The sequence below is a fragment of the Listeria grandensis genome (assembly GCF_014322885.1).
In the GTDB taxonomy this organism is placed as follows: domain Bacteria; phylum Bacillota; class Bacilli; order Lactobacillales; family Listeriaceae; genus Listeria_A; species Listeria_A grandensis.
Map to the genome: position 1 here is coordinate 1 of NZ_JAASUG010000002.1, position 57,671 is coordinate 57,671.

The window sequence follows — 57,671 nt, forward strand, 5'->3', positions numbered from 1 at the left end:
ACAAGTATTAGACGCAGGAAACAATGTCCTAACAACTATTAAAGAAACAGTTAAATAAGTTCTAAATGGAAATAAGGGACTGAGACAAACTCTCATGTCAACTTTCTCTGACACCAATCATAATGAAAAAAAGCTATCGATCTACGACTGTTTTTCTATCATAAATAGAGATAGAGGAATAAGTTGTAGGTCGATAGCTTTTTGAGGTTCTCCAAAACTTCACGAGACAAGCTGAACAGCCATGTTCATTTGCATCATTCATTATGCTTTCAAGCATGTGTATAAAAATAACGATTTTCTATGGACATAATAACTTATCTCTTCACTAATTTGCAAATCAGAATACTATTATAGGCATAAATTTAATACGTTCAAAGAACTACAAGAAGGAATTAATCGGAGTATAGTTATGTAAATCAAAAACTACTAGCTAAAAAGCTAGTAGCCAAACATTATATATTTCCTGTGTCTACTTGGCAGGGAGTGGTTCAGCTTTGGGTAGGGCGAAAAATTTTGCTTTATACAAATCGAGCGAAAGCGTTTGTATTCAGGGAGTTTGGTGGAAACCAAAGAGTTACGTGCACGACTGTACATGATGACTGAAAACAGGAAGGGGGTAGTTTCCCCGATCATGTGAGAAGTTATGCGAAGCGCAGCGTAGAAGAGCCGGAAGTCCGCTAAACTCTCTGAAAGCGAGCGCTTGTCGCTGATTTATCTGGGTTATGTGCCAGACTCTTTTCATCCATTGTTCTAAAAAAGCGTAATAAAATAGATGACAACGTAGATAACACCAATCACAGCAGGAATAATCGAAGCCATCATCAGGAAAATTTGATACATCGGTTTGCGTTTCATCTGCATTCCCTTAATGCTTAAGTAAAACCCGAGACATCCTGCCACAGCCATTAAAACTGCTACAATAAACAGCAGACTTTCCGGCCAGTTGCCGCTGTACATCACGTATAAACATATGTAACCAAACAAGATAAATAAAATATTAACATCGACGAACGCTTTCCATTTTTCATTTTTAGGCATTTTCTGTCCCAACTCCTTACAAGAGCAAGTATAGCTAAAAGGGTGCGGTTATGCAAGCCGCCACTATTGCATTTATATAGACGATAATATAATTATGTAAAGTAAATGAGATTCGTGAAAACTTTCCCCTGACATTTTCACCATTTTCATTTATAATAGAAGATAGAAACAGAAATGCTGAGTGAAGGTGATATGGATGGTAAATAAGAATCCCAAAGTATATAAAAAAATGTTAGAGAGTAATCATGCATTGCCATATAAAGTTCGCGTTGACGGCCAGCTTTTCGAGGTGATTGTCTATTCCATGCTTGGGAAAATTGCAGGCGTTATTGTGGCGGATCCAAATGGGCTCACCGTAGATCTTGAAACAGCGAAGAAAGTCATTATCGAAGTACAGAAATATAGTTTTTACTTTGATTACTTGAAAAAGCGTGCCCAAATTGTGAAAGAGCGTGACAGCATCACTGCAGAACGTATTGAAGGTGTGCAGCGAATTTTGAATGAGAAAGGCTTATTTGGTGAGAAGATGCAGCCTGAGATTGACCAGCTGAATTTGGCGCTTGAAGTTTACAAACAACAGCAGCGTAAACTAGACATTTATCAGGAGGATATCACACTTCTTAATGAAAAGATTGAATCGCAACAGGAAATCCTTGAGGAAGATTGGAATCATGCGGAAGATTTATCACTTGCCTATGCTATTGCGGCTTATGGACAGAGTCTGTATTTAGAAAAAACACGTGAGACGCGTAAAAAAATGCTGAAATGGACGCAACTACATGGCAAAATGCTAGCTCCAGAGCCAAGACGTACCTTGTCTAAGTTGGCTTTTGCTCTGAGTGAAGCTCAAGCAGGCCATATTTTCGATCAGATTATTTCACTGATTCCGATGCTTGAAAATGGGTTGCATTTAAATCGTCATCAGGAAATCCACGCGCGTGTGAAAGAATACGGCAAATTATATGAAGCTTATTGTCGCGTTTACGAGCCACCGATGGACAAAATTCTTCCTTTAATTCGAAATAAGAAAGGTTAGGCGTATGTATACAACTCAAATTATAGAACAATTAAAACAAGAGATTCCCGCACTTATTGTGAAGCAGAAGGAAGATTTAGCGACTTATACATTCACAAAAACAGGTGGGCAGGCTGATATATTCGTGATGCCAACGAGTCATGATTTAGCTACAAAGACGATTACTTTTGCGAATACCAATCAAATTCCACTCACGGTACTTGGAAATGGCTCGAATTTAATTATTAAAGACGGAGGTATCCGAGGCATTGTCATGTATTTGGATGCACTAAACGTGATCAAGCGAGAAGATACAAAGATAATTGCCGGTTGTGGTGCAAAAATTATCGATGTGTCACGCTTTGCTTTGGAGGCTTCGCTGAGCGGGCTTGAGTTTGCTTGCGGTATCCCTGGTTCAGTCGGTGGAGCGCTTTATATGAACGCAGGTGCGTACGGTGGCGAAATCTCAGACGTCCTTACAGAAGCAACTGTCCTCACTAGCACTGGTGAGCTAAAGCACTTGCAAAAAGATCAATTAGAAGCCAGATATCGCAGAAGCTCCATCGCAGATAAACACTATATTGTACTGGAAGCGGTGTTTGAACTAGCGCTCGGTGATAAACAAGTCATCCGTCTGAAAATGGACGAATTGACCGAAGCACGTGAATCCAAACAACCACTTGAATATCCATCGTGCGGCAGTGTTTTCAAACGTCCACCAGATCATTTTGCAGGAAAGCTCATTCAAGAAGCTGGTTTGCAAGGTTATCAAATAGGTGGGGCACAGGTCTCTAGGAAGCATGCCGGTTTCATTGTAAATATTGACAAGGCCACGGCAACCGACTACATGACGCTTATTGAACACGTCCAAAAAACAGTTTTCGAAGCGTCTGGCATCATGCTAGAAACCGAAGTCAAGATTATTGGTGAAGATAAGTAATGAAACAACTCTTTAGAGAGCGTTTAGTGCTTTTTAAGGAGTTGTTTTCTTTGTAGGTTTAGGCATGCACACGCGCGTTTTTTTTGTTACAATGGAAGGAGTCACAGATACTAGGAGGATTTCATTTGGATGCTTTTATAAAACTATTTCAAAATCGTAGCTTCAGGCGCGTACTCGTCTTTATTTTAATCGCGTTTGTGCTGTACTTACTTAGAAGCATGATAGACATTATCTTGCTAACATTCATTTTTTCTTTCCTAATCAACAGGTTGGAGAATTTTATTTTAAAACGCATTTCTATTTATCGAAAAATTATCGTCATTATCTTGTATGCATTTATTGCACTGGGTATTACGTTGCTTATTGTTAAATATATCCCGATGCTAATTGAGCAACTAGATCAACTCATTCAGTCGATCAATAAATTTTACGCAAAACCAGGAAACAACGAAACGGTTAATTATATCATGTCGCTCGCAAAAGAATTCGAAATTACGAAATATGCCAACGACGGTATTCAATTCCTATTCGCTTATTTAGCAAACATCGGTGTGGTGGCGATGAACATTTTTATTGCACTGATTCTAAGCCTGTTCTTCTCTCTTGGAAAAGAACAACTCATCTTGTTTACGAGCAAATTTGGTCAAAGTAAAATTGCCTTCATTTATGATGAAGTGAAATACTTCGGTTCTAAGTTCAATGAAACATTCGGGAAAGTGATTGAGGCACAATTCATGATCGCTCTTGTCAACGGTGTTTTAACGACAATCGCGCTATGGATTATGGGCTTTCCGCAACTATTTTCGCTAGCTATCATGGTATTTTTACTCGGCTTAATCCCAGTCGCTGGGGTTATTATCTCGATGATTCCACTGACGATTATTGCCTACACTATCGGCGGCGTAAACTATGTCTTAATTATTCTTGTTTTGGTCGTGATCATTCATGCATTAGAGTCGTATGTCTTGAATCCAAAACTAATGTCCGCCAAAACAGATTTACCAGTTTTCTACACATTTATCGTCCTTATTTTCTCTGAACATTTCTTCGGAATCTGGGGACTGATCGTAGGAATACCAGTCTTCATGTTCTTCTTGGACGTGTTGGGCGTCATTAACAAAGATGAAGTAATGGTTCATCCAGACAAAAAAACAGAGCACAAGTAAGTCGAAGCTGAGAGGGTTGTTAAGCAATTTTCTCAGTTTTTTTAATGGGAGGAAACGGAGTATGAGTCGCTATTTAGTAATTATTTCATTAGATGCGTTGGGGGCGGCGGATGTCACTGATTTCGTTAATTTGCCAACGCTTGCTTTCTTGAAGTCAAATGGGGCGCATGTGCAGCGCGTGGAAACCATTTATCCATCGCTAACTTATCCAGCACACACAACGATCGTAACGGGGCATTACCCGAAAACACACGGTATTATAAATAATACGAAAATCCAGCCTGAAAAAGGATCACCAGATTGGTTTTGGTATCGTCAGGCAATCAAGGTGCCGACGCTTTATGATGTGGCAAAAGAAGCTGGACTTACGACAGCGGCTTTTCTTTGGCCAGTGGCTGCGCGAAGTCAGATCGATTATAATATTGCAGAAATTTTTCCGAACCGCTTTTGGCTGAATCAAGTGATGGTCTCCCTCTGGGGCAGTTCTCCAGCATTTTTGATGGACATGAATCATCGGTTTGGAAAACTGCGACGCGGTATTGCACAGCCAGAATTAGATGATTTTTTGATTGCTGCAGTGGAAGATACCCTTTTGCGAAAAAAGCCAAATGTAACGTTGGCGCATTTTGTCGATATGGATAGTATGCGGCACGCGCACGGCGTAAGGTCACAAGAGGCGAGAGATGCACTTATTCGCCATGATGCTAGAATGGCACGGATTATGGAGGCGACGAAACAAGCAGGTACATATGACGATACAACGTTCATCGTACTAGGCGATCATTATCAGATCGATGTCCATTCCGTTATTCGACTCAACGTAGTGTTCGCTACGCAGGGCTGGTTAAATATACAGCATGGTGAGATTACAGAATGGGATGTCTACGCTAAAAGTTGTGATGGTTCTTGCTACATCTATGCAAAAAATGCAGAGCAAGCGCTAGTGATTCGAAGAGCGATCGAGGGCATAGAAGGGATTGAAAAAATCTATACGCAAGAGGAAGCCGAAGCCTTCGGAGCAGACCCCACATGCTTGTTGATGATTGAAGCAAAATCCGGTTATTATTTCAAAGATGAAGGTGTTGGAATGACCGTTCAAGAAGTCGCAGCACAAGACATTGGAAATCCTGATTTCTATCGTGCCGTGCACGGTTATTCACCACGAAAGCCAGATTATGCAACTACGATGATCGCATTCGGTAAGGGGATAAAGAAGGGTGCCGTTGTTCCACAAGCACGACTCATCGATGAAGCGCCAACATTTGCAGCTATTTTAGATTTGGAATTGCGCAACACTGCAGGTTCCGTAATCGAAGGTATTTTTGAATAGGAAAAGGAGATACGTCTAGATGAAACTAACAAAGCAAGAGAAGAGTTGGGTTTTCCAAGATTGGGGTAATTCCGTTTACTCGATTATGATCACGACAGCGATTTTACCGATTTATTTTAAAGGGGTAGCGAGTAACGCGGGAATTGCTGATCATGTTTCGACGGCGTACTGGGGTTATGCTAACTCGCTTGGAACACTATTTATTTCATTGTTAGCACCAATACTCGGAACGATTGCGGATTACCAGTTTTTCAAGAAACGATTTTTTAGTTTATTTACATGGTTGGGTATCGCCTTTACGGTTGCTTTTGTATTCGTACCAAGCGATCAGTGGATGCTACTATTGCTGTTTTATATGCTCTCACTTATTGGTTTTTCCGGTGCGAATATCTTTTATGATGCATTTCTAGTTGATGTGACGACGAACGAGCGCATGGACAAAGTTTCATCATATGGTTATGCATTTGGTTATTTAGGTAGTTGTATTCCGTTTGTGGCGTTTATTATTTGCCAGGCAACAGGGATTTTGCCGGTTAGCCAGACGACGTTGCTCAATGGTGCTTTCTTATTAACCGCGGTTTGGTGGGCTGTGTTTACGATTCCATTATGGCGAAATGTGCACCAAGTTTATTATATTCCACATGACAAAAAACCAGTGAGGAGTAGCTTTATCCGACTTGGATCAACACTTAAAAATATAAAACAGTATCGGAATATTGTTTTATTTCTAGTCGCGTACTTTTTTTATATTGATGGTGTCGATACGATTTTCCGGATGGCATCTGCTTACGGTATTGATTTAGGCATTTCAGACACAACACTTATTATTGTGTTGCTCGTCACGCAAATTGTTGCATTTCCATTCACGATTATTTACGGGCAGTTAGCCAAGCGATTTGGTGGAAAGGCATTGATTCTTGTCGCGATTTCGGTGTACATTATTATTTGTGTCTATGCTATTTTTATGAAGACGGTGACAGACTTCTGGATTTTAGCCATGTTAGTAGGTACTTCGCAAGGTGGGATTCAGGCGCTTAGCCGTTCCTACTATGGGAAAATCATACCCAAATCGCGATCCAATGAATTTTATGGCTTCTACAATATTTTCGGCAAATTTTCAGCGATTATGGGACCAGCTTTGATGGGAGTTATCGCCCAAGTCACAGGCCACACACAATACGGCGTCGCAAGCCTCGTCGTTTTATTTTTAATAGGTGGTGTGTTATTGTTATTTGTAAAGAACGAAAAGGTGAAACGGCCGGTTCAGCTCTGACAAAAAACTGGAGCGGCAGCTTGTTCTAGATGTAACATGTTAGGAGATGAAAAAATGAAGGAAAATTATCAAAAAATAACAGAAGATACTGGTGTTATGACATTCGAACTGGAATTAAATAGCGAGCTGTCAAAAGTATGGGAACTTATCGCCACCACAAAGGGATTCGCCCAATGGTTTCCAGAATTAAGTATTGGTGAATCTGGCGTGGATGGTCTTATTCTTTTTGATTTCGGAAATGGGGAATACGAAGAGATGACCATTACGGCCTATGAGCCCAAATCTGTCTTGCAATACACCTGGGATAAGAACATGGTTCGGTTCGAGCTTTTACAACAAGGAACAGGGACGATACTGCGATTCACAGAAGATATCGTGGAGCTGACAACGCACACACCTCGTGATATTGCTGGTTGGTACATGTGTTTGCAGAAAATCCGCGGTATTTTAGAAAATGAAAATGTTTCATTCACAAAAGAAGAATTTTTAGCATTATTTGATAAATACCAAGCACTGATGAGCTAACCACAGCATGAAAGGAAGAAAATGATGCCGATTATTATTATTATTTTAGTATTAGGTTACTTTATTTATCAACAATTTGAATACGAAAAAATCCGCCGAATCACCTATGTTGCGATTCCTATTTTTGCGATTTACCAAATTACACAAACATTGCCAGATATGAAAAGTGGTACACCAATTTTTGTCGTGGTGCTCGTTTTCATTTTAGGTGCTGCCATTGGTTTGTTTCAAGCAAGTGCTGCTAAAGTGAAGGAATCAAAAACGCAGATCGGCTTTACTCAGGTGGCAGGAAAAGAATTACCTGTCTACAAAAAAGAAGTGTTAGTAAAGGGCGGCATGCGATATTTGCTAGGCTGGGTGGGCATTATTTTAGCGAAATTTCTACTTGCATTCTTGCTCCACCTCAATATACATGAAAGTATGGTGGATGCCTTCGTACATGATGCGTTAAAAGACATGTTCTTCTTCCTGTCTTTCGCACAAAAAGAAGGGGCAACAGCATGGATGGATTGGACATTAATCGGGATTTCCAGTGCTGTCTATTCATTACGATTGATGCAAAAATACCCACTTGTAAAAGCAAAATTAGGACGCCGCAATAATCACAAAGAATAAATTTTTTAAATACTACATGTTGTATTATGTACGATAGAAAAGGCCCCGCATTTTTGGATGCAGAGCCTTTTTATCACGCTTCGGTATTATCAGGTCTATATTCTAATACATCGCCAGGTTGGCATTCGAGTGCCACGCAAATCGCATCAAGCGTAGATAACCGCACCGCTTTTGCCTTCCCATTTTTCAGTATTGAAAGATTTGCCATCGTTATCCCAACTCTTTCGGAGAGCTCCGTGACACTCATTTTCCGTTTAGCCAACATTACATCAATATTAATTATAATTGCCATATCATCACCTCAGACCGTCAAGTCATTTTCTGATTTTATATCGATCGCTTCTTGTAAAAGTCTCTGAAGAAGCGCAGCAAATGTCGCGATAATGATAGACGCAAACATAATGATCAACGCGATAAGCAGAATTCCTGGCGCATCATCTTTTTGTGCTAAGTAGTAAAAGAGTGGCGAAGTAACCAAGTACAGTCCACTAATGATTGCCGCACAATATTTAATCCGCTTCAAAGCTGTGACAGATAACATCGAAAATGCTTGCCCTTTATCAATATAAGCTAAAACTTTCCACGCCTGATATAGCGCAATAAAAAATGGAACCGCCGAAATAAACATACTGATCAAAATCGGATATAGAGCGCGATTAAGTGCAGGCGTATCTTCATTCGCATGGATGGCTATCCAAGGTAACCCGACGATACATAGCGTTAGCATTACTATTCCAATCAGAAGAACAACCAGCTTCAAAAATGTTGTTGAGCCTCGTTTCATAAAAAACACCTCATTTATTTACTTTTCATGCTATATTGATTTTAACAAAAAAATTATCGTTTTACAATAAAAATTGATTGTTCAATGCTCACCTTTAGATTTTTAATATCTTTCATAAAGAAAAATGGTATAATAGTAAAAAAGGTATTGTGATGATAGGAGTAGAGATTGATTTTGTAGTCACTGACTCATTGAAAGCGTTACACCTGTATCAGCAAATTTTTGATATAGAAGTTGTCGAGTCTACTAATTTCCCAAGAGGAACGAATGAGGCTGCTTAACATTGCATGGGATGCTAGATAAAATCCAGAATTCCAACTGGTTGCACCAAAAGCGGAGAATCCGACATCTGTTTGGTTCAACGTGACTGTACCAAACATTCAAGAGACTTTTGATAAAGCCGTCCAAGCAGGGTCTAGGATTTTACAAGTACCTACAGAAATGATCGATTTTGGAATTACGAATGCTACACCAGATACATAAAATAGTGAGCCTCGAAGATCGTGTGAAGCTCTTTGAACAAGAAGATCCAGAATTCTGAAAATGAAACGTATCTCCAAAATCGTGTGAACTTGACAAGACACTGTTTGGTGTCGTATAATAAATATGACAATAAAAGGTGTCCTATTTTATTTGAACGAAATCTACCGAAAAAGGAGGGGGTGAATGTTAATAAAAATAGTCAAGTGAGAGATGTTTATGACGCTGTTGCCGATCCAACGAGGCGAAAAATACTTGACATGTTGGCAGATGTTGAAGAGTTACCATTATATGAAATAACGGAACATTTTCAAATGGGGCGCACGGCAGTTTCGAAGCATTTGACAATCCTTAAAGAAGCAAATTTAGTCGTGACTAGGAAGGTGGGCCGAGAAACAAGATATCGGTTGCACGCCGCTCCGCTGAAAGAAATTCAAGATTGGGTTTCTTTTTACGAAGACTTTTGGAAAAAAAGAATGATCAAACTAAATCAATTATTGGAGGAAATAAATATGAAACCAGATGTATCTTTAGATTTTCAATTCACAAATTCCGTTGAACAGGTATGGAATGCTTTAACTGATTCCGCTATGCTTGCTAAATGGATCTGGAATAACGATTTCAAAGCAGAAGTAGGACACAAATTCCAATTCCGTGCAGAGCCTTCTGAGTGGTGGGATGGCATTGTAGATTGCGAAGTACTTACGATCGATGAGCCGAATTCGATCTCTTACACCTGGGCTAGTGCAGGCGAAACGACAACAGTTGTTTGGACTGTCGCAAAAACAGATGACGGTAAAGTGAACTTACGCTTAGATCAATCAGGATTCAGTGAAGAAACTAAAGCACGTGAAGGAGCTATCGAAGGCGCTAAATACGCTTGGACTGAAATGGGTAGCAACTTGGCAAAAGTTTTAGCATAAACAAAAATAGAGTGCAATTCCGTACATAAGAATTGCGCTCTATCTTTATGTAAAGGGGACAACACTATGAAAATAAATCAATTAATAGCAAACAACATCAACAAGCTAGATACCGAACTCCCGACGGATAAATCGCTTGGAATTGCAGGTTTATCAGGATCAGGAAAAACGACATTTTGCCAGACAATCGGTGAAGAATCCAAGAAACGCCTTGTTTCTTTGTTGCCAAAAGCGGAGTATCAATATTTATTTCCTAATGTCATGGAAACAAACTTTAGCGCAATTCAAATGGAGAATATGCCGTTAGTACTTTTTCTTGGGAAATCTTCCATTTCGTCCAATCCTCGTTCGACGATCGGCACGCATACCGTTGTATTTACGGAAATTCGAGAGCGGATGGCAGAAAAATTTGATATGTCACCAGAAGTTTTTTCATTCAATAACGAACTGGGCTGGTGTAAAACATGTAAAGGGCGCGGTTCATCGAAAAATATCGAATGTAAAAAATGCGGCGGGAAGCGATTTAATGAAGAAGTCGAAACGCATAAAATCGAGTTATCGGGTAAACTGTATAGCATTTCGGATATTAATGAATGGAGCATTGAAAAAATCCTTTCTTACAAAGAAGAGCTCCGCCTTAGCGAGCCGAAGCAGCATATTCTTGAAAATATCATCAACATGAATATTGGTTACCTTAGCTTAAACCGTATCATGGGTACGCTATCCGGAGGAGAACTCACGCGACTTTACTTAGCCGAGTTTATGGCCACAAGTGAAAATACGGTTATCATTATCGATGAAATATCAGTAGGGCTGGACCACCACACATTGTTAAAAATATTAGAACAAATCAAACAATTAGGCTTTAAAAATCAAATTTGGCTGATCGATCACTCTGATACAGTGCTTGATATCACGAATGAGCAAGTGTTTTTCGGACCTGGAAGCGGGAAGTACGGCGGGAAAATTGTCGAAGAATCACCACGGCCAAAACCAATCCAGTGGGATCGAAATCCAGCGGCACCAACAGCAAACTACCAATTCAAAGATCTACACTGCCGTAATATTCAAATGGATGAAATCGAGATTCCTCAAAACCGGGTAGTCACGTTCACTGGCGAATCCGGTTGCGGAAAATCAACGCTCGTCAACGAATGTATGGCCAAAGATTTCGTGAAGCGCCATCCTAAAGATAAGCTTGTCTTAGTAGGACAAAACCGTAATCAATCCATCACGAGCAGGTCAACCGTCGCAACTTTTATGGATATTAAAAAGAAACTCACAAAATACAGTGACGATATTGACGACATATTCGAACGTTCGATTGAAGATATCATTGATGAACTACCTAATCAAGATATCGCCCATAAACGCCTCAGCCTACTTATCAAACTTGGGCTCGGATACTTAACGCTCGAAAGACAAACAAAAACCTTGTCAACCGGAGAATTCCAATGCGTTCATTTAGTCTCAGAACTATTTGCAAACACGCGTAATCCGCATACTTTATTCATTTTTGATGAGCCATCGAAAGGTTTATCACAAAACATCTTAAACCAGTTTATCGATAGTATCCGTGACATTTTAGAAGACGAATCCATTTCTATCGTGATGATCGAGCATAACGCTTACATGCTAGATAGCTCCGATTTCATTGTAGATTTTGGTAAAAGACAACTAGAGCCTGTGGAAAAATTAGACGTACTCAGCCACGAAGAATACTATCGCCAAAAAAACGGCGATGACAAAGTAGATCCGTCGCCAATCACATCAAGTCTCAAACACCAGGAAGGGATTCATTACCTAGAAAAAGATCCTATCGCCTATTTCAAAAATGCCGAGAATGTCTATAAAGGGGGTATTTTGAAGAGTCTTTCTTCCATAGCACGCGTCATTTATGGTGAATACAACTCCGAAAAAATTGCACCCGTCATTGCTATCGATCTAGAACGGCATTTATACAGTCAATATAGTTTCCTTTACGAAACAGGTGGTTTAATCAATCAGATCGTAGCATCACACCCAACGAATAAAGATACCAGAAGTTTTGACTTTTATGCACCTGGAAACCATTGTCCATATTGTTCCGGCCGCCGAGTAGCGGAACAATTTGATTTCGACGTAGTCATTCAAGACAAAACTGTACCATTTTGGGACGGTATGCTGTATCCAGACGTTATGGAAGTTTTAAAATATTATCAACATGCTAGACTTCAATTCCTGTTTGATGAGCTTAAAAACGAGCTAGGTCAAGACATTAGCAAGAGTTTCAATGACATGAATGAAGCAGAAAAACATACATTTCTATACGGCTACTGGGAAAAATCATTTTACGATAAAGCGACTAAATCCACGAAAATATGGGAAGGATTCGCTAGCCTAATCAACCGCTACATGTTCGTCTCGAAATCCATCATTAAAGAACAGATGAAGGAAACAAGAAAAATGGTCGAATGCCCCATTTGCGAGGGAACGGTACTTGGCCATCACAAAAAACTGATGTTTAATGGCATCGACATCCGCGACATCATCCAACAACCAGTGGATCAAGTGATACAAACTGTAGGAAACCTTCCAGTACTTGAAAAAATAAAGGCCATTGTTGGCGGTGACATGACATTGACACAAGATATCGATTTACTTCCAAGAGAATCCCAAGTCGCGCTAAAAATGCTAGAACTAGAACAAGCAAGCTTTGTCGGCTACGAAATGGTACTGCAAAACACCTTACCGTTCTGGGAGCTAATCCAAGGAAGTATTGAAACGATCAGCAAGAAAAACCAAGTAACGATTTGCGATTTTGCCAATATCAATGAAACCCGAGAAACAATCATTGATAAATACTTCACAAATGGAAAATATAAAAAACTGACTTACGTTTACGAAGCATTCGGTTATAAAAAAATCGTAACGCACATAAACAAAGTCAAAAAAAGCCATCCATGCCCATTCTGTAAAGGAAAAAAAGTGATTTCTGAAGACGGGCTACATGATGGCGTGTACAAACTATCTATTCCTTGTGTCAGTTGCTACGCGAGTGGAGTCAATGACGAAGGACGCAAACAAGTCATCGAAGGTATCGACGTCCAAACATGGCTAACAGGCAAAGTGAACGATGCCGTAGCAAAAGAAGCACGTACAGAAGCTGTCTCAGGTATCGAGATTTTCAAACGAATTCGCGAGTTAAACAAACAAGAAATGATGGCAGTCTATGAGTGTCTGGAAAGTTCCTCGAAATGAAGGCTCGTTTTTGGGATAGATTAGCTAAAAGTTTCGATAAAGACGCTACCGCAGATCCAATCCTGATGAATTTATTTAAAGACAACGTATCATCTGAATCTGCTGTACTGGAACTTGGCGCTGGCACAGGGTCTTTGGCGTTAAACTTGGCCCAATTTTGTCATTCACTGGAAGCAAGTGATTTTTCAGCAGAAATGATTGCCCGTGCAAAAGAAAAAGAAAAACCAGAAAATCTTAATTTTACTATCCAAGACGCATCTAATTTAAGCTATAAAAATGAGTCATTTGATTTAATCATAGCAATATTTGTTTTGCACGTTGTTCCGGATATGCAAGCTGTCATCGCTGAAGCTAAGCGTGTTCTAAAGCCAGGCGGTAAGCTGATTGCAGAAGTTCCGATCCCTAAAAAACAAGGAATCATTTCTGCGATATTAATAAATGGAGTAATGCGTTTAATGAAATTTCGTCTTTGGACAGCTAAAAAATATGAAACAATGCTGCAAGAACATGGCTTTTCTGTAGAATTAAATCATGATAGAAGTTCAGATGGTAAATCCATTATTTTAATTGCCACTTTAAAGACTTGATAGCATCATATGTGAGTGGATAAAGAAGTAAGGAGAGCGAGCCAATTGCTCCTTACTTCTTTATCGTTTTCTAGTTTACATAATATATATTATAGGAAGTTTCGGTCGAATAATAGAGATAGCACCAAATCGGACATTATGAAAAAGCACGTCTCCCTGATTTTTATGGAGACGTGCTTTTTAGCTCATAAAATTTATGCCATTTAAATTCAAAAGTGACAGTTTTTATGAGAAACACCTGCAGTTATTTCTCCAGTTATAGCATCTATCTGGTCAAAATTACTACCTGTCATATTGAGTATCGATACAAATCCCTTGTGCACTCGATACCCTGTTTGCTAAACATCTGTTTTTCTAATCCATTTAAGTTAAGCAATTTAAGTCAACACAATATCTGTCTCAATTCATACTAGACCAATTCCAACAATAATATATACGATTTTCTAAGATAATTTTTCATGGTCACCTCGCCATATCATTGCTGTAAGTATAACTATTGTCAATATAAATCCTAATGCTAATATACCTATTACTATAACACCTCACGATCACTTATTTGCCAAAATTTATAAATATCACTGACAAATCACTCGTCAAGCGTTTATTGCTTATTTTTGGCTTGTGCTTGGACACTTGCCGCGTTTGGTGCAACATAGGCTTTGAATGTGAACTATCGCCTGGGTTCGTTGTCATTGTGCTCACATTTGTGTTCTTACTGCCACACCATTTTCATACACGGTAATGCTTTCTGTCCCATTCTACTTTCTTTAGAACTGGTTTTGATTTTATTATCTGTCGCAATGAGGTCTGTTCCAGTTGTCGCTGGGCCTTCGTTTCCTTTGCTATCAACAGAAGACGGAATTCATTGGGTGTATTGTATAATTTGAAATCATCGTTGATTGCTGTATTGGCGTATGCTGTTCCTGTGATGTATTCATTTAGTTTTTGTGTCACAAATTGCTTTTTGATTGGTGGTTGGTTTGATGTCATTGCTATTGGGTGTATTACTAATGGTGTTAGTATGATTGTTCCTAAGATGGATGTGATGGCTAAAATACTTACTAATTTTCTTTTTTCATGTGAATTAATAAACCTCATTTCATTTTTTTGATACCCTGGCTAAAAGACCTTTTACACTTAAACTAGGTCTTTCTAATTGCAAGTATAGCAAGCTTTATTGTCAGATTTTATATATATTTCAAACATTTCTATCTGTTTTTATGGCGATTTCATGAACTTTTACCTAAAATCAAAAAGAAAACTAAAAAAATAAGCCAGGTCTCAACTCCTCATCGTTTATCGGAATCGATAAATCAATAACATGTATATCCAAGCCCTCCAGCTTTTCCTGCATCTTGTCGAAAATAGTCGATGTAAGTGGTGTATCATTCGTTTGTGTCAAAGCAATGAATGCATTTGTATTCTTCGGCAAACACGGTGAGTTTTGAGAGCATGCGTTAGAAGACCAGTTAACAATAGGGTTTTAGGATCACGTTTTTTCTTTGTCATCTTACTCGCATCCTTTCCGGTTTTTATTCATTGTACAAAAAAAGAAAACTGCATAAATAATGAACCTAGGATTCATTATTTACACAGTTTATTTTACACTCTCGAATGCTGGGTTTGAATTTCAAACTTAGCATTCGTTTTTATACAGAAATTTTTCGCAAAGATGTCCCATTGACCCCTAATTTTAATATTCGATTGTTCCTATTTCACTCAATAATTGATTTGTCATATTGTTTTATGGTTCTGTTGTTACTCATATCATAAATTACTACATGAAAATCAGTTCCATTTTCAATTGTATACTCGCCGTCACCTTCAAGTGAAAGTGTTGTACGCAACCTTCCATTTTTATATTTTTCTTGAGCATCTTCTAAACTAGTTGAGTTTGATGAATAGTTTACTCCATTTTCTTTAAAATTAGCAGGATTTTTGTAATATGCGTAATCAATCGGATAAGTAATTTTTTCATTTAGATATCCTGTGTGATGTCCCGTAGGAACTCTTCTTACCACTGTAGCATTTATTTCTTCATAATTTCTCCATGTCGAAGCCTTCAATTTAAATTGGCCTGTATATTTAATTCTATTTAAATATACTTTCACTCCATAAGTCTTGTGCGCGGGTACTTTTACTGACTGTGAAGGTGAAGTAATTGTGACTGTCTCTGTTTCTGTATTGGTATCGGTGCTTGATGTATTAACTGTGGCAGAAAGCTCATTAAGTAAAGGAATCTCAACTTTACCCAAACCAAAACTAGCATTTTTTGAGATTGACGTTGACTTTGAATAAGTAACAGATTTGCTAAAAGAAGGCACACTAAACGTTTGTTCTTCATCAGTATTATTAACCAGTCCCTTCTTTGTTTCTCCGAAATAAATTGGCTCTATATCAGTTCTAATAGGCTCGCCATTTTTCGTGCCCGATACATTAAATAAATCAGTATTAAAAGTATTATATTTCAATCTTTTAATATTTCCATGCTCAAGGACATTCTTGTAGTACGTATTTCCAATCCAATCAATTTTTGTTAGTGCAGGTGTCACTTCACTACTTGCACTGGCTGTATTAGAAAATGAAGTTATCCCTATCATATATCCGCAGAAAACAAATAGAAGTATAATTAATTTTTTCATAAAATCCTCCTCTTGAATGTATTTTAGCGATTTATAAATACTAAGTTCAAAATTGTAGAAAGAAAAGTATTGATAACTACTTTAAAAGAGTAACACAGAATTGTTACATTTATATGACGTTTTTGGGTGGATTAATTTTGAAAATAATGGCTATATTCACTTGCACAAATTATCCCATGTATGCTATCCTGAAAAGGAACTTTTACGGGGCACATTGAAAATTTAAGTTTTAAAGCGACGCCCTCATCTAGCCATAGATACTAAAAAACTAAGTGAAAGCGCCGTCAAATTGGTCAAGAAGATCGTGCTATGTATGGTGATTCTCTACCAAATTGCAACCTGACACCTGACGTCCTTAAGCTACTAGATACAGCGTAATCATGTTTAACTTATTATATCACGGCTCCTATAATGGAATTACGGACAGGTTGTTCGTTATATATAGGAGTTTTTTATTATGAAAAATAATCAGGCAACGAAAAAATATGCGAAAGAATATCATGTCAGCGTATCAACCGTTTGTAAATGGGTACAACTAAAGGATTTTAAGCCATTCAACTAAAAAACGATAGAAACGTTGATGTTTAAGCGTTTCTATCGTTTTATTTCTGTCTACCGTACAAGAATCTCAAATTCTAGCTTCTACTCCAATAAGAAGCTTTATATCCTCCTAAATGCCATAAAAAAACATGATTCCCCTTATTTTAAAGGCAAATCATGTTTTTTACAAATCATAAATTAGGGTCTTTGTGAAAATTTTCGTGTAAAGTCTCGTTTTCGTGATATGCTTGGAATACATATCCTTTCTCACGTAACATTTTAATAATTTTCGGTAATGCTTCTAGTGTATTTTTACGTTCATGGAACAGAATAACTAGCGGCTCATTGCTACCAGCATAAGCATTAACTTGTGATAGTACGTTCTGATACACCGCACCAGAGTTACCTGAGCTATAGCGCCAGTCATTACTATCAATATTCCAATCAACCAATCGGAAACCATTCTGTTTCGTTTGTTCAACTTGCTGTTTTGTCAAATACGTACTGCCATAAGGTGCACGTATTAAATTTGTGCGGATGCCACTCAATTCTTCAAATTTATCTCGCTCACGGCTCATTTCACTAATAAATGTAGGATTATTCTTACGATATAGCTGCTTAGCGTCATGTGTATAGCTATGTAAACCAATCACAAATCCACTACTAACCATTCGTTGGAAGGTTGCCTTATCACTATTCGGAAATTCATTTCCCACAAAGAAAAATGAAGAAGGTGCTTTTTCTTTCTCAAGTATCTCTAAAAACTGCTTTAAGTAAGCACTCGGTCCATCATCAAACGTTAAATAAACGACTTTTTTACCTTGCGCTGGACCAGGTGGGTCTTTTGGAGCTGCACTAATTGGTTGTTGCTTCGCTGGCACCTTCCAATGTTGCGCAGAAACGGCTTCTGCTTTTAGCACCAGTAATTCTTTAGATGAGGCGCTTTGTGTAAATAAATTATTGGTGACAACTAACCCCCCAATTGTCAACACAACTGTCGCTGCGATGATAGCGATGAGCCACTTCAACTTTGACGACTGGATGTTTTTTGCTTGCGACCTTCTACTTTGTCTCATTGCTTACTGCCTCCTTTTTATTCCTCTCTATAACAATTTAAACATAATTTTCATGATAATTCAAGCATTATCTGTCTTAAATATCATTTTTCGAAATATAATAGACTTTTTTGTAATTTAAAAGTAATAAAACGACGCAAAATGTTATTTACGCCGCTTTTGTTTTTAATTATATTTTTGAGTTTCTAAAATACGATTTGCCATATCTATCACATCATCTTCAGGGGCTTCAATACCTTCTAATGGATATCTGATTCCAAGGTTCTCCCATTTGTAGACGCCCATCGTATGATAAGGCAGTACCTCTACTCTTTCCACGTTGGGAAGCGCCCTGATGAACGCATGTAATTTAGTTAGATCATCTGGATCATCTGTTTTTGTTGGAATTAATACGTGACGTATCCAAACTGGCTGTTCTTTATCTGCTAAATATTGTGCAAAATCAAGAATTGGAGCATTTGGACGTGTCGTTAATTTCAAATGTTTCGCAGGATCGATCTGTTTAATGTCCAGCAAAATCAAATCTGTTATTTTCATTAAGCGATCTAGCTTTTCGATAAATTCAGGATCTCTTGTAAAGCAACCACCACAAGAATCGATAGTAGTATGGATTCCTGCTTTTTGACAAAGAGTAAAGAGTTCAATTAAGAAGTCTACTTGTAGCAATGGTTCCCCACCGCTGACAGTAATACCTCCGCCTGAAGCATCCATGAAAGCCTTATACTTATAAGCTTCCTCAAAAACATCCTGTGCGGTTCTTTCCTCCCCAATTCCAATCTTCCAAGTATCCGGATTATGACAAAATTGGCAACGCAACAAACAACCTTGCATAAAAACAATAAAACGAATCCCAGGACCGTCAACAGTCCCCATTGTTTCTACGGAATGAACTCGACCAATAACTTCAGACATTGTACTTCTCTTCCTTTCATGATTGACTACCTTACAACAGATAGGGATTGTAACTATCACAATCCCTATTATTATTATTTTCTCGCTTCTCGTTTCGCTACCTTACATAGATTCGTGCATAGTACGATGAATGACATCTAATTGTTGTTCACGCGTCAGTTTAATGAAATTAACAGCGTAACCAGATACACGAATCGTTAATTGCGGATATTCTTCTGGATGATCCATGGCATCAAGCAATGTGTCACGGTTGAAGACGTTGATATTTAAATGATGGCCCATTTTTGTGGAGTAACCATCAAGCATGGCTACTAAGTTATTGATTTGTGATTCATCTTCGCGGCCTAACGCTTTTGGTACAATGGAGAATGTGTTAGAAATTCCATCTTGACCATATTCGTACGGAAGTTTGGCAACCGATGAAAGTGATGCCAGGGCACCTTTTGTATCACGACCGTGCATTGGATTTGCTCCAGGTGCGAAAGGTTCGCCAGCCCGACGTCCATCTGGTGTATTACCAGTTTTCTTACCATATACAACGTTCGATGTAATGGTAAGAACAGATGTTGTATGAACGGAATCGCGGTATGTTTTATGTTTTCTTACTTTCGTCATGAACGCTTTTAGAAGATCCACAGCGATTTGGTCAACACGATCATCGTTGTTTCCGTATTTAGGATAGTCACCGATGATTTCAAAATCAACCGCAATACCATTTTCATCGCGGATTGGTTTTACTTGTGCATATTTGATCGCACTCAAGGAATCGGCTGCAACGGAAAGTCCGGCAATACCTGTAGCCATCGTACGTAACACGTGTGTATCATGTAACGCCATTTCCAAACGTTCGTACGCATATTTATCATGCATGTAATGGATAACGTTTAATGTATTGAGATACAACTCGGCAATCCATTCCATCATTTCATCATATTTCACCATAACTTCTTCGTAATCTAATACTTCGGAAGTAATAGCTTGGAATGCTGGACCAACTTGTGCTTTTGATTTCTCATCTATGCCACCATTAATCGCGTAAAGCAATGTTTTCGCAAGGTTGGCACGCGCGCCAAAGAATTGCATTTGTTTACCAATACGCATTGCGGATACACAGCATGCGATTCCATAGTCGTCACCCCATTTAGGACGCATAACATCGTCGTTTTCATATTGGATAGCACTGGTTTTGATAGACATTTTAGCACAGAATTTCTTGAATCCTGATGGTAATTGTGTCGACCAAAGTACGGTTAAGTTTGGTTCAGGAGCTGGCCCTAAGTTGTTTAGGGTGTGTAAGAAACGGAAAGAGTTTTTCGTTACAAGCGGTAGCCCATCTTCTGAAATACCACCGATGGATTCTGTTACCCATGTTGGGTCTCCAGAGAACAATTCATTGTAGTCTGGTGTACGAGCGAATTTCACAAGACGTAGTTTCATGATAAAGTGATCCACGATTTCTTGTGCTTCCACTTCTGTTAGTGTGCCGTTGCGAAGGTCGCGTTCCACGAAGATATCAAGAAATGTTGATGTACGGCCTAAACTCATAGCAGCACCATTTTGTTCTTTGATTGCTGCAAGATAGCCGAAGTATAACCATTGGAAAGCTTCTTGTGCAGTTGTTGCTGGTTTCGAAATATCAAAACCGTGTTGCGCTCCAAGTTGTTTCAACTCACCCAATGCGCGGATTTGTTCATTTAGTTCCTCGCGTAAACGAATAATATCATCACTCATTGTGCGAAGTCCTGTATTCTTCAGATCTTTCTTCTTGTCTTCAATTAGACGATCTACACCGTATAAAGCGACACGGCGGTAGTCACCGATGATACGTCCGCGTCCGTATGCATCTGGAAGTCCTGTGATGACACCAGATTTACGAGCGGCACGCATTTCGTCATTATAGGCATCAAAAACACCTTGGTTATGCGTTTTGCGCCAATCTCTGAAAATGCTAGAAATCTCTTTGTCGACTTCATAGCCGTATGCTTCACAAGCTAGCTCTGCCATACGGATTCCGCCGAAAGGTTGTAATGAGCGTTTAAACGGTACGTCTGTTTGCACGCCCACCACTGTTTCTAAATCTTTATTTAAGTATCCAGGATTGTGTGAAGTGATCGTTGATACGATTTTTGTATCCATATCTAGCACGCCGCCGTTTTCCCGCTCTTGCTTCGTTAAATCCATAACTTGATCCCATAATTGCGATGTTGCATCTGTAGGACCTACTAGGAAAGTGTCATCACCTTCATACAATCTGTAGTTCTTCATAATAAAGTCTCTTACGTCAATTTCATTTTCCCAGTTACCACCTGTAAATTCAAACCATTGTTCTTTCATCACGGAAACCTCCTACGTTTCATTGTTCATTTATGAGCGTTAAAAATTGAGCAAAGCTACCCAAGTAACTTCTATACTGTTATCATACCACAAATTAAAAATAATGCTACAGTTTTCACATAAAAATTTCATCGTTTTTCCAATATAATAAAGTGCTTTCATTCTTTTTTTAGCGCTAAGTCATTGGTATCAAATGTTTTCTAGATTATCATTATTCTTAAATAAGTTAGAAAATAATTTACGTGCAATACAATAATATTTCTGTACTATTGAGAATCGTTATTTCTGTTATAATACAGATGGATTTCTTCTAATTCTGTATCAAACCGCTAAACATTGGGACACAATGACTTTACATAAACTGTTACAAACGAAGGAAAGCTAACCCCTTTTTCGAGATTAGCTTTCTATATCAGTTAATATCGGCATCCCTGATTGTGCGCCTATTTTTGTTGTACTAATCGCTGCGGCTTTATTTGCGAAACGAACAGCTTCTTGCAATGATTTTCCTGATGTAATCGCAACAGCAAAGGCACCATTGAACGTATCTCCAGCGCCAGTAGAATCTTTTACATCCACCGGAACGGCTGGAATCGTTACTTTTTCATGGGGTAAACAGAGCTGAACGCCCTCTTTTCCCAGCGTTATGAGCAAAGCTTCTGTTTTTCCATGTAGCATATCGTCCGGTAGTTGCTTGGATTCACTTTCATTGGGTGTCAAATACGTGATCTTTCGCAAAAATGATACTGGGAAACGGTCCACAGGTGCGGGATCAAAGATAGTTGGAACATGGTAGCGCGCTGCTATATCGACCACTTTTTCAATGATTGGAAATGGAATCTCATTTTGCAGTAGAACGATTGATGCTTCTGAAATGATCTCTGTTAATGGCAGATCGCTTGGCCAAGCCTGATTAGCGCCAGGAGCAACGATAATCCGATTATCTCCACGCTCCCGCAAAATCATCGCCAGTCCTGTCGTAGCATCGATACTTCGAACATGCGTGACGTCAATGCAAACAGAATTTAAATTAGCCAGCGCATCTGCTCCAAAAGCATCATTTCCAATCATGCCGACCATCATGACATCCCCGCCGAGCTTTGCTGCAGCAACCGCTTGATTGGCGCCCTTACCACCTGGTGATATCACCGCAGCGTTCCCTTTCACCGTCTCGCCTATTTGCGGCATTTCGGATAGCTCTGTAGCGATATCCATATTAATACTCCCAATAACAACAATTTTCCCCATCTTGCTAATCCCTCATTTCCAAAGTGATTTTTGAGATGTCGTGATAGCTGTAGCATTTGCTGCCAAAATTTCATCAATTTGTGTTTGTGTCGTAATTAATCCACCCGCGATAACTGGAATATGAAGTAGTTCCGTCATTTTTTCCACCATCGTTGGCAAAATACCTGGTAATAATTCGATGTAATCTGGTTGGACTTTTTGAACGAGTGCTGTACCTTTTGTAAAAGCGCTCGAATCCAGCATGAAAAGCCTTTGAATCGCGAGTACTTTGTGCTGCTTTGCTTTTACAATAACGTTGCCACGCGTGGAGATAATTCCAGCCGGGCGGACGTCCTGACAGAGAAAATCCACAGCATATTCATCGTTTTTCAAGCCATGAATCAAATCGGCATGCAAAATCACTTTTTTGCCTCCCGAAGCTGCCAATTGGACGAGCGACTTCAGTTGTCCGACTTGTGTTTCTAACATCACCATATATTCTGCATCCAGCTTCAGAATTTTCTCCACATCACGATGATTATGTGCAGCAGGTATAATCGTTTGACCATTAAACGGCATTTTTTTCGCTCCTTTAAAAATTACATGATGCGTTTAAACATTTTTTCGAGTTCGTATGTTGAATACTGGATGATCACAGGTCGGCCATGTGGGCATGTAAAGGGATCACTTGCTTCACGCAAAGTGTCTAGCAATGTCTCCATATCCTCCTGCGTTAAATAATGATTCGCCTTAATCGATTTCTTGCAACTCATCATAATAGCCGCGTCTTCTCGTAGTTTATGAATGCTGATCTGCGGTTTATGGAGCGCCTCGTCTAAAATATCTCGCAACGTACTTTCTTCTTCTCCTTTGGGCAACCAAGTCGGATGCTCTCGGATAATAAAACTATTTTGTCCAAAATTCTCTAAGAAAACACCGACTTCTTCAAGTTTTGCTTTTTGATCGCGTAACTTAATAAATTCATCCGTCGAGAAATCAAGCACGATCGGAACGAGTAATTGTTGCAACTCTCGATCGACTTCTCCAATTTTTTCGCGGTAAAATTCATATTTAATGCGTTCTTGCGCGGCATGCTGATCGATCAGATACATCCCCGTTTCGTTTTGAGCCACGATATAGGTTGCATGAACTTGACCGACAGGATACATTTTTGGCATGCGTTCCTTAGATCTAGCGGGTGATTCATATTTGGTGTGCACGACAGGCTTCGTAACATCATATTCTGCAAACGTTTCATTAATAAAAAGTGGAGGTTCCTCTGGTAGCGCGTCACTTGTTGGTAGCTCTTCGGCTGATTTCGGCGCTGTCGAATATGTCGGTTGATACGCTGACGCCGTTGGTTCAGACATAGTATCAGTATCAGGCGCATCCTCTTGCCTACCGTCAAAATTCATCGCTAATTGCTCGGAAGCAAGTTTTTGTCGTTTCGAAGGGGTGGCATCCGGAATCAGCTGTTCTTTATGAAAAGCCGCTTTCAACGTGCTCGCAATAAATTGACCAAGTTCTGCTTCTTTACTCAAGCGTACTTCTAATTTTGCAGGATGCACATTCACATCCACAATCAGCGGATCCATCTCAATTTGTAATACTAAAATTGGAAAACGTCCAATCGGTAGCAACGTATGATATCCCTCTTGTATGGCGCGAACTAACGCATAGTTTTTAATAAAGCGACCATTCACGATCGTTGAAATATAATTCCGGTTAGAGCGATTCACCTCTGGTAGCGCTGCGTAACCCGTTAATTTGAAATCTAGCGACTCCGCTTGAATTGGAATCATTTTTTTCGCAACGGCCAAACCGTATATTGATGCCATCACTTGCTGTAAATCACCGTTTCCATTCGTTTTCAACAAACTCTTCCCATTATGCGAAAAACGGAAACTGATTTCTGGATGCGACAAGGCTAACCGATTCATAATATCTGTAATATTACCAAGCTCCGTATGCAAACTCTTCAAGTATTTCAACCTGGCCGGTGTATTGAAAAACAGATTCGACACTTGAATTTCTGTACCCTTTCTGGCTTGAGCACTCTGCTTCTCGACTTCCTTACCGCCTTCGACCGTAATCTTCGTCCCAGCACCATCACCGGTCGCCGTCGTCATTTCTAAATACGACACCGAAGCAATACTTGGCAAAGCCTCACCGCGAAAACCGAGCGTGTGTACACGAAACAAATCATGTTCATTCTTAATCTTGCTCGTTGCATGGCGTTTAAAAGCCACGGAAACCTCTTCCGAAGGGATGCCTACACCATTATCAATGATTGTAATCTTGTTTAGCCCACCTTCTTCAACGAGGACATCAATCACAGTGCTTTTCGCATCAATCGCATTTTCGACGAGTTCTTTCACGACAGAAGCTGGGCGTTCCACCACTTCCCCTGCCGCGATTTTATTGGATAGTGCATCGGTTAATTCGATAATTTTAGGCATCCTGATCCACCTGCCTTCCTATTCCTTTGCTTTTTTCTGTAGATCATAAAGCGTTGACATCGCATCCATCGGCGTCATATGCATCAAATCGATATTTTTAAGGAGCTTGATCAATGTTTGTTCTTGTTTTGTGCGAACCGTCTTTTCTTCAATCGGAAACATCGAGAGTTGCACCTCTTCTTGGATATCTGGGACACTGACAGCCTGATCTGGTACGATAATTTTATCCTCCGAACTCTCCAACTGTTCCAAAATATGGCGCGCTCGATCGATCAACTTTTGCGGTAAATTAGCGAGCTCAGCCACATGAATACCGTAGCTCTTATCCGCAGGGCCGTTTTCAATTTTATGGAGAAAGACCACTTTACCATCCTCTTCTACCGCGCTTACATGGACATTATGCATCTGTGGTAAGGTCTCATCTAAAATCGTCAGCTCATGGTAATGCGTCGAGAACAGGGTTTTAGCGTGCACCTCTTCATGAATATATTCAATAATCGCTTGGGCTAGCGCCATACCATCATACGTCGCTGTCCCACGCCCAATTTCATCAAACAAAATAAGACTGTTTGCAGTGGCATTCACAATCGCATTGCGCGCTTCGAGCATTTCTACCATAAACGTACTCTGCCCAGCAATCAAGTCGTCCGCTGCACCAATCCGTGTGAAAATTTGATCGAAAATAGGCAATGTTGCTTGTTCTGCTGGGATATAGCAACCGACTTGCGCCATGATCGCCGTTAGCGCAATTTGACGCATGTACGTACTCTTACCAGACATATTTGGCCCCGTGATTAGCAACATACCACGCGAGTCATTCATCACGCAATCGTTCGCAACGTAGCTCTGCGTGCCCATCACTTTCTCCACAACTGGGTGGCGTCCTTGAATGATCTCCAAGTCCCCCGTTTTATTCATGATTGGTTTTACAAAATGATTGTTTTCACTAATATTAGCAAAGCTTTGCAAGCAATCGATTTCGCTGATGACTTTCGCTAAGTTTTGGAGGCGCTCGATGTATTGCTTGACCGTTTCTCGAACCGCAATAAATAATGAATACTCAAGTTCGATACTTTTTTCCTCGGCATCTAAAATGAGGCGCTCTTTCTCCTTCAAATCAGGTGTAATATAGCGCTCGGCATTGGTCAAAGTCTGTTTGCGCTCATAACGATTTTCCGGCAGAGCAGCAATGTTCGCTTTCGTAACCTCGATATAATAGCCAAACACGCGATTAAAACCAACTTTCAGCGATTTAATCCCCGTTAACTCGCGCTCTTGACGCTCCAATTCCGCAATCCACGTTTTCCCGTTACGACTGGCATCACGATATGTATCCAGCTCCTCGTTATACCCGTCTTTAATAATGCCACCTTCTCGAATGGAAATCGGAGGTGATGGATTAATGGCTCGCTCTAAAACATCGGCCAACGTCCCACACGGATCAATGGCATCAATAATCCGCGTCAAATTCGGCCGATTCATCGATTTCAACGTCTCTTTCAACAGCGGCACCTGATATAACGAGTGCTTCAATTGCATCAAGTCGCGCGCATTCACATTACCATAAGCCACGCGTCCCGCCAAACGTTCCAAATCATATACCTGTTTCAACTGTTCCATCAGTTCCATGCGTTCGAAATAATGGTTAATAAAGCTGTTGACATCCTCCTGTCGCGCCTCAATCTCATCTAAATGAATTAACGGACGATCGATCCACTGCTTCAGCAAACGTCCACCCATCGCAGTTTTTGTCTGATCAAGCAACCAAAGCAATGTGCCCTGCTTTCCTTTTCCACGAATCGACTCAGATAATTCCAAGTTTCGCTTTGAATAATAGTCCATTTTCATATACTGGCTCGTCTCGTAATGCACTGTTTTCTGCAAATGCGACAAATCCCGTTTTTGCGTATCGATAAAATAGTTTAGCAACTTAGCAATTGCTTTCTTCTCAATCGGATGAATCGTGTTCGTTACAAGCGCGTGGTATCCATCTGGTAATTCATTATTGTTCTCATACGAAATGAATAATCCTAACTGCTCACGAACAGCCTCTGGAAATGCCTCGCTAAACTCAATGCCAACCACCATTTCCTTCGCAGATAGCGTCGTCAATTCATTGATGAGCCGGTCCTCACCCATGGGAAGCACTGTCGATTTCAGCTCTCCCGTTGAAAGATCACAATACGCAAATCCGTACTCCTTCTCCTCGTGTTGAAAGACAGCCGCAATAAAATTGTTTTCTTTTTCCTTCAAGCCCTTTGCTTCCATCATCGTTCCCGGAGAAATCAACTGCACTACTTCCCGTTTCACCATACCTTTTGCAAATTTGGCATCTTCCACTTGCTCACAAATCGCGACCTTGTAACCTTTATCGATCAGCGTATCAATATAACCCGCAGCCGAATGGTACGGAACGCCACACATCGGAATCGGGTTATCCGAGTTTCCAGCACGCGCCGTCAACGTTATCTCCAAAATCTGTGATGCCTGAATCGCATCTTCAAAAAACATTTCATAAAAGTCTCCCAATCGGAAAAACAAAAAGGCATCTTTATAATTTTCTTTAATTGCTAAATACTGCTTCATCATCGGCGTAACTTCTACTGCCATTCCAATCAACCCTTTTTCTCTTTGTTTAAAAGTTATTTTGTCTTATTATTATAGCACAATAGAGTAAAATCATGAAGAAAAGCCCGATTCAGATACAAAGAAACGATGCAGTGATTTAAAAGCACGCTGCATCGTTATCTCTTATTTTTGTAGCTCAGAGGTGACTTTGTCGCTAATCTCCCGCGTAATCGATTGTAGCAAATCATTCGCTTCTTCCTGTGAACGTCTAAATTCCTGCACGATCGGCAAGTGATCAATCTCCGCTGTCAAAGCATCAATATCATTTTCTGTTTTCTTTACCGCTCCGAATTTTTGATAATGCTCTAGGTTAACAGCCTCTTTTTGCAATTTCTTGATATCGCCCACCTTCGCAGCTACTTTTTGATTCGTATTAATCTTCGCTTCCGCAGCACGGTAAAATTCCACGGCTTCTGTTTTTTGAAGGGCGTCTTTTAACTCGCGCGCCTTGGCGATGATATCTTCTTTTTGATAGGTCAAAATAGGTACCTCCTTCATCAAAGCGTGAATGGATGATCTTCATTAATCAAAATTCGCTCGATTTTCGTCGCACGGCCCGTCGTGTCATGAATGCTAATCATGCAACCTGATAAAACAGCGCGGCCAGTCTTTGGAACTTCAAACCGAGAAGGCATCGCTGTTAAGAAACGACGTAAACTGGCCTCTTTATCCATACCTAAAATACCGTCATACGGTCCTGTCATACCGACATCGGTCAAATAGGCCGTTCCTTGTGGTAAAATCCGATTATCCGACGTTTGCACGTGCGTATGCGTACCAACAATCGCCGTGACGCGACCATCGACGTACCAACCCATCGCTTGTTTCTCGCTCGTCGTCTCCGCGTGAAAATCAACAAAGATAATATTCGTACGTTCGGATGCCTCGGCAATCAGCTCGTCCATTTTGCGGAATGGATCATCTAGGTCCGACATAAAAACACGACCCTGCATGTTGATAACTGCCACTTCCAACTGGTTACTCTTAATAAAAACAAGCCCTGTACCCGGCGTCGTTTCTTCCGGAAAATTCGCCGGTCGCACCAAATACTTCGCATCATCAATAAATTCAAAAATATCGCGGTTATCCCAGGCATGATTCCCAAGCGTGACCGCATTCGCACCTTGTTCTAGAAACTGTTTGTAAATTTTCTCTGTAATTCCACGTCCTGCCGCAGCATTCTCCCCGTTAATGACAGTTACTGTCGGACGGTACGCTTTTTTTAGCTGTGGTAAATATTCCGTAATCATATCGCGACCGATAGACCCCACAACATCCCCAATAAATAATAATTCCATCGTTTTGCTCCTCACTATCTCTATATGTGTTCATTATACCGCGAAACACTAAAAAATACCCGTACTATTTTAAGTATATTATTTCCCGACCAGTTGGCTTCTTCGTTCCAATAAAGCCACATCCCGGAAAATGCCATCCATTTCGCCGAGTTTTTCATGGATACAAAGCGTTTTAAATCCGAATTTTTTATGTAACGCGATACTAGCCGTGTTTTCTGGAAAAATCAATGATTGTAGCGTCCAGAATCCTGCTTTTTCGCTTTCGCTAATCATATGTGCCATCAATGCCGTTCCAATTCCTTTTCCAGCGGCTGTCGGATCGATATAGATACTGAGTTCTGCAACACCACGATAGGAAGGCATTGCTGAAAACGCCAATAATGCTGCCCAGCCTATTGTTACGCCATCTTCTACTACGACAAAACGACAAGCGTCCAAATACTTCTGATCCCATACCGCAAAAGTTGGAACTTCTTTTTGAAACGTTGCATTTTTCCCGTCAATGCCTGTTTGGTAAATGCGTGCGACGTCGGAATAATTATTTTTTTGAAAATTTCTGATTTCCCATTTTGTCATCATATCAAATCTCCCATTCTTAGATTACTGCATATTATAGCCCTGTTCCTAAACAGGAAGCAAGGAAAGTGCTCCATACACACCAAAACACGCAGCTCCGATATGGATCCTGCGTGTTTTGGTTATGTGAGATTACTTCGCGTATTCTACAGCGCGAGTCTCACGGATAACGGTCACTTTAATATGACCAGGGTATTCGAGTTCTTCTTCAATCCGTTTTCTAATGTCTCGTGCAAGTCGGTAAGAAGCAAGGTCATCGATAGAATCTGGTTCCACAATGATACGAACTTCGCGCCCGGCTTGAATAGCGTACGATTTCTCTACGCCTTCATAAGACTCGGAAATTTCTTCTAATTTTTCTAAGCGGCGAATGTAGTTTTCTAGTGTTTCACTACGAGCGCCTGGTCTTGCGGCTGATAAGGCATCTGCTGCCGCTACTAAAACAGCGATGACAGATGTTGCTTCTGTGTCTCCATGGTGGGAAGCGATACTGTTAATGACAATATCATTTTCTTTATATTTGGTCGCAAGCTCTACACCAATTTCGACGTGGCTGCCTTCAATTTCATGATCGATAGCTTTACCAATATCATGAAGGAGTCCAGCACGCTTAGCCATTGTTACATCTTCACCAAGCTCACTAGCCAAAATTCCGGCTAACTTCGCAACTTCTAATGAGTGATTCAAGACGTTTTGTCCGTAACTTGTACGGTAACGTAAACGACCGAGAATCTTGATTAGATCTGGATGAATGGAATGAATACCAACTTCAAATGTCGCTTGTTCTCCGACTTCACGGATATGTTCGTCTACCTCTTTACGAGCTTTGTCGACCATTTCTTCAATCCGCGCTGGGTGAATTCGTCCATCTTGTACGAGTTTCTCCAAAGCAATTCGCGCGATTTCACGGCGAACAGGATCAAATCCGGAAAGGATAACTGCTTCTGGCGTATCATCGATGATTAAATCGATACCAGTGAGTGTTTCGAGTGTACGAATATTACGGCCTTCACGCCCAATAATTCGACCCTTCATCTCATCATTTGGTAGATTCACAACGCTTACTGTTGTTTCGGCAACATGATCTGCTGCAGAGCGTTGAATCGCTAGAGAAAGAATGTTCTTCGCTTTCTTATCTGCTTCTTCCTTTGCCCGAGTTTCAGATTCTTTTACCATTACGGCTGTATCATGTGTTAACTCTTCTTCTACTTGGCTCAAGATAACATTCTTCGCCTCGTCTTTTGTAAGGGCAGATATTCTTTCTAGCTCTACTTGTTGTTTTTCGATCATCTCTTCAACTGTGCTTTCCTTTTCTTCAATATGTTGTTGACGTTTACTGATACTCTCCTCTTTTCTTTCAAGAGTTGCTTCCCTTTTACTTAAAGAAGTATCTTTTCTGTCGAGGTTTTCCTCCCTTTGCAATAAGCGATTTTCTGATTTTTGTAGTTCCCCTCTTCGCCCACGAAGTTCATTTTCGATTTCAGTACGTAACTTATGATTCTCCTCTTTTCCTTCAAGCAATGCTTCTTTCTTCATGGTTTCTGCTTCTTTTTTAGCGTCTTCCGTGATTAATTCAGCCGTACTTCTGGCAGCTGCCAATTTCCGTTCGGAGCTTGATTTATAAATTAGAGAACCAACAACCAGACCGACGATCAAGAAAAGCAAGCTGGAGATGATTGTGATTACGAGTTCCATCCTTACACCTCCTTTGCTATTCAATTCTTTTTAATGGTTATGTCGGTTGCCAGAAATATTCCTGACACGCGTGTATTTTTTCATTTTTAAATGTAAAATATACAATTTAATTCTATAGGTCAATCCATCTATTGTCAAGGAAAGCGCTAAGATGTAAACGGAATCAAAAAAAACTTCACTAAATTAAGAGATTATATCAAAAAAGCCACCCAGTCATCACGCGATTGGGTGGCTTTTCTTCGCTTCTTTTATTTATCTTCATCAAGTAAATCGATTTCTTCTGGTAAAGCGTCTTCTGTAAAGTTAGGTTTTACATCGATTTCGTATTCTTGACGAACACGTTTGGAAATTTCATCACGAATTTCAGGATGCTCTTTCAAATATTGTTTAGCATTCTCGCGACCTTGACCGATGCGTTCTTCATTATAAGAATACCATGAACCACTCTTATTGATTACATCAATTTCTGACGCCATATCAACAAGTTCACCTTCGCGCGAAATACCTTGGCCATACATAACATCCACTTCAGCAACACGGAACGGTGGTGCTACTTTGTTTTTGACTACTTTAATCTTGGTTTTATTACCAATAACATCTGTACCTTGTTTCAACTGTTCTGCACGTCTTACTTCTAGACGAACAGTCGAATAGAATTTCAACGCGCGTCCACCTGGTGTTATTTCAGGGTTACCAAACATAACACCTACTTTTTCACGAATTTGGTTAATGAAAATCGCAATGGTTTTGGATTTATTGATAGCACCAGATAGTTTACGCAGTGCTTGGGACATCAATCGCGCTTGTAAACCGACATGAGAATCTCCCATTTCACCTTCGATTTCAGCACGTGGCACAAGTGCTGCTACGGAATCGATAACTAGGATATCAACGGCACCACTACGAACTAACGCCTCTGCTATTTCTAGCGCTTGTTCTCCTGTATCTGGTTGCGATAATAGTAGTTCATCAATGTTAACGCCTAAGTTCTTCGCATAAGCTGGGTCTAGCGCGTGCTCAGCATCAATAAATGCGGCTGTCCCACCTTGTGCTTGCACCTCTGCAATCGCGTGTAGCGCAACGGTTGTTTTACCTGAGCTTTCTGGTCCGTATACTTCGATAATACGCCCACGTGGATAACCACCGACTCCTAATGCAATATCAAGTGCTAATGAACCACTGGATATTGTAGAAATATTGTGGTCTGATTGTTCCCCTAACTTCATAATGGAACCTTTACCGAATTGTTTCTCAATTTGTTTTAACGCCTGATCTAAGGCCGCTTGACGATCACTCACATTATTGCCTCCTAGTCTTTATCTATAATATCTAATCCATAAAAACAATCTTCAACGTATGCATCAACTTGCACGCTTCCTTGTGATAGAAGTGACGTGTTGATTTACGGTCTGTTTTTATTGCCTATAGATACTATACCTTATTTTTTTAAGATACACAAGCAAAAAGCGAATATTTGTTCGTATTTTTTTATTGCTCGCCATTTTCATCTCATACTGATCAAATTCGCTTCCTCGCCATGCCTTTATTATAGCGGGTTTACAAGGTTTCGTCTAACCTTTTTTTATCCCTATTGGATCAAGTTTTAACCCCTTATTTCTCACTTTTCTCTAATTTTTCATCCAAAAAAGCTTTAATCAGCGCAAAACCCTCTTTTACAGCTCGGCGACGATTGTAATTGCGATCTCGGTTGAATGTATAGCGATAGGCAAGCGTGGGATAGTCTACAACGCTTAGACCGATCCAAACAGTGCCAACTGGATGACCTTCTAATGATTTTGGACCTGCTACACCGGTAAAGCTAATTCCTATATCTGTCTTGCATAATTTCCGAATGTTATCTGCCATCTCCATTGCACAAGCTTGGCTGACAACGCCTTCTTGTTCCATCGTTTCTGTGGAGACGTGTAGTAACTCATGTTTCATTTCATTACTATATGTGACCATCCCACCTTTAAAAATCTTAGAAATTCCTGTTGTGCCACCTAATTCCGCTTGAAATAAGCCAGCTGTGAGGCTCTCAGCTGCTGAAATAGTCATGTTGGCATCCATAAGCTGCTGAATCACTAAATCAACGAGGGTGACCTCTCCAGAGCCGTATATGTATGCTCCGTCCCGCTTAATGATTTCTTCTTCTGATGTTGCAATAAGCTGTAAAGCCTCTTCTCTTGTTTTTGCAGAAGCTGTCAGCCGAATCACGACTTCATTTTCGCCCGCATAGGTCGCAATCGTTGGGTTTGTCTGTGTAGCAATTAAGTCTTTCAGGTCATCTGCTAGTTTGGATTCACCAATGCCGAAAAAACGTAATATCTTGGATTCTAATACAATTTCGTGCTCGCTATTTTTTAGTAACAGCAGTTTCGCATATTTTGTAAACATCGGTTGCATTTCTGAAGGAGGGCCAGGTAGTAAAACATAGGTGTGGGAATCGGTTTCTAAAAACATGCCAGCTGCAAAGCCGAATTCGTTTGATAACACATGCGATCCTTCAATGATCTCTGCTTGACGCTTGTTGTTTTCTGACATTTTGTCATTTCTTGCCGCAAAAAAGCTTTCAATTTTGGATAAATGGTCTGTGTCATAAATAATTCCTTTTGTTAAATATGATGCTAAAACTTGTTTCGTAATGTCGTCTTCTGTTGGGCCTAAACCACCCGTGAAAATCAAAATATCGCTTCGTTTTTCGGCGATTTTAATCACTTTTTTCAAGCGTTCAGGGTTGTCTCCAACAACTGTATGATGATATACATAAACACCACACTCGGCAAGCTCTTTTGATATGAATGCGGCATTGGAATTCACAATTTGGCCAAGTAATAGCTCCGTTCCAACAGCAATAATTTCTGCACTGCGCATGAAAACACGTCCTCTCTATTCTTCTATACTACATCTTCTATTTGAAAAATACTAATAGTTGAGATCAAAAAAAAACAACTTATCTAAGCATAGATAAGTCGCTGCATAATTACATAGAACCTTTAAAGATATTACGGTTTTTGTAGAAATAATCCCAGCCTGACCAAACAGTGAAGAAGGTACAAACGTATAGGAAAATTAAATCGATGCGAATACCGCTCCATTCGAACGGCCAGTTGTGTAATAATAACAACGGAATCGCGATCATTTGTGTGAAAGTCTTAATTTTGCCGAGTTGTCCAGCTGCCATTACTTCGCCACCTTCAACAAGTAATAGTCGCAAGCCAGTAACTGCAAATTCGCGGCTGATAATAATGATGATGACCCAAGCAGGGGCAATATGTTGCTCTACTAAAACAATGAATGCTGCTGCTACAAGTAACTTGTCCGCCAATGGATCGGCAAATTTCCCAAAATTAGTAATCAGATTATACTTCCTAGCTAGATGACCATCAAACCAGTCTGTCAGTGCCGCAACGATGAAGATTATAGCGGCGATAATGTTTGATACTGGAATTGTGGAATCAAGCCATGTAACTGTTCCTAGACCAAGCGGAGCCACACATAATACGACAAAAATCGGTATTAAGATGATGCGCGCCAATGTTATTTTATTAGGTAAATTCATTTTCCCCACCCCTTCTTTACTATGTAATAACGCAGCGCGGCAATAACTGCTTACGCTTATGCTAGATGCAAAATGTAAGCTTTTATCGCCACGCTGTATTTAGAGCTTGTTATTGCGCGCTACTATCACTACTGTCTGAATTGCTATCAGTCGTGCCAGTATCCGTGCTTGTTGCAAGGTTAATCGTTAATTTCTGCGTAATGGAATCTTTCGCTAGTTCTGCCGCTTGGTCATTGATTTTCATTGCTACCGGTGTTGCATTTCCGACCGTTACTTTGGTAGATTTGCTACTTGCGAGGTCGAATGTTTTCGTTTCACCGTCAGCAATAATGCCACCGAAAATACTTGAGCCGGCATCATCTGTAACTTGAATCCAACTTTCACCGCCGGATAATGTAAATGTTAAGGATAGCTTATCAGCATTAGAGACCGTATACGTTGTTGCGTTTCCAGACGTATCTGCTTTGATTTCAGTTTTCTTCGGTTCGTCTTTTTTCTCAGTCTCAGTTGTTGTATCTTTTTTCGGCTCATCTTTCTTCGTCGTATCTTTCTTGGTGTCCGTGCCTTTGGTTGAATCGTCGACCTTGACAGCAGAATCATTGCTACTTGTATTCTTTACTTCGTCTCCTGATCCACCGGCATTATAAATTGCAAAATACCAAATAACAAAGCCGATAACGACGATAAACAATGCGATTAGAATCTTCGGAACAAGCCCAAAGACAGAATGTGTCGTGTTCGGGTTATCATTACCCGGCTGACTCGCAGCAAGTGGCGCACGACGTTGCTGTGCACGCGTCATTTGCTCGTTTACGACCGCTTCTTGACTTGTAGCTGGAACTTCATTCTCAAATTCTTGAAAAAGCTCTTCGCTATTTAAATCAACGGCCTCTGCGTATTGCTTAATAAAAGCTCGCGCATAGAACTTACCCGGCATTACTGCATAGTTACCTTCTTCAATAGCCACGAGATAACGCTTTTGAATCTTTGTTATTTGTTGTAGATCATCGAGACTTAGACCCTTTGTTCGCCTTGCATTTTTGAGTTTCTCACCTAGTTCGGTCAATTTTAAACACCTACCATTACATAAAATCTTTTCTTACCTCATAAACCATCCACCGTCTAAACGCATCGTTTGTCCAGTCATATAACTTGCGCGATCGCTTGCTAAGAAGGCGACCGCTTCCCCAATTTCGCTCGGATTTGCAAATCTGTGCATGGGAATCTCGGTTATTATTGCTGTCTTTTCTTCCTCGTTAAAAAGGTGATTCATTTTTGTATCTACCATTCCTGGAGATACTACATTGACAGTCGTGCCTGTTGCAGCTATTTCTTGAGCCAGCGCTTTACAAAATGCAATCTGTGCTCCTTTGACAGCCGAATAAGCCACTTCCATCGCAGCCCCAACTTCTCCCCAGATAGAACTAATAAAAATAATTCGTCCTGATTGACTGTGTTGCAATTTCGGAATCCATTTCTGCAATAACTGCATCGGAAAGTGAACATGAATATCCCACAAATTCTTTATTTCCTGATCAGGCATATCTTGAAACAAGCCGTAATAGCTATTTCCAGCAGCATGAACAAATACATCTAATTGAAAAATTGATTCCTGCAACCAAGCAATCTGGCCAGAATTAGTAAAATCAGCTTGAATCGGGATAACATCCACATCGAAAACAAGTAACTCTTCTCGTAGTAGCTGTATCGCCTCTTTGTTACGATAATAATGCAAATATAAGTGAAATCCTTGTTTTGCAAGCGCAATCGCGATTTCTCTTCCTATATCTCCACTCGCTCCAGTGACTAGCGCGCATTTCGTATCATTTCTCAAAGACGATAATTCCCTTCTATCCATTTCTTTCATCATAGCATGACTTGGCTCCAAATGCCATTTATTTTATTAAAATTAAAAAATTGATGGTCACTCTGGTACGATTTGGAAAGTCGTCACACGTTCTTCCATATAGACCCGTTTCAAAAACGCTTCTATGTCCGCGACTGTCACTGCTTCGATTGCCGGCAAAATATCGAATAGGGATGCTTCTTCAAAGATGTATTGCGAAAACTGATTAGCGATAAATTCCGGTGAGTTTAAGGAACGCAGAAACTGCCCCATTTTTTTACGTTTTATTAGTTCTAAATCTGCCTCTTTGAAGCCTGTCTGAATAGCATTGGCAAATGTTTCTTTAATTTTTCGTTCTTGCAGATCTGGATCTTTTGCGTCACCACCAACGAGCACAAAAGAAAAGCTGTCTTGTAAACTATAATCAAAACCAAACGTATCGTCAATAATACCTTGGTCGTATAATTCTAAGTAAGCATCTGATGTTGTGCCGAATAGCAGTTCTAACATGATATCAGCAGTCATTTCGTGCTGCACCGCTTCTTTCCCTCGTAATAAACCGATATCTTCTTTAATCGCCACCAGATTTTTCGCAATTTGAACGGGGAACGCCAATGTTTTCTTCTTCACTGCGACAGATTTAGGCTCCTCTGGGAAATGACGCTTCACGGGTTTTGCGGATGCAAAGGTTTTCTTCGATTGGTTATTACGAACTTGCTCAATCGCTTGCTCTGGATCGACATTACCGACAATGAATAAAATCATGTTGCTCGGATGATAAAATGTATTGTAACACAGGTATAGTAAGTCTTTATCAATGTCAGCGATGGATTCAACGGTCCCTGCAATATCAATTTTCACAGGGTGGTGATGGTACATGTTTTCAATCGCACCGAAATAAACGCGGAAATCAGCATCATCATCGTACATTTGAATTTCCTGACCGATAATCCCTTTTTCTTTCTCCACGGTCTCTTCGGTGAAGTATGGCTCTTGAACAAAATCAACGAGTGTCTCTAAGTTTTCTTCCACGTTCGATGTACTTGAGAACAGGTAAGCAGTGCGTGTAAATGATGTAAAAGCATTAGTAAAAGCACCCTTTTCACCAAATTTAAAGAACACATCCCCATCTTCTTTTTCGAAAAGCTTGTGCTCTAAGAAATGCGCGATACCATCGGGAACACGTGTAAAATCTTCTTGGCCAATTGGCACGAATTCATTATCAATCGAGCCATAATTTGTTGTAAAAATTGCAAATGTCTTGCTGAATCCGTGTTTTGGCAAGACGTATACTTGCAATCCGTTCTCTAACTTTTCATAGTATACAGCTTCTTTTAATTGATCATAGCTTTTTTTATTCATTGGAATCAGCTCCTTTGCTTAAGAAATAAATCGTATCGAGTTCAAACGAACCTGTAGCAGCAACGACTTCTTCTTTTGTCACAGCAGCGATTCGTTTTAACCAATTCGCTAAGTCGAGATTCGCTTTTTTCAAAGTATTATTATAGGCAAGTTCAATTAAACCTTGCGCTTGATCGTTTGCTTCCAATAGCTGATTGGATAACATCGCTTTTGTTTGTGATAGTTCTTCTTCCGTAAAATCGCCAGCTTGCATAGCCGCCACTTGTTCTTTAATAATCGCCAAGGCTTGATCGTAATTTTTCTCGTCAATCCCTGCAGAAATCAGCATGAAGCCATGGAATGAATCTATACGGCTATTCGCGTAATAGGCCAAACTCGCTTTTTCGCGAACGTTAATAAAGATTTTCGAATTGGCAAACCCGCCGAGTAAACCGTTCGCAAGTTGCAATGGGACATAGGCATCTTCACCAAATAAAATATTCGTTCGATAGCCAAGCACAAGCTTCCCTTGATTAATTGGCTGATTTTCCTTCACAGTAGTAACGTTCTTAGGATGGATAGGTGCTATCACATCAAGCTCACGATAAGCGCGATCGGCAAATGGTAAGGCTTTAATCAATGGAATAACCGCGTCTTTTTTCACGTCGCCACAGATAAATAAATCGATGGTATCCTCCGCTAAAAACTGTTGATAGTATTCAAATAGGTCGGCACCTGTGATGCCAGCAATGTCCTCTAAAACACCAGCCGCGCCATATTTATAATTCTCATCGGCAAACATGATCTCTGTTAACCGTTTGTTGGCATAGCGAATTTTATCATCGTAGACGCTTTCTAAACGCTGCGCCAAGTTCTCCTTTTCGCGTGCTACGGTTGCTTCATTAAAACTTCCGTCCGCAACATGGGGGTTAAAAATAATTTCTTGAATAAGCTCAAATGCTTGTTGTAGTAATGCGTCTCCTTCAGGGACAAATTGGCCGTCCACCATATCAAGCACGGCCGTAATAATGTGCTCATTCCCTTTTTTATCAACCGATGCGTAAAAATTGGCACCATAAAGACTTGCAAGTTCTTTACGAAATGCGGTTTGCGTCGGATATTTTTTGGTATTTGTTTCAATTAAAGCAGCGATCAAAGCCCGTTTTGTTGTGGTTGCGCGATCAAGTGGCGCTCTAAATTTAAAGACGATTTTATTGGATTTATATTTGTCGGAAGGAATAAGCGTTAACTGAATCGCTCCAACTTGTTCTTTATATTCCTGTTTTTGAGTCGTCATAAAAAATCCCTCCTTCAATTTACTGAACCTTGTTATTGTACCCTATAATACGCATCTAAACAATTAGAAAGCCCAGTTTCGTTAGTTACAACTGAAACCGGGCTTTCGCTTTTATTTACCTTTAATATAATTGATACCATCTGCTTTTGGTGCTTCAGATTTACCAATAAGTCCCACGAGAGCAAGAATCGTTAGTACGTATGGGGCAACTTGTAAGTAAACGTCTGGAATGTCGCTGAAGAATGGTAGTTGACCACTGATAATGCTCAGACACTGCGCAAATCCGAAGAAAATCGCAGCTCCCATTGCACCAAGTGGATTCCATTTACCAAAAATCATCGCTGCTAAGGCCATATAACCTTGACCAGAGATCGTTGCATGTCCGAAATCTAGCGTGAACGATTGGGCGTAAACTGCTCCACCAAGCCCACCTAGAATACCGGAAATAATGACACCTTGATATCTCATCCAGCGAACTTTGATTCCCATCGTGTCAGCTGCTAGAGGATGTTCCCCAACAGAACGAAGACGCAAACCAAAGCGCGTTTTATAAATAATAAACCAAGATGCAATCGCCACAAGAATCGCGACGTAACTCATAACCGGCACGTTTTTGAAGAAAATATCGCCAATGACAGGAATATCTTTCAAAACAGGAATATCCGGCTTACCAAAATAATGTTTAATTTGATCGGTTTGTCCTTTATCGTAAATCACTTTAACGAGGAACAAGGAAATACCGAGTGCTAAAAAGTTAATCGCAACACCACTAATAACGTGATCGGCGCGGAAATTAATCGTTGCAACGGCATGTACGAGTGAGAATAGACCGCCGACAAGCATCCCTGCAAAGAGGGCAACCCAAGGCGTCCAGTCACCGAATACATCAGCAAACGTTAAGTTGAAGACAATCGATGAAAATGCTCCCATGATCATCATACCTTCGAGACCGATATTAACAACCCCGGCTCGCTCAGAAAATACGCCTCCGAGCGCTGTAAAAATGAGTGGTCCAGCCATTAACAATGTACTGGAGACAATAATCGCTAAAGTCGAAATCATTTTGTTTTCGCCCCCTTCGCAAATTTATCCATTGCCCAGCGAATAATATAACTAGAAGCAACGAAAAAGATAATAAGCGCGATAACCACGTTTACTAACTCATTTGGAACTCCAGCGACAGCAGGCATGTTTAGCGATCCTACTTTTAACGCTCCGAATAGAATAGCGGAGAAGATAATACCAATTGGCGAATTACCACCGAGTAAAGCAACGGCAATACCGTCAAATCCGGTACCTGGAGATGTCGGTAATACATACGCTGTTCCGTAGTTACCAAGGCCTTCCATCGCGCCAGCAAGTCCAGCAAGTCCTCCAGCAATGATCATCGAGACAACGATTGTTTTCGCGACGCTCATTCCGGCATATTTCGAAGCATTTTGGTTAAAACCAACCGATTTCAATTCGTAACCAAATGTCGTTTTATTAATCACGAGCCACATGATAAGTGCGCAACCGACAGCGATCAAAATTCCCCAGTGAAGCGACGAATATTGCGTCATTTCTTGTAGGAACGGTGATTGAAGTGATGCGGATGCAGGAACCTCTTTTGTTTTGTCCAATTGTTTCGTCAGTACGTTTTGCACGATATAGTTGAAAATATAAAGCGCTGTGTAGTTCAACATGATCGTCACGATAACTTCATTCACTTTTAGCGTAGCTTTTAAGATCCCTGGAATGAAAGCCCAGAAAGCGCCACACACGATTCCAGCAAGCAAAGCAAGCGGCAAGTGAATCCATTTATCTAATCCATCAAAACTCAGCCCTACTGCAACAGCACCGATCCAGCCCATTAACAGCTGACCCTCTGCTCCAATATTGAAAAGCCCTGCTTTAAAAGCAATCGCGATCGAAAGACCGACTAGAATATATGGCGTTGCTTGACGTATCGTTTCTCCAAGATAGAAAGAATCGCCAAACGCGCCTTGGAAAAGTGCAATGTAAGCGTCTATCGGATTGTATCCGAATAGCAACATAATAATAGCTCCAAAAAGTAAGCCTAGAATAACGGCCGTAACTGGTATAACAAGGGCTTGAACTTTTTTAGACATGCGTTTTCTCCCCCGTTTCCCCTTTAGATGATCCGGCCATCAGTAGACCAAGTTCTTGCTCGGTTGTTTCCTCAGGTTTCACAATAGCCACAATCTTACCTTCATAAATAACCGCGATTCGGTCACTCACATTTAAAATTTCATCAAGCTCAAAAGACATCAGCAAAATAGCTTTGCCCTCGTCACGTTGCTCAATTAAACGACGATGAATAAACTCAATCGCACCAACATCAAGTCCACGTGTCGGCTGTGCCGCAATCAGGAAATCTGGGTCACGGCTAATTTCACGCGCGATAATCGCTTTTTGCTGATTTCCACCAGAAAGTGCTTTCGCCGCAACGTATTCACTACTTGTACGCACATCATATTCTTCAATTAGTTTACGCGCGAAATCGTACATTTCCTTATGATTTAAGAAACCTTTATTCGAAATTGGTTTTTTGTAGTAAGTTTGTAATGCAATATTTTCACCGAGTGACATTTCTAGAACGAGTCCATGTTTATGGCGATCCTCAGGAATATGTCCCAATCCAGCTTCGGTAATACGGCGTGGTTTTTTATTTTCAATGTGTTCGCCTTTTAGCAAAATCGAGCCCGTCGTTGCTTTTGTCAGCCCCGAAATCGCTTGAATAAGCTCGCTTTGACCGTTACCATCTACCCCAGCAATACCGACGATTTCACCAGCTCGAACGGTGAGGTTCAATCCACGAACGCTCTCCACGCCACGACTTTCTTTCACAACAAGGTCCTTCACTTCCAGCACATCTTTTCCTGGACTGGCAGGTGTCTTCACGGTAGTAAAAACGACTTCGCGTCCAACCATGAGATTGGCTAGTGCTTGTGGACTTGTTTCAGGAACATTCACAGTTCCCATCCCTTTACCGCGCCGGATAACCGTTACGCGATCGCACACGTCCATGATTTCTTTTAATTTATGAGTAATCAGGATAATCGACTTGCCCTCTTTAATTAGCGTACGCATAATCGAGATCAATTCTTTAATTTCTTGTGGCGTCAGTACGGCCGTCGGTTCATCAAAAATAAGAATATCTGCCCCGCGATACAATGTTTTCAAAATTTCCACACGTTGTTGCATACCAATCGAGATGTCACTAATTTTAGCATTGGGATCTACTTTCAAGCCGTAGCGATCTGAGATAGCTTGTATTTCTTCCAGCGCTTTTTTCTTCTCGATGACGCCAAACTTACTAGGCTCTTTCCCCAAAATAATATTCTCAGCTACGGTAAATTTATCGACAAGCATAAAATGTTGATGCACCATACCGATTCCGAGATCGTTAGCCTTATTAGGGCTATGAATTAGCTCCGTTTTGCCATTGACGCGAATTTCGCCACCATCTGGTTCATAAAGTCCGAACAAAACATTCATCAGTGTTGATTTCCCAGCACCGTTCTCACCTAGCAGCGCGTGAATTTCGCCACGCTTGAGTTGCAAGGTGATGTTATCGTTTGCTACAAACCCAGAAAATTCCTTTCTGATCCCTAACATTTCAATAACATAATCCACTGTCTCACTCCCTTTATTAATAACAAATATCCATTGAATGGATTGATTTCTTTTTTGATGTAAACCGTTTTACAAGCGCTAAGTTTATGTAAAATAGTTCCCTTTTGATGACAAATAAAGTGCGATATGTAGTCTTCCAAAAAAGTCTTCACCTTATTCTATTTCGAAACGCTCCGTATTGCAATTCATTTTTATAAAAAAAGCATAAAAATAGACCTTATTTTATAAAAATATGCTTTTTGACCTACGATTAGAGAATATAATCCAACGCTTACTAGGTTAAACCGCTTACAATACGAACAAAAAATAAAATCATCCTCCGATCATTAATGAAAAATAAAAACCGGTTGAAAAACCGGCTTTTATCTTTTAACGCTTTATCAAGGTTTTTGTGGAACTTTGATGTCACCGTCAATGATTTTTTGCTTGTATTCATCTACTTTTGCTAAGACTTCTTTGCTTAGGTTATCTTGACTTGAAGAAAGACCTACGGCATTTTTATCAAGACCGTATTCGATTTTCTCGCCACCAGGGAAGTCGCCAGCTTTTGTACGTGTCGCTAAATCGTCCACCGCAATGTCTACACGTTTGATTTCAGATGTTAGTGTTACGTTGTACTCTTTGCCGTCATTTGCTGTGACAGCTCCTTCGTCCCACTGGTCACGGTCAACACCGATTACCCATACAGCACGGGCTGGATCTTTTTTCTTCAAGTTCTTAGCTTCAGCGAACACACCGTTACCAGTTGCACCAGCTGCGTGGAAAATAATATCTACGCCACCATTGTACATACCAGCTGCAATTTGTTGGCCTTTATCTGCTTTTGCGAAATCATTTGCGTATTGCACTTTTACTTCTGCTTTCGGATTTACGGCTTTCACGCCTTCTGTGAATCCAGCTTCAAAGCGATCGATAACTGCGCCTTTTACACCACCGACAAATCCAACTTTGTTTGTTTTAGTCGTTAAACCGGCAACAACACCAACAAGGAATGAACCATCTTGATCCGCGAATCCGATACTTACAACATTGTCGCGATCTGTAATCGTATCATCAACAAGTGCAAATTTGTTTTTTGGTTTTTGTTTTGAAACGTCTTCAATAGCGTCTTTTAGTTTGTAGCCAATACCATAAATAAGATCATAGCCACTGCGGACTGCTGTATTCAGGTTGGTTTTGAAATCTGCTTCAGAAGCGGACTGCAAGTAGTTATAGCCATCTGTTCCTTTTTCAAGGCCGTTAGCTTTACCGAACTTTTGCAAACCTTCCCATGCTGATTGGTTAAATGAACGATCATCTACCCCACCAGTATCTGTTACCATTGCTACAGTAAATTTATCACTGTCGCCACTGCTCTTCTTACTGTCATCTGATGATCCACACGCCCCAAGCACAACGCCTGTTGCTAAAATCATGGATAGTGCTAAAGCAAATGTACGCTTTTTCACCTTAAAACCCCTCCCGAGAGATAAAATTATAGTTATTAGCACCCCAAATGCGAACGATTAGAAAATATGTATAGTATATGTTCCCCTTTTGCGCATCTAAAAGTCCTCTTTGAAAACGGATACTGTAACTCTTTTTAATATACCACGGAATGTAAAATAAATAAATATCGAAGCTCAAAGTAAATATTCAAAATATATTCTGAATATTAATTCTTTTGTTAGAGTAAATGGCTTGCAAGTGAAGTCAAAGATCAGCATAATAGGTATATGTGCTTCAAATGGTAGCATAATTTTGAATAGAGACGAGATGATTATCATGAAAGTTGGTTTTATTGGGTATGGCAGTATGGCAGATTTATTGACGCGGCAGTTTTTAGCGCATACGGATCTGGCACCCTCAGAAATAATTGTATACACGCGGTCAGAAAATGAAAAATTGAAAGATATTCATGAGTTATTCCCTAATGTGACGATTGCCAAAACGAGTCAAGAAGTATTTGAACAAGCAGTGCATACGTTTGTTTGCGTTTTACCATTGGGTGTTTTGCCTGTTCTCTTAGAAAATAAGCAAGCACTTTCTAGCAACAAGCATGTAATTTCAATTGCTGCAGGGGTATCTGTCAATGATTTGAAGCATGTCACGACGGACGCGCAATATAGTAAATTGATCCCTTCATTAACAACATCTGTTGGGATTGGAACAAGTTTAGTTAATCATGACGCATCTGTTTCCGAGGCAAACCAAACGTGGTTGAATGACGCGCTTGGGGCATTTAGTTCTGTCATCGAAGTAGCGGAGGAGGATATTGATTTAGCTAGTGATTTGACGAGTTCATCGCCAGGTTTCATTGCTGCTATCTTTGAACAGTTTGTTCAGGCGGCCGTTCGTAAATCTGACTTAACGGAATCAGAGGTTTTTCAAATGATTAGTAATTCCTTAGCTGGAACATCTAAACTATTGGCCGAGCAAGACTATACATTTAATTCACTGATTAAGCGTGTAGCAACAAAAGGCGGGATTACAGCTGAAGGTGTAGCGCTTAGTGAAGACAAGTTGCCTGCGTTTTTTGACGAATTACTCAAACGAACCGAACGAAAATACGACGATCACCATAAAGAAATTAAAGATCAAATTAAAACGTTATTTTAAAAAGGAGAAAACAAAAAACGTAAGGCGCCATTTCTGTGCTTTACGTTTTTTGTTTGGAAAGTTATTCTTCGTATTCCGGTATATCACTAATATTCACGCGGCGAGGTTTACTACCCTCGTGTGGACCAACAACGCCTCGCTGTTCCATTTCATCGATGATTCGAGCTGCACGATTGTAACCAATACGGAATTTGCGTTGTAACATGGAAACCGATGCAGTTTGCATGTCGCGTACGAGCTCTACGGCTTCGTTATACAGTTCATCCTCTGCGTCTATATCTACGTCTGGTACTTCATCAGGAATCATATCTTCGTTATACTGTGCTTTTTGTTGGGCAACAACGAACGAAACGATATCCTCGACTTCTTGGTCGGATAGGAACGCTCCTTGAATCCGCACAGGTTTGCTAGAGCCCACAGGGAGAAACAGCATATCCCCACGACCAAGCAACTTCTCAGCGCCTCCCATATCTAAAATAGTTCGAGAGTCAATCGAACTTGATACGGCAAAAGCAATTCGAGACGGGATATTGGCTTTGATGACCCCTGTTATAACATCAACAGATGGGCGTTGTGTCGCAATAATCAGGTGTATTCCTGCCGCACGCGCCATTTGCGCTAATCGTGTGATTGCGTCTTCCACATCATTTGAGGCAACCATCATCAGATCGGCCAACTCGTCAACGATGACCACAATAAACGGCAACTCAGCCTGTTTTGCTTCATTTTGCTCATTCTGTTGACGTACATGCGCATTATAGCCAGCCATGTTTCGTGTCCCTGTATGAGAGAATAAATCGTAACGACGCTCCATCTCTGACACTACTTTTTGCAAGGCTTGTGCTGCTTTCTTCGGGTTGGTCACAACCGGTGCAAGTAAGTGCGGAATCCCATTGTAGACATTTAACTCTACCATTTTCGGATCGATCATCATCATTTTTACTTCATGTGGTTTGGCGCGTAATAGGATGCTTGTGATGATGCCGTTTATACAGACAGATTTCCCACTTCCTGTTGCCCCAGCGACAAGCATATGCGGCATTTTATCAAGATTAGCGACGATCGCATCTCCAGAAATATCACGTCCTAGGGCGATTTGTAGCTTCTCGTCTGGTCGATCATTCGGATTGTTTTCCAACACTTCACGAAGTGCTACCATCGCGACGGTTTGGTTAGCGACCTCAATACCGATGGCTGATTTCCCCGGAATCGGTGCTTCGATACGGATGTCTTTAGCAGCAAGAGCAAGAGCGATATCATCACTCAAGCCAACAATCTTGCTTACTTTTACGCCCACAGATGGCTGTACTTCATATTTTGTAACCGCTGGACCTAGGTGGACTTGCGTGATCTTGGCTTTGACACCAAAACTTTCAAATGTCGATTCTAACTTCTGCGCATTCGCCTTAATTTGATCGTACTCTTTACTCTGATCAGTCGGTTCTGCTGGTGTTAACAAATCGATTGGTGGCAACTGATAGATCTCATTCTCAAAAGATTCCTGCTGAAAAGTGATCGGCGGTGCTTCGTCATCTTGTGTCAATTCTAACTTCACTTCTTTTTTAGCGATTTCTTGTGCTTTCTGAAAGTTAGAGATGATCGGCGGTAATTTCGGTTCCACTGGCTCTTCTGCCACTTCAAGAATCGGCTCAGCTTCTTTTACATTTGGTTTTGGTTTCACTGTTTTCTTTGGCTTTACCTTCCGCTTCTTGCCCTTTTCAAAAAGACGATCCATTTTATCAAAGAGCGGATGCAAAACGGCGACTACTTTGGTATAGGCTGTTCTTAGAGGGATTCCCGTCAACAAAGATAATCCATAAATCACAAGCACTGTCGCGATAATATTGGTGCCAATACGGTCTATTAGAAAATATGTAACGGTAACAATTCCCGAACCAATAATGCCGCCGCCAACTTGATCGATTTGACTCGGATGCCCCAGGTTTTCAATGAGTAGCTTCCACATCGTGCTAAAAATCGGCGCTCCATCTGCGAGTACATGTGTTACATACCACATTTGAAAAAACGTCAAAAAGCCAAGAAATATTAAATAGCAACCGTTTAAGCGTTTCGTGAATAGAGGCGGGAATTCCCCTTTAAAGATAAAATAAATACCAAGAATGGCGAATCCAATAAGGAGGGCGATCGCTAAGTCCCCTGCGATAAACTCGCCTAGCGCATAGGCAAGTCGCCCAATAAAGCCCAGATTAAAAATACCGATTAAGCTAAGACCAGCAATGATCACGCCACTTATCTCAAAGGAGTATGATTTCGTTGTTTGCTTTTTCTTTCTCGTCGTTTTTTTCGAGCGAGATGATTTTTTCTTTGTTTGATTTGCCAAATTCCCCACCCTATCTATTTTTAAATCCCACTCATTATAACATAAAGTTGATGGATAAACCTCCACCTTTAGTACGAAATACGAAAATACGTTCTTATACGTAAAAAAGACATTCCCTAGTTTGGAAACATCTTTTTTTACGTCATAAATGCGGCGTTTTCTTATTCATCATTTTGCCACCACGAACTTCTGACATATTATTCCCAACGGCCAAGAAAGCCTCCGGGTCAATGTCGTCCAAAATGGAAATTAGTTTGGGCTCTTCAAAGCGGGAGATAATAACGAAAACTACTTTTTTTATGTCACCTGAATAACCACCTGATGCATCAATGTACGTCACACCTTTTCCGAGTTGATCGACGATTTCGGCACCAATTTTTTCGTAGTGTTGGCTAATAATAAAAGCACTTTTCGATTCATCTAAACCGCTGATGACAATATCAATCACCTTGTAGGCTAGGAAATACGTGATCAGAGAATACATCGCGCGATCCCAGTTGAAAACTAACCCCGCAACGAGGAAAATCACGATATTGATTGCCATAATAATTTGGCCAGTAGAAAAAGGTGTTTTGCCATTGATAATAATCGATACGATTTCTGTACCATCTAGCGCCCCACCATTACGAATTACGATACCTACGCCAAGCCCCAGAGTAACACCACCAAAAACAGTTGCGAGCAATAAATCATCTGTTACTGGTTCTAAATCGTGTAATATAAGCGTTACAATCGACATCACGGCAATACCATATAGTGTGAAAAGTGCAAAACTCTTCCCTATTTTACGATATCCGATGATGAAGAACGGGATATTAAGAACAAATGTTAAAACACCTAGTGGCGCTGGCGTTAGCTGGGAAATAATGATGGAAATACCGACAATTCCTCCATCCAGAATGCGATTATTAACTAGAAATAACTCTAATCCAACCCCCATCAAAATAGCACCTAGCGTGATCATCAGAATTTTATAGATCAGCCATTTTGTTTTGTTGCGTTTTTTTACAATTACCTCTTGTACTACCGTCTCTTCTACCGCAGTTTCTCCTGATTGCAAAAGCTATCCACTCCCATACGATTTTTCTCTACTATAAATTATATCATATTATAGTAATCGGTTAAATAATTATTTCAAAAATTGAACTATTCAGATGGAAAGTTAATGTATTGCCTCTTGCATCATTGGCTATAAATATAGTATCATAGACAATGCGCAAACTAGGAAATTCATTTTTCCAATAAAAAATAATTAAGGGTGGTTAGAACATGAGCAGCTATCAAGTGTTGTTATATTACAAATACACAACGATTGATAATCCTGAGCAATTCGCAGCCGAACATCTCGCTATGTGCAAAGAAATTGGTCTGAAAGGACGGATTTTAGTAGCAGAGGAAGGCATAAACGGTACTGTTTCAGGGACAGTCGAGGAAACGGAAAAATATATCGAGGCGATGCACGCAGACGCGCGTTTTGCTGACATGGTATTCAAAATTGATGCGGCAGACAAGCATGCTTTCCAAAAAATGCACGTTCGTCCGCGCCCAGAAATTGTTTCCCTTTCACTCGAAAACGACGTCAATCCTTTAGAAATTACGGGAAATTATATGGAACCTGAAGAATTCCGCGAGGCTTTAAAAGACGAGAACACAGTCATTCTGGATGCAAGAAATGATTACGAATTTGATCTAGGTCATTTCCGTGGTGCGATTCGTCCAGATATCGAGACGTTCCGTGATCTACCGGAATGGGTAGAAGAGAACCGCGAATTATTTGAAGATAAGAAAGTTGTGACGTATTGTACTGGCGGCATTCGCTGTGAGAAATTCTCCGGTTGGTTGAAAACAGCTGGTTTCGATGATGTTTCTCAATTGCATGGCGGTATTGCAACCTACGGAAAAGATGAGAAAGTGAAAGGGGACCTTTGGGATGGCATGATGTACGTGTTTGATGAGCGTATCGCTGTTCCAATCAACCGTGTGGATCATACGATTGTTGGGAAAGACTACTTCGATGGTACACCTTGTGAACGCTACATCAACTGTGCTAATCCTTATTGTAATAAGCAAATCCTCGCGTCAGAGGAGAATGAGGAGAAATATTTACGTAGCTGTTCGCATGAATGTCGGACACACCCGGCTAACCTATATGTCAAAAAACATGCACTAAGTCCAGAGGATTTAGAAGCGCGTTTAGCAGTACTCGAAACACCGATAAGTGCTAAATAAACGAAGAAAAGAGTTGTTACCAATCACGGTAGCAACTCTCTTTTTATGTTCTATTCGCGAGATGATCGGTGGGCACATGTCTCAGCTTAGCAAAATGTTTTAGATCCCCTTCAATAAGTATCGCTTTTTGAGCCAATTCAGGAATCCCTTTCGCGCCAAGAAGCGTCATAATACTTCTTAACTCCCCCTGCCAATTTTGTAACATTTGGATGGTTGTTTCGATATCTGTTCTTTTCAACTGATGTAAGACGACGCCAGATATACCAACAGATTTAGCGCCCAACGCCAGGCATTTCACAATATCTAGCGGTGTTTTTATGCCTCCTGATGCGAGTATTTCTAAAGAACTATTTTGGCAATCAAGTAGAGATTCTGCCGTCGTTAAGCCCCAATCTTCTAAATACCGATACGCTCCGTCACGACGCCGGTCTGATTCAATTTTAGCGAAATCAGTTCCACCTTTACCGCCAATATCCAGCGTTTTCACACCAACGTTTTGCAATTGTTCCATTAATTCGCGACTCATTCCAAAGCCAACTTCTTTCACTATCACAGGAAATTCATGTAGCGCAACGATTTGCTGAATGGCCTCTAACCAATTGGAGAAATCACGGTCTCCCTCTTTCATCACGAGTTCTTGTGCCACATTAATATGTATTTGTAAAGCATTCGCTTCCAACATTTCTACAGCTTTCCTAGCATTGTCCACTGAATTATTCGCGCTCAAATTTGCAAAAATTTTACCAGCTGGGTTTTCCTTTCGAACGACGCTATAGGTGTCGATCATATCCGGATCTTGCAATGCCGCTGATTGTGAGCCAACCGCCATCGCAATGCCAGTTTCACGTGCGATAATCGCCAAGCTTTGATTGACTTGCTTCGTTCGGGTACTTCCACCAGTCATGGCATTGATATAGAATGGTAATTCGAAACGCTGATTTGCAAATTCCGTCTGTAGTGAAACGGAGTCTGTATGAAAATGCGGTACGGGCTGCGGTACAAATCTGACATCAGCAAACGACGTCATCCCCTCATCAAATTGCCCATATGCAAGTGTAATATGTTCATCCTTGCGGCGCGATCTGTGTTGATCCTCCATCTCTATTCCTCCTCTTCCTATCAAAAAAACACCTAAAAATCAGGCGTCCTTTGACATATTTAGCTCCTCTTTAAAAGCAAAAAACGTTGTCAATTCGTCTGCTGTTGGTTCATATACGCGTTCATTCAAAAATAAAATGAGGCCATGGAACGTCTGAATGTCATCTTCACACTCCTCACAATACTGAGTCTCCTCCTCAGACCAAGTCGCTAATAAGACCTCTTTTTTGACGGCATTATTTGGGTATGTTGTCATTAATTGTTGTGCTAGCATCTGATATTTCTCCATCGCCTCCTGTTTATTTGTATACGTAAACGAAGATTCAATATCCTTTTGCCAATCTTCAAAAAACCACCAAGGTTCATACTCACCTTTCGTCACAATGATTTGAAATTTATCCATCCCTAAAAACACCTTACTTTCATTCACTTCATAATGTAAAACTATTATAGCACAAGGCGGGTCGATCTCATTCTAACTTGCTCTTTCGCATGCTATTTTTTGAAAAGTGCGCAAAAAAAAGTTACACTAAAGATATCAATATAAAAAGGATAGGTGATCAGACTTATGGCTCGTAAAACTGTCATTATGCGCGTAACAGGAATGGTGCAAGGCGTCGGTTTTCGTTATACCACAAAACATTTAGCTTACAAAATGAATATTAGCGGAATTGTAAAAAATTTACAAGATGGCTCTGTGGAAATTCAAGCCATCGCGGAAGAAGAAGACTTAGAGAGATTTATTGAGGCCGTAAAAAAAGGACCCTCTCCAGCCGCGCGAATTGGGGAAGTCTACATCTACAAAGACGCACCTGTAGAGGAACGTAAAACTTTTGATATCGAATACTGATTGAGACTTGTTTTTACAGCTGTTTTCACTTATAGTTAAGGCTGTACTTATTTAGTAATGGAAGGAGTGATGGCGTGTGTTTGAATCATTAATCCAGATGGCGCTTGGCCCAGAGTATGTTTCGCTATATGTCACTTTTTTCATGACGATGGCAGTTTTGCGTTACTGGCCCGTTTTAGCAATGGTAAAACCGACAATGGTATTGCATACGAAACATCTATGCATCACGCCACTTCCCGTTATTCATTGGAAGCCAACAGAGGCATATCAAGCTCGTTTCATTATTATTTGGCTCATCCAAGCAATGACTCGCTTTTCAAATACTGACGATGAAGCTTCCTTGTCTTTTCCTAAATCAAGCATAAAATGAACTGATTTTTAGGAGGAGAAAGACATTGAAAAAGAAAAATATATTACTACTTATTATGATTGCAGCGTTGTTCTTTGCGCTCGCAGGATGTAGCTTAGATCCTTCACAAAACACAGATGGTTTCTTCTATATTTACCTGATTAAGCCGTTTACATCGGTTATTGAATGGATCGCCTCCATATTTGGCGGGAATTACGGTATCGCGATTATCGTTACCACACTCGCGATTCGGGCTATCATCATGCCGCTTAACCTGCGTACTGCTAAAGCTCAAATGGGCATGCAGTCAAAAATGGCGACAGCCAAACCAGAAATCGATGAAATTCAGGCACGACTAAAAAGAGCTACTTCTAAAGAAGAGCAACAAAAAATACAACAAGAAATGACCGCAGTATATGCAAAATACAACATTAATCCTCTTCAAATGGGCTGTTTACCGCTCTTAATCCAAATGCCTATTTTGATGGCGTTCTATTATGCGATTCGCGGCTCTTCCGACATTGCACATCACGAATTCCTATGGTTTAGCCTTGGAAGCCCTGATATGATCATGGCTGTCATTGCTGGTGCCGTGTATTTGCTGCAATATTTTGTCTCCCTCATCGGGTACACACCAGAACAGAAAAAACAGATGCGGATTATGGGTTTAATTTCGCCAGTAATGATCTTGTTCGTTTCCTTCTCTGCACCATCCGCGTTAGCGCTCTACTGGGCCGTTGGAGGACTATTCCTAGCTGGTCAAACACTACTAACCAAGAAACTATACATGAAGAAACATCCAGAAGTAGAGATGATGGAAAAAGAAGAAAAAGAAATCGAACAGTTGGAACACGAGCAAAATAAAAAATAACGATAAAAAGACGTTTTGTCATGCCCCCCTAAAGTTAGCGTTAAAAAATCTAACTTTAGGGGAGGCACATCAAAACGTCTTTTAATATTACTCTGCGGACTCTTCTTTCTTCTCAATCAGCGGTAGCGTAATGGTGATAGTAGTAGCAACGCTATCCTCGCTCTGTGCTTGAATAGAACCGAGGTAACCACTGACTAGTTCCTTCGCGATCGCAAGACCCAAACCATTGCCGCCAACCTCACGACTACGCGCCTTATCCACACGATAAAAACGATTAAAAACCTTATCAATCTCATCTTTAGAAATACCGACACCGTAGTCTTTCACAGAAACGTTGATTTTATCTTGGTCTTTGCCGATGTACATCTCGATCTGCTTGCTGTCACCCGAGTACTTCACGGCATTATCCGAAATAATGATCAAAATCTGCTCCAAGTGATTATGCTGAATCAACGCATGGAGGTCTTTATCATCTTCCTTTAACGTAAATGTGAAATCCTCATGCATCACTTCGAAGTTCCGTCGCACTTGTTCTAAGACGTCATTCACACAAACCAATTGTAATTCTTTCGTCTGCGAAATTTGCTCAGCACGCGATAAGTCTAGCATCTCTTGCACGAGTTTTTTCATTCGTTCTAGCTCTGTTAAAGAGGCATTCAATGATTCGTCGAGTACTGCCGGATCATCTTTTCCCCATCTATTGAGCAGTTTCAAGTGCCCTTCCATGATTTGTACTGGCGTTCGTAATTCATGCGAGGCATCTTCGACAAATTGTTTTTGCTGTTCAAAACTGCGTTCGATTTGAGCCATCATATCGTTAAAAACCAATGTCAACTCACCGATTTCATCTTTCGTAATGACCGTTGGCTCAATCCGTTTTTGGAAACCGTTGTCACGAATATCGTTCATCGTTTTCGCCATTTTAGTTAGTGGATTCAAGAAGTTTTGCGCGAGTAGATATCCGAGCATCCCGCTAATAAAAAGAGCTACGGCGCCAAGCAAGAACATCGTTGCTAGTAGTTTTCCCATAATGCTGTTGTACGAGGTCATCGGATTGATCACTTGAATATAGCCAATAATGCTTGCGTTATCGTTACTGTCGACAATTGGAACTTGGTAAATGACCACTTGCTGTCCATTAATCTTAGGCTTTGAGAACGTTGGTGCTGGTTGTTTAACAAGATAACTACTGTAATCATATTTGGCATACGGTTTTACATTATTTTGCTCTGCCGTATACTGACTGATTAATTTCCCATCCTTATCATAAAAAGCAAGGACTTGATCTTCTAAACGTTGGCTGAGATCAATACTTTGCCGAACAATTGGCCCAATACTTGCAGCAGTTAAGCTCGACGAATCCACAGTTAAATTAGCACTATAAATCACTTGAGAAGATACAAGAGCTGCTGACTTCACTGTGTCATTTTTCTCATCCAAAAGCATACTACCGATTCCTTGATAAATGGCGAATGAAAATAAGAAAAAGGTCAAAAAAATGGCAGCACTAGCGCCAAATGTCCATTTAAATTTTAAGGATCGGCTTTTTAAAGAAAATGTGTTGGGGGTTGTCATGTACGCATCACATACCCCGTACCGCGAACTGTTTGGATGTAACTCTCATCGTCGCCCTTATTATCGATCTTATTGCGCAAATACCGGACGTAAACATCGACAACATTCGTCTCCACTTCCGTTTCATAACCCCATACTTTATTTAAAAGGACTTCTCGTGTTAACACAATATTAATGTTCTCCATCAAAGTTAATAACAGCTCGTACTCACGTTTTGTCAGATCAATAATATCTTCACCACGCTTCACGATTCGACTTTCCTTCTCCACTACAATATCACGATATTCAAGCGTTGTTTGCTTCATCTCGCTCTCACTCGTCTCAATACGGCGAAGCAAGGCACGAAGACGCGCTAAAAGCTCTTCAATTGCAAATGGTTTCACGATATAATCATCTGCTCCATGATCTAGACCAGATACACGGTCAATAACAGAATCACGTGCAGTAATCATAATAATCGGTGTCTCTTTTACTTGGCGTACACGGCGGCAGACCTCCACGCCATTGAGCTGTGGTAGCATTAAATCCAGCAGAATGGCGTCCCACTCTTCAGTAATGGCAAGCTCTAAACCAGTGCGACCATCGTTGGCAACCGCCGTCTCATAACCTTCGTGTTGCAACTCTAGTTCTATGAAGCGAGCTAAATTTTTTTCATCTTCTACAATTAATATTCTATTCATTAACTATCCCCACCTTCAAAAACCAGATATCTTCCTATTACCATTGTAACTAAATTAGCGGTAAAAACAACTAATAACAGTCTATTTAGGCAATTTATTCCCGAATTTTCATCAGATTCTTATTGTTAGGCTTATTATGAGGGCCTTTTGTTGCTTTGAGCTAGGTAAAGGAATAACAAAGGATATGATTGCGAAATAAAAATGGTGAAACAGAATAAAGCAAAAAACGAGCAGTTGATCATCCCTAAGAAGAGATAATCAACTACTCATGTTCTCTAAAGGGTTATCGTACCCTTATATTTCTGGATTCAGCTTACTCGTCAATCTCTGGCCATTCTGTATGGAATGTTCCAGCTTTGTCCACACGTTCATATGTGTGCGCACCAAAGTAGTCACGTTGCGCTTGAATCAAATTCGCAGACAGCACTTCAGAACGATAGCTATCGTAATAGCTAATTGCTGCTGTGAATGTCGGTACTGGAATCCCTGCTTTGACGGATTCTGCAACAACTTCACGCAATGCACCTTGGTAATTATGCGCAATATCTTTGAAATATGGATCTAATAATAAGTTGTTCAAGTTTTTGTCATTATTATACGCATCGGTGATTTTTTGTAGGAAACGCGCGCGGATGATACAACCTGCACGGAAGATCTTCGCAATTTCACCGTATTGTAAATCCCACTCATATTCATCAGATGCAGCTTTCATTTGAGCGAAACCTTGTGCGTAAGACGCGATTTTGCTGAAGTATAGTGCGCGGCGCACAGACTCGATGAAAGCTTTTTTATCGCCATTGAAGGAGTAATTGCTTGGACCAGTCAATACCGTGCTCGCATGCACACGTTCTTCTTTTAATGCAGAAATGTAACGTGCGAAAACGGATTCTGTAATTAGCGAAAGCGGTACACCTAGGTCTAACGCGCTTTGACTTGTCCACTTACCAGTTCCTTTTTGACCGGCTTTATCAAGAATAACATCCACAATTGGTTTGCCTGTTTCAGGATCCTTTGTTTTAACGATGTTTTTCGTGATTTGGATAAGGTAGCTGTCTAATTCGCCGTCATTCCACTCTGTGAACACGTCAGCAAGCTCATCGTTTGTTAGGCCACCAATTTCTTTTAGGATCGTGTAAGCTTCTGCGATTAACTGCATGTCGCCATACTCGATACCATTATGCACCATCTTCACGTAGTGACCAGCGCCATCTGGGCCAATATAAGTCACACAAGGTTCCCCATCAGCCACAGCCGCGATCTCTTGCAAAATTGGAGCGACTAAATCGTAGGCTTTGCGTTGACCGCCTGGCATAATCGAAGGGCCTTTAAGCGCGCCTTCTTCCCCACCAGAAACACCTGTTCCGATAAAATTAAATCCTTCTTCGCTTAGCATTTTGTTACGGCGAATCGTATCTTTAAAGAATGTATTCCCACCGTCGATCAAAATGTCGCCTTGTGCTAAGAAAGGCTTGACTGCATCAATCATCATATCTGTTGCTGCACCTGCTTGTACCATTAATAAAATACGACGCGGCACTTCGATTGAGTTTACAAATTCCTCTAAATTGTACGTAGGAACCAGTTTTTTGTCGCTATGTGCTTCTGCGACTGCTTTCGTTTTCTCGCTAGAGCGGTTAAAAATCGAGACACTGTAACCACGACTTTCAATATTTAGAGCCAAGTTACGACCCATTACGCCCATTCCGATAACGCCAATTTCTTGTTTTGCCATTTTCAACATTCGTCCCTTCTCACTCGAGTCATTCGTTAAATGAATGCTACCATTTTCTCAACACTAATAACTATATCAAAACTTTGGCGCTACGGCAACGAAACAAACCCGAATTTAGCGAATTTATTGTCACTTTGCCGCTGTTTTCACGATTTCTAGAATGAGTGACGTGAGTTTTTCAAGCTCCGTTACCGCAATTCGTTCACTTGTCGTATGCGGATTTTGAAAACCAGTAGACAAGACCAAAAACGGAATCCCGCGATCGTTAAAGACATTGGCATCGGTACCACCTTCTAGCTGCAATGCTTTTTCCGGAATTCCTAGCGTCTGCATTGCCTTTATTGCGAGCTTGCAAAGATA

51 protein-coding genes and 1 pseudogene (1 of these 52 running past the window's edge) are annotated in these 57,671 nt (G+C 40.5%); 17 read left to right on the forward strand and 35 right to left on the reverse strand.

The window, feature by feature from the left end:
• Positions 1-750: 750 nt before the first annotated feature.
• Positions 751-1,038: a hypothetical protein gene (locus tag HCJ54_RS02650; protein ID WP_187136554.1), complete on the reverse strand. Its 288-nt coding sequence runs from the start codon at positions 1,036-1,038 to the stop codon at positions 751-753.
• Positions 1,039-1,234: 196 nt separating this feature from the next.
• Between HCJ54_RS02650 and HCJ54_RS02655 the strand changes: the two genes are divergently transcribed.
• The 7 genes from HCJ54_RS02655 to HCJ54_RS02685 all read left to right on the forward strand — a co-directional run bounded on the left by HCJ54_RS02655 (position 1,235) and on the right by HCJ54_RS02685 (position 7,902).
• On the forward strand, positions 1,235-2,074 hold the full coding sequence (locus tag HCJ54_RS02655; RefSeq protein ID WP_187136555.1) for a hypothetical protein: 840 nt from the start codon (positions 1,235-1,237) through the stop codon (positions 2,072-2,074).
• A 22-nt stretch (positions 2,075-2,096) separates the two neighbouring features.
• Positions 2,097-2,993 (forward strand): UDP-N-acetylmuramate dehydrogenase, encoded by an 897-nt coding sequence (murB, locus tag HCJ54_RS02660; RefSeq protein ID WP_187136832.1) that lies wholly within the window; start codon positions 2,097-2,099, stop codon positions 2,991-2,993.
• A gap of 125 nt (positions 2,994-3,118) precedes the next feature.
• The gene (locus HCJ54_RS02665; protein ID WP_187136556.1) at positions 3,119-4,159 is read left to right on the forward strand and encodes an AI-2E family transporter; all 1,041 of its coding nucleotides are present in this window, start codon (positions 3,119-3,121) and stop codon (positions 4,157-4,159) included.
• A 61-nt stretch (positions 4,160-4,220) separates the two neighbouring features.
• A complete protein-coding gene (locus tag HCJ54_RS02670; protein WP_187136557.1) occupies positions 4,221-5,489 on the forward strand; it encodes an alkaline phosphatase family protein in 1,269 nt (422 codons plus the stop codon).
• A 19-nt stretch (positions 5,490-5,508) separates the two neighbouring features.
• Positions 5,509-6,762: an MFS transporter gene (locus HCJ54_RS02675; RefSeq protein ID WP_187136558.1), complete on the forward strand. Its 1,254-nt coding sequence runs from the start codon at positions 5,509-5,511 to the stop codon at positions 6,760-6,762.
• Between the two features lie 54 nt (positions 6,763-6,816).
• Positions 6,817-7,287 carry an SRPBCC domain-containing protein gene (locus tag HCJ54_RS02680; RefSeq protein ID WP_187136559.1) on the forward strand — a complete coding sequence of 157 codons (471 nt, stop codon included), beginning with the start codon at positions 6,817-6,819 and terminating at the stop codon, positions 7,285-7,287.
• A 21-nt stretch (positions 7,288-7,308) separates the two neighbouring features.
• A complete protein-coding gene (locus HCJ54_RS02685; protein ID WP_149023966.1) occupies positions 7,309-7,902 on the forward strand; it encodes a hypothetical protein in 594 nt (197 codons plus the stop codon).
• Positions 7,903-7,975: 73 nt separating this feature from the next.
• On the opposite strand, the gene HCJ54_RS02690 is transcribed toward HCJ54_RS02685, so the two are convergent.
• Both HCJ54_RS02690 and HCJ54_RS02695 read right to left on the reverse strand, forming a co-directional pair.
• Positions 7,976-8,194, reverse strand: a complete 219-nt coding sequence (locus tag HCJ54_RS02690) for a helix-turn-helix domain-containing protein (RefSeq protein WP_036065038.1) — start codon at positions 8,192-8,194, stop codon at positions 7,976-7,978.
• Positions 8,195-8,203: 9 nt separating this feature from the next.
• Positions 8,204-8,686 (reverse strand): DUF2975 domain-containing protein, encoded by a 483-nt coding sequence (locus HCJ54_RS02695; RefSeq protein ID WP_187136560.1) that lies wholly within the window; start codon positions 8,684-8,686, stop codon positions 8,204-8,206.
• A 152-nt stretch (positions 8,687-8,838) separates the two neighbouring features.
• Between HCJ54_RS02695 and HCJ54_RS15540 the strand changes: the two genes are divergently transcribed.
• The 5 genes and pseudogenes from HCJ54_RS15540 to HCJ54_RS02715 all read left to right on the forward strand — a co-directional run bounded on the left by HCJ54_RS15540 (position 8,839) and on the right by HCJ54_RS02715 (position 13,916).
• Positions 8,839-8,967, forward strand: a complete 129-nt coding sequence (locus tag HCJ54_RS15540; RefSeq protein ID WP_280527052.1) for a hypothetical protein — start codon at positions 8,839-8,841, stop codon at positions 8,965-8,967.
• 459 nt (positions 8,968-9,426) lie between these two features.
• Positions 9,427-9,540: pseudogene (locus tag HCJ54_RS15600) on the forward strand (ArsR family transcriptional regulator); the annotation flags it as partial.
• Between the two features lie 138 nt (positions 9,541-9,678).
• Entirely contained in the window at positions 9,679-10,089 is a 411-nt protein-coding gene (locus tag HCJ54_RS15605; RefSeq protein WP_051998410.1) for an SRPBCC family protein, read from the forward strand.
• A 66-nt stretch (positions 10,090-10,155) separates the two neighbouring features.
• Complete coding sequence (locus tag HCJ54_RS02710; RefSeq protein ID WP_187136562.1) at positions 10,156-13,329, forward strand: ATP-binding cassette domain-containing protein; 3,174 nt, start codon at positions 10,156-10,158, stop codon at positions 13,327-13,329.
• A complete protein-coding gene (locus HCJ54_RS02715) occupies positions 13,326-13,916 on the forward strand; it encodes a class I SAM-dependent methyltransferase (RefSeq protein WP_187136563.1) in 591 nt (196 codons plus the stop codon). Before HCJ54_RS02710 ends, HCJ54_RS02715 begins: the two co-directional genes overlap by 4 nt.
• Positions 13,917-14,645: 729 nt before the next feature.
• On the opposite strand, the gene HCJ54_RS02720 is transcribed toward HCJ54_RS02715, so the two are convergent.
• The 24 genes from HCJ54_RS02720 to HCJ54_RS02835 form a co-directional block, all read right to left on the reverse strand.
• Complete coding sequence (locus tag HCJ54_RS02720; RefSeq protein WP_187136564.1) at positions 14,646-14,906, reverse strand: hypothetical protein; 261 nt, start codon at positions 14,904-14,906, stop codon at positions 14,646-14,648.
• Between the two features lie 725 nt (positions 14,907-15,631).
• Entirely contained in the window at positions 15,632-16,558 is a 927-nt protein-coding gene (locus HCJ54_RS02725) for an ETX/MTX2 family pore-forming toxin (protein ID WP_187136565.1), read from the reverse strand.
• Between the two features lie 731 nt (positions 16,559-17,289).
• Entirely contained in the window at positions 17,290-18,174 is an 885-nt protein-coding gene (locus HCJ54_RS02730; protein WP_187136566.1) for a polysaccharide deacetylase family protein, read from the reverse strand.
• A gap of 165 nt (positions 18,175-18,339) precedes the next feature.
• Positions 18,340-19,086 carry a pyruvate formate-lyase-activating protein gene (gene pflA / locus HCJ54_RS02735; protein WP_187136567.1) on the reverse strand — a complete coding sequence of 249 codons (747 nt, stop codon included), beginning with the start codon at positions 19,084-19,086 and terminating at the stop codon, positions 18,340-18,342.
• A gap of 102 nt (positions 19,087-19,188) precedes the next feature.
• Entirely contained in the window at positions 19,189-21,420 is a 2,232-nt protein-coding gene (gene pflB / locus HCJ54_RS02740) for a formate C-acetyltransferase (protein WP_187136568.1), read from the reverse strand.
• A 399-nt stretch (positions 21,421-21,819) separates the two neighbouring features.
• Positions 21,820-22,668, reverse strand: coding sequence for a ribokinase (locus HCJ54_RS02745; protein ID WP_187136569.1), 849 nt, complete (start codon positions 22,666-22,668; stop codon positions 21,820-21,822).
• A 12-nt stretch (positions 22,669-22,680) separates the two neighbouring features.
• Complete coding sequence (locus HCJ54_RS02750) at positions 22,681-23,226, reverse strand: glycerol-3-phosphate responsive antiterminator (protein WP_187136570.1); 546 nt, start codon at positions 23,224-23,226, stop codon at positions 22,681-22,683.
• A gap of 20 nt (positions 23,227-23,246) precedes the next feature.
• Positions 23,247-25,106 (reverse strand): DNA mismatch repair endonuclease MutL, encoded by a 1,860-nt coding sequence (gene mutL / locus HCJ54_RS02755; RefSeq protein WP_187136571.1) that lies wholly within the window; start codon positions 25,104-25,106, stop codon positions 23,247-23,249.
• Positions 25,107-25,124: 18 nt separating this feature from the next.
• The gene (gene mutS, locus HCJ54_RS02760) at positions 25,125-27,716 is read right to left on the reverse strand and encodes a DNA mismatch repair protein MutS (RefSeq protein WP_187136572.1); all 2,592 of its coding nucleotides are present in this window, start codon (positions 27,714-27,716) and stop codon (positions 25,125-25,127) included.
• 141 nt (positions 27,717-27,857) lie between these two features.
• Entirely contained in the window at positions 27,858-28,232 is a 375-nt protein-coding gene (locus HCJ54_RS02765; RefSeq protein ID WP_376699082.1) for a YlbF/YmcA family competence regulator, read from the reverse strand.
• Entirely contained in the window at positions 28,232-29,032 is an 801-nt protein-coding gene (locus HCJ54_RS02770; protein WP_036065014.1) for a TIGR00282 family metallophosphoesterase, read from the reverse strand. Before HCJ54_RS02770 ends, HCJ54_RS02765 begins: the two co-directional genes overlap by 1 nt.
• Positions 29,033-29,110: 78 nt before the next feature.
• Positions 29,111-29,608, reverse strand: a complete 498-nt coding sequence (locus HCJ54_RS02775; RefSeq protein ID WP_187136833.1) for a GNAT family N-acetyltransferase — start codon at positions 29,606-29,608, stop codon at positions 29,111-29,113.
• 132 nt (positions 29,609-29,740) lie between these two features.
• Positions 29,741-31,303: a ribonuclease Y gene (gene rny / locus HCJ54_RS02780; RefSeq protein WP_036065010.1), complete on the reverse strand. Its 1,563-nt coding sequence runs from the start codon at positions 31,301-31,303 to the stop codon at positions 29,741-29,743.
• A gap of 248 nt (positions 31,304-31,551) precedes the next feature.
• The gene (recA, locus tag HCJ54_RS02785; RefSeq protein WP_185408672.1) at positions 31,552-32,601 is read right to left on the reverse strand and encodes a recombinase RecA; all 1,050 of its coding nucleotides are present in this window, start codon (positions 32,599-32,601) and stop codon (positions 31,552-31,554) included.
• A 313-nt stretch (positions 32,602-32,914) separates the two neighbouring features.
• On the reverse strand, positions 32,915-34,177 hold the full coding sequence (locus HCJ54_RS02790) for a competence/damage-inducible protein A (RefSeq protein WP_187136573.1): 1,263 nt from the start codon (positions 34,175-34,177) through the stop codon (positions 32,915-32,917).
• Between the two features lie 109 nt (positions 34,178-34,286).
• The gene (pgsA, locus tag HCJ54_RS02795; protein ID WP_187136574.1) at positions 34,287-34,865 is read right to left on the reverse strand and encodes a CDP-diacylglycerol--glycerol-3-phosphate 3-phosphatidyltransferase; all 579 of its coding nucleotides are present in this window, start codon (positions 34,863-34,865) and stop codon (positions 34,287-34,289) included.
• A 109-nt stretch (positions 34,866-34,974) separates the two neighbouring features.
• Positions 34,975-35,931, reverse strand: a complete 957-nt coding sequence (locus tag HCJ54_RS02800; protein ID WP_187136575.1) for a helix-turn-helix domain-containing protein — start codon at positions 35,929-35,931, stop codon at positions 34,975-34,977.
• A gap of 33 nt (positions 35,932-35,964) precedes the next feature.
• Entirely contained in the window at positions 35,965-36,699 is a 735-nt protein-coding gene (ymfI, locus tag HCJ54_RS02805; protein ID WP_187136834.1) for an elongation factor P 5-aminopentanone reductase, read from the reverse strand.
• 90 nt (positions 36,700-36,789) lie between these two features.
• Positions 36,790-38,073: an EF-P 5-aminopentanol modification-associated protein YfmH gene (gene yfmH / locus HCJ54_RS02810; RefSeq protein WP_187136576.1), complete on the reverse strand. Its 1,284-nt coding sequence runs from the start codon at positions 38,071-38,073 to the stop codon at positions 36,790-36,792.
• Positions 38,066-39,349 (reverse strand): EF-P 5-aminopentanol modification-associated protein YfmF, encoded by a 1,284-nt coding sequence (gene yfmF / locus HCJ54_RS02815; RefSeq protein ID WP_187136577.1) that lies wholly within the window; start codon positions 39,347-39,349, stop codon positions 38,066-38,068. The genes yfmH and yfmF overlap by 8 nt, the downstream gene beginning before the upstream one ends.
• Positions 39,350-39,460: 111 nt before the next feature.
• Positions 39,461-40,411, reverse strand: coding sequence for an ABC transporter permease (locus HCJ54_RS02820; RefSeq protein ID WP_036065001.1), 951 nt, complete (start codon positions 40,409-40,411; stop codon positions 39,461-39,463).
• Positions 40,408-41,460 carry an ABC transporter permease gene (locus tag HCJ54_RS02825; protein WP_036065000.1) on the reverse strand — a complete coding sequence of 351 codons (1,053 nt, stop codon included), beginning with the start codon at positions 41,458-41,460 and terminating at the stop codon, positions 40,408-40,410. Before HCJ54_RS02825 ends, HCJ54_RS02820 begins: the two co-directional genes overlap by 4 nt.
• Positions 41,453-42,988, reverse strand: coding sequence for an ABC transporter ATP-binding protein (locus HCJ54_RS02830; RefSeq protein ID WP_036064999.1), 1,536 nt, complete (start codon positions 42,986-42,988; stop codon positions 41,453-41,455). Before HCJ54_RS02830 ends, HCJ54_RS02825 begins: the two co-directional genes overlap by 8 nt.
• A gap of 380 nt (positions 42,989-43,368) precedes the next feature.
• The gene (locus tag HCJ54_RS02835; RefSeq protein ID WP_185408677.1) at positions 43,369-44,436 is read right to left on the reverse strand and encodes a BMP family lipoprotein; all 1,068 of its coding nucleotides are present in this window, start codon (positions 44,434-44,436) and stop codon (positions 43,369-43,371) included.
• A 313-nt stretch (positions 44,437-44,749) separates the two neighbouring features.
• Here HCJ54_RS02835 and proG point away from each other — a divergent pair, with 313 nt between their 5' ends.
• On the forward strand, positions 44,750-45,586 hold the full coding sequence (proG, locus tag HCJ54_RS02840; protein ID WP_187136835.1) for a pyrroline-5-carboxylate reductase ProG: 837 nt from the start codon (positions 44,750-44,752) through the stop codon (positions 45,584-45,586).
• A 61-nt stretch (positions 45,587-45,647) separates the two neighbouring features.
• Here proG and HCJ54_RS02845 read toward each other — a convergent pair whose 3' ends face one another.
• Together HCJ54_RS02845 and HCJ54_RS02850 are read right to left on the reverse strand one after the other, a co-directional pair.
• Positions 45,648-47,927 (reverse strand): DNA translocase FtsK, encoded by a 2,280-nt coding sequence (locus tag HCJ54_RS02845; protein WP_187136578.1) that lies wholly within the window; start codon positions 47,925-47,927, stop codon positions 45,648-45,650.
• A gap of 142 nt (positions 47,928-48,069) precedes the next feature.
• Complete coding sequence (locus HCJ54_RS02850; protein ID WP_425324786.1) at positions 48,070-48,939, reverse strand: YitT family protein; 870 nt, start codon at positions 48,937-48,939, stop codon at positions 48,070-48,072.
• A gap of 257 nt (positions 48,940-49,196) precedes the next feature.
• Between HCJ54_RS02850 and trhO the strand changes: the two genes are divergently transcribed.
• Positions 49,197-50,156 carry an oxygen-dependent tRNA uridine(34) hydroxylase TrhO gene (gene trhO, locus HCJ54_RS02855; protein ID WP_187136580.1) on the forward strand — a complete coding sequence of 320 codons (960 nt, stop codon included), beginning with the start codon at positions 49,197-49,199 and terminating at the stop codon, positions 50,154-50,156.
• A gap of 43 nt (positions 50,157-50,199) precedes the next feature.
• Here trhO and fni read toward each other — a convergent pair whose 3' ends face one another.
• Positions 50,200-51,255: a type 2 isopentenyl-diphosphate Delta-isomerase gene (fni, locus tag HCJ54_RS02860; RefSeq protein ID WP_187136581.1), complete on the reverse strand. Its 1,056-nt coding sequence runs from the start codon at positions 51,253-51,255 to the stop codon at positions 50,200-50,202.
• A gap of 39 nt (positions 51,256-51,294) precedes the next feature.
• On the reverse strand, positions 51,295-51,657 hold the full coding sequence (locus tag HCJ54_RS02865) for a DUF1033 family protein (protein ID WP_036064986.1): 363 nt from the start codon (positions 51,655-51,657) through the stop codon (positions 51,295-51,297).
• 165 nt (positions 51,658-51,822) lie between these two features.
• Here HCJ54_RS02865 and HCJ54_RS02870 point away from each other — a divergent pair, with 165 nt between their 5' ends.
• The 3 genes from HCJ54_RS02870 to yidC all read left to right on the forward strand — a co-directional run bounded on the left by HCJ54_RS02870 (position 51,823) and on the right by yidC (position 53,324).
• The gene (locus HCJ54_RS02870) at positions 51,823-52,104 is read left to right on the forward strand and encodes an acylphosphatase (RefSeq protein WP_187136582.1); all 282 of its coding nucleotides are present in this window, start codon (positions 51,823-51,825) and stop codon (positions 52,102-52,104) included.
• A 76-nt stretch (positions 52,105-52,180) separates the two neighbouring features.
• Positions 52,181-52,474 carry a hypothetical protein gene (locus HCJ54_RS02875; protein WP_187136583.1) on the forward strand — a complete coding sequence of 98 codons (294 nt, stop codon included), beginning with the start codon at positions 52,181-52,183 and terminating at the stop codon, positions 52,472-52,474.
• Positions 52,475-52,499: 25 nt separating this feature from the next.
• Positions 52,500-53,324: a membrane protein insertase YidC gene (gene yidC / locus HCJ54_RS02880; RefSeq protein ID WP_187136584.1), complete on the forward strand. Its 825-nt coding sequence runs from the start codon at positions 52,500-52,502 to the stop codon at positions 53,322-53,324.
• An 87-nt stretch (positions 53,325-53,411) separates the two neighbouring features.
• Here the strand turns inward: yidC and HCJ54_RS02885 are convergent, their stop codons facing one another.
• The 4 genes from HCJ54_RS02885 to HCJ54_RS02900 form a co-directional block, all read right to left on the reverse strand.
• Positions 53,412-54,899, reverse strand: coding sequence for a HAMP domain-containing sensor histidine kinase (locus HCJ54_RS02885; RefSeq protein ID WP_187136585.1), 1,488 nt, complete (start codon positions 54,897-54,899; stop codon positions 53,412-53,414).
• Positions 54,896-55,579 carry a response regulator transcription factor gene (locus tag HCJ54_RS02890; protein ID WP_036064979.1) on the reverse strand — a complete coding sequence of 228 codons (684 nt, stop codon included), beginning with the start codon at positions 55,577-55,579 and terminating at the stop codon, positions 54,896-54,898. The genes HCJ54_RS02885 and HCJ54_RS02890 overlap by 4 nt, the downstream gene beginning before the upstream one ends.
• A gap of 313 nt (positions 55,580-55,892) precedes the next feature.
• Positions 55,893-57,311 carry an NADP-dependent phosphogluconate dehydrogenase gene (gene gndA, locus HCJ54_RS02895; protein ID WP_036065283.1) on the reverse strand — a complete coding sequence of 473 codons (1,419 nt, stop codon included), beginning with the start codon at positions 57,309-57,311 and terminating at the stop codon, positions 55,893-55,895.
• Positions 57,312-57,440: 129 nt separating this feature from the next.
• On the reverse strand, positions 57,441-57,671 hold the end of the coding sequence (locus tag HCJ54_RS02900; RefSeq protein ID WP_187136586.1) for a M20/M25/M40 family metallo-hydrolase. It continues 855 nt past the right edge of the window; 231 of the gene's 1,086 nt are visible here — the last part of the coding sequence; its start codon lies beyond the right edge, outside the window; its stop codon occupies positions 57,441-57,443.

What these genes read in the sequence shown, in the direction of transcription:
- mutS (WP_187136572.1), bottom strand. Translation starts at nt 27,716, where the DNA reads ATGGCAGTAGAAGTTACGCCGATGATGAAGCAGTATTTAGCAATTAAA.
- HCJ54_RS02725 (WP_187136565.1), bottom strand. Translation starts at nt 16,558, where the DNA reads ATGAAAAAATTAATTATACTTCTATTTGTTTTCTGCGGATATATGATA.
- HCJ54_RS02765 (WP_376699082.1), bottom strand. Translation starts at nt 28,232, where the DNA reads ATGAAGGAGGTACCTATTTTGACCTATCAAAAAGAAGATATCATCGCC.
- HCJ54_RS02655 (WP_187136555.1), top strand. Translation starts at nt 1,235, where the DNA reads ATGGTAAATAAGAATCCCAAAGTATATAAAAAAATGTTAGAGAGTAAT.
- pgsA (WP_187136574.1), bottom strand. Translation starts at nt 34,865, where the DNA reads ATGAATTTACCTAATAAAATAACATTGGCGCGCATCATCTTAATACCG.
- mutL (WP_187136571.1), bottom strand. Translation starts at nt 25,106, where the DNA reads ATGCCTAAAATTATCGAATTAACCGATGCACTATCCAATAAAATCGCG.
- HCJ54_RS02750 (WP_187136570.1), bottom strand. Translation starts at nt 23,226, where the DNA reads ATGCCGTTTAATGGTCAAACGATTATACCTGCTGCACATAATCATCGT.
- gndA (WP_036065283.1), bottom strand. Translation starts at nt 57,311, where the DNA reads ATGGCAAAACAAGAAATTGGCGTTATCGGAATGGGCGTAATGGGTCGT.
- HCJ54_RS02680 (WP_187136559.1), top strand. Translation starts at nt 6,817, where the DNA reads ATGAAGGAAAATTATCAAAAAATAACAGAAGATACTGGTGTTATGACA.
- HCJ54_RS02820 (WP_036065001.1), bottom strand. Translation starts at nt 40,411, where the DNA reads ATGATTTCGACTTTAGCGATTATTGTCTCCAGTACATTGTTAATGGCT.
- HCJ54_RS15605 (WP_051998410.1), top strand. Translation starts at nt 9,679, where the DNA reads ATGAAACCAGATGTATCTTTAGATTTTCAATTCACAAATTCCGTTGAA.
- HCJ54_RS02715 (WP_187136563.1), top strand. Translation starts at nt 13,326, where the DNA reads ATGAAGGCTCGTTTTTGGGATAGATTAGCTAAAAGTTTCGATAAAGAC.
- yfmF (WP_187136577.1), bottom strand. Translation starts at nt 39,349, where the DNA reads ATGACGACTCAAAAACAGGAATATAAAGAACAAGTTGGAGCGATTCAG.
- HCJ54_RS02670 (WP_187136557.1), top strand. Translation starts at nt 4,221, where the DNA reads ATGAGTCGCTATTTAGTAATTATTTCATTAGATGCGTTGGGGGCGGCG.
- HCJ54_RS02695 (WP_187136560.1), bottom strand. Translation starts at nt 8,686, where the DNA reads ATGAAACGAGGCTCAACAACATTTTTGAAGCTGGTTGTTCTTCTGATT.
- pflB (WP_187136568.1), bottom strand. Translation starts at nt 21,420, where the DNA reads ATGAAAGAACAATGGTTTGAATTTACAGGTGGTAACTGGGAAAATGAA.
- HCJ54_RS02730 (WP_187136566.1), bottom strand. Translation starts at nt 18,174, where the DNA reads ATGAGACAAAGTAGAAGGTCGCAAGCAAAAAACATCCAGTCGTCAAAG.
- HCJ54_RS02890 (WP_036064979.1), bottom strand. Translation starts at nt 55,579, where the DNA reads ATGAATAGAATATTAATTGTAGAAGATGAAAAAAATTTAGCTCGCTTC.
- HCJ54_RS02770 (WP_036065014.1), bottom strand. Translation starts at nt 29,032, where the DNA reads ATGGAATTATTATTTATTGGGGATGTTGTGGGGTCTATCGGTCGCGAT.
- HCJ54_RS02745 (WP_187136569.1), bottom strand. Translation starts at nt 22,668, where the DNA reads ATGGGGAAAATTGTTGTTATTGGGAGTATTAATATGGATATCGCTACA.
- HCJ54_RS02870 (WP_187136582.1), top strand. Translation starts at nt 51,823, where the DNA reads ATGGCTCGTAAAACTGTCATTATGCGCGTAACAGGAATGGTGCAAGGC.
- HCJ54_RS02650 (WP_187136554.1), bottom strand. Translation starts at nt 1,038, where the DNA reads ATGCCTAAAAATGAAAAATGGAAAGCGTTCGTCGATGTTAATATTTTA.
- HCJ54_RS02710 (WP_187136562.1), top strand. Translation starts at nt 10,156, where the DNA reads ATGAAAATAAATCAATTAATAGCAAACAACATCAACAAGCTAGATACC.
- fni (WP_187136581.1), bottom strand. Translation starts at nt 51,255, where the DNA reads ATGGAGGATCAACACAGATCGCGCCGCAAGGATGAACATATTACACTT.
- HCJ54_RS02685 (WP_149023966.1), top strand. Translation starts at nt 7,309, where the DNA reads ATGATGCCGATTATTATTATTATTTTAGTATTAGGTTACTTTATTTAT.
- rny (WP_036065010.1), bottom strand. Translation starts at nt 31,303, where the DNA reads ATGGAACTCGTAATCACAATCATCTCCAGCTTGCTTTTCTTGATCGTC.
- pflA (WP_187136567.1), bottom strand. Translation starts at nt 19,086, where the DNA reads ATGTCTGAAGTTATTGGTCGAGTTCATTCCGTAGAAACAATGGGGACT.
- yfmH (WP_187136576.1), bottom strand. Translation starts at nt 38,073, where the DNA reads ATGAATAAAAAAAGCTATGATCAATTAAAAGAAGCTGTATACTATGAA.
- HCJ54_RS02825 (WP_036065000.1), bottom strand. Translation starts at nt 41,460, where the DNA reads ATGTCTAAAAAAGTTCAAGCCCTTGTTATACCAGTTACGGCCGTTATT.
- HCJ54_RS02885 (WP_187136585.1), bottom strand. Translation starts at nt 54,899, where the DNA reads ATGACAACCCCCAACACATTTTCTTTAAAAAGCCGATCCTTAAAATTT.
- HCJ54_RS02865 (WP_036064986.1), bottom strand. Translation starts at nt 51,657, where the DNA reads ATGGATAAATTTCAAATCATTGTGACGAAAGGTGAGTATGAACCTTGG.
- HCJ54_RS02720 (WP_187136564.1), bottom strand. Translation starts at nt 14,906, where the DNA reads ATGACATCAAACCAACCACCAATCAAAAAGCAATTTGTGACACAAAAA.
- HCJ54_RS02790 (WP_187136573.1), bottom strand. Translation starts at nt 34,177, where the DNA reads ATGCGCAGTGCAGAAATTATTGCTGTTGGAACGGAGCTATTACTTGGC.
- HCJ54_RS02675 (WP_187136558.1), top strand. Translation starts at nt 5,509, where the DNA reads ATGAAACTAACAAAGCAAGAGAAGAGTTGGGTTTTCCAAGATTGGGGT.
- HCJ54_RS02775 (WP_187136833.1), bottom strand. Translation starts at nt 29,608, where the DNA reads ATGACAAAATGGGAAATCAGAAATTTTCAAAAAAATAATTATTCCGAC.
- trhO (WP_187136580.1), top strand. Translation starts at nt 49,197, where the DNA reads ATGAGCAGCTATCAAGTGTTGTTATATTACAAATACACAACGATTGAT.
- HCJ54_RS02690 (WP_036065038.1), bottom strand. Translation starts at nt 8,194, where the DNA reads ATGGCAATTATAATTAATATTGATGTAATGTTGGCTAAACGGAAAATG.
- HCJ54_RS15540 (WP_280527052.1), top strand. Translation starts at nt 8,839, where the DNA reads ATGATAGGAGTAGAGATTGATTTTGTAGTCACTGACTCATTGAAAGCG.